Source organism: Paenibacillus amylolyticus, assembly GCF_001570725.1.
Lineage (GTDB): Bacteria > Bacillota > Bacilli > Paenibacillales > Paenibacillaceae > Paenibacillus > Paenibacillus amylolyticus_A.
In genome coordinates, this window is sequence record NZ_BCNV01000009.1 from 57,672 (window position 1) to 115,342 (window position 57,671).

The 57,671-nt window shown below is 47.1% G+C and carries 43 protein-coding genes, 1 other RNA gene and 1 pseudogene (2 of these 45 cut by a window edge); 5 read left to right on the top strand and 40 right to left on the bottom strand.

Features of this window, described 5'->3' with window-relative positions; all coding sequences use genetic code 11:
- From PAHA3_RS26730 to PAHA3_RS26835, 22 genes and pseudogenes are all read right to left on the bottom strand, one after another.
- Window positions 1-20, bottom strand: the 5' portion of a protein-coding gene (locus tag PAHA3_RS26730) for an alpha-mannosidase (protein ID WP_062837707.1). Its footprint begins 3,112 nt before the window's first position; the window shows 20 of its 3,132 coding nt (coding positions 1-20); its start codon is at window positions 18-20; its stop codon lies beyond the left edge, outside the window.
- Window positions 17-2,329 carry a glycoside hydrolase family 3 N-terminal domain-containing protein gene (locus tag PAHA3_RS26735; RefSeq protein WP_062837708.1) on the bottom strand — a complete coding sequence of 771 codons (2,313 nt, stop codon included), beginning with the start codon at window positions 2,327-2,329 and terminating at the stop codon, window positions 17-19. The genes PAHA3_RS26730 and PAHA3_RS26735 overlap by 4 nt, the downstream gene beginning before the upstream one ends.
- Before the next feature lie 50 nt (window positions 2,330-2,379).
- Window positions 2,380-4,599: a helix-turn-helix domain-containing protein gene (locus PAHA3_RS26740; RefSeq protein ID WP_062837709.1), complete on the bottom strand. Its 2,220-nt coding sequence runs from the start codon at window positions 4,597-4,599 to the stop codon at window positions 2,380-2,382.
- Window positions 4,600-4,774: 175 nt separating this feature from the next.
- Window positions 4,775-6,412 (bottom strand): extracellular solute-binding protein, encoded by a 1,638-nt coding sequence (locus PAHA3_RS26745; RefSeq protein WP_062837710.1) that lies wholly within the window; start codon window positions 6,410-6,412, stop codon window positions 4,775-4,777.
- Between the two features lie 129 nt (window positions 6,413-6,541).
- Window positions 6,542-7,450, bottom strand: a complete 909-nt coding sequence (locus tag PAHA3_RS26750) for a carbohydrate ABC transporter permease (RefSeq protein WP_082763028.1) — start codon at window positions 7,448-7,450, stop codon at window positions 6,542-6,544.
- Between the two features lie 15 nt (window positions 7,451-7,465).
- The gene (locus tag PAHA3_RS26755) at window positions 7,466-8,443 is read right to left on the bottom strand and encodes an ABC transporter permease (RefSeq protein WP_062837711.1); all 978 of its coding nucleotides are present in this window, start codon (window positions 8,441-8,443) and stop codon (window positions 7,466-7,468) included.
- 323 nt (window positions 8,444-8,766) lie between these two features.
- Complete coding sequence (locus PAHA3_RS26760) at window positions 8,767-10,179, bottom strand: alpha-L-fucosidase (protein WP_062837712.1); 1,413 nt, start codon at window positions 10,177-10,179, stop codon at window positions 8,767-8,769.
- Window positions 10,180-10,838: 659 nt separating this feature from the next.
- Window positions 10,839-11,897 carry a Gfo/Idh/MocA family protein gene (locus PAHA3_RS26765; protein WP_062837713.1) on the bottom strand — a complete coding sequence of 353 codons (1,059 nt, stop codon included), beginning with the start codon at window positions 11,895-11,897 and terminating at the stop codon, window positions 10,839-10,841.
- Window positions 11,898-12,190: 293 nt separating this feature from the next.
- The gene (locus PAHA3_RS26770; protein WP_062837714.1) at window positions 12,191-13,057 is read right to left on the bottom strand and encodes a sugar phosphate isomerase/epimerase family protein; all 867 of its coding nucleotides are present in this window, start codon (window positions 13,055-13,057) and stop codon (window positions 12,191-12,193) included.
- Between the two features lie 105 nt (window positions 13,058-13,162).
- The gene (locus PAHA3_RS26775; protein ID WP_062837715.1) at window positions 13,163-14,944 is read right to left on the bottom strand and encodes a glycoside hydrolase family 35 protein; all 1,782 of its coding nucleotides are present in this window, start codon (window positions 14,942-14,944) and stop codon (window positions 13,163-13,165) included.
- Window positions 14,944-16,407 (bottom strand): alpha-L-fucosidase, encoded by a 1,464-nt coding sequence (locus tag PAHA3_RS26780; RefSeq protein ID WP_062837716.1) that lies wholly within the window; start codon window positions 16,405-16,407, stop codon window positions 14,944-14,946. The genes PAHA3_RS26775 and PAHA3_RS26780 overlap by 1 nt, the downstream gene beginning before the upstream one ends.
- Before the next feature lie 30 nt (window positions 16,408-16,437).
- Entirely contained in the window at window positions 16,438-17,202 is a 765-nt protein-coding gene (locus PAHA3_RS26785) for a copper homeostasis protein CutC (RefSeq protein ID WP_062837717.1), read from the bottom strand.
- Window positions 17,203-17,656: 454 nt separating this feature from the next.
- Window positions 17,657-17,848 (bottom strand): hypothetical protein, encoded by a 192-nt coding sequence (locus PAHA3_RS26790; protein WP_062837718.1) that lies wholly within the window; start codon window positions 17,846-17,848, stop codon window positions 17,657-17,659.
- A gap of 189 nt (window positions 17,849-18,037) precedes the next feature.
- A complete protein-coding gene (locus PAHA3_RS26795; RefSeq protein ID WP_062837719.1) occupies window positions 18,038-20,821 on the bottom strand; it encodes a glycoside hydrolase family 3 C-terminal domain-containing protein in 2,784 nt (927 codons plus the stop codon).
- A 422-nt stretch (window positions 20,822-21,243) separates the two neighbouring features.
- Entirely contained in the window at window positions 21,244-22,332 is a 1,089-nt protein-coding gene (locus PAHA3_RS26800; protein ID WP_062837720.1) for a low temperature requirement protein A, read from the bottom strand.
- A gap of 248 nt (window positions 22,333-22,580) precedes the next feature.
- Window positions 22,581-23,536, bottom strand: a pseudogene (locus PAHA3_RS26805) (ring-cleaving dioxygenase).
- A 131-nt stretch (window positions 23,537-23,667) separates the two neighbouring features.
- Window positions 23,668-23,895: a DUF896 domain-containing protein gene (locus PAHA3_RS26810; protein WP_062837786.1), complete on the bottom strand. Its 228-nt coding sequence runs from the start codon at window positions 23,893-23,895 to the stop codon at window positions 23,668-23,670.
- A gap of 250 nt (window positions 23,896-24,145) precedes the next feature.
- Window positions 24,146-25,189: an SPFH domain-containing protein gene (locus tag PAHA3_RS26815; RefSeq protein WP_062837721.1), complete on the bottom strand. Its 1,044-nt coding sequence runs from the start codon at window positions 25,187-25,189 to the stop codon at window positions 24,146-24,148.
- Between the two features lie 46 nt (window positions 25,190-25,235).
- Window positions 25,236-26,036 carry a TPM domain-containing protein gene (locus PAHA3_RS26820; protein WP_062837722.1) on the bottom strand — a complete coding sequence of 267 codons (801 nt, stop codon included), beginning with the start codon at window positions 26,034-26,036 and terminating at the stop codon, window positions 25,236-25,238.
- Window positions 26,033-27,064 carry a hypothetical protein gene (locus PAHA3_RS26825; protein WP_062837723.1) on the bottom strand — a complete coding sequence of 344 codons (1,032 nt, stop codon included), beginning with the start codon at window positions 27,062-27,064 and terminating at the stop codon, window positions 26,033-26,035. Before PAHA3_RS26825 ends, PAHA3_RS26820 begins: the two co-directional genes overlap by 4 nt.
- A 148-nt stretch (window positions 27,065-27,212) precedes the next feature.
- On the bottom strand, window positions 27,213-27,920 hold the full coding sequence (locus PAHA3_RS26830) for a PspA/IM30 family protein (RefSeq protein WP_062837724.1): 708 nt from the start codon (window positions 27,918-27,920) through the stop codon (window positions 27,213-27,215).
- Between the two features lie 192 nt (window positions 27,921-28,112).
- Window positions 28,113-28,331: a hypothetical protein gene (locus PAHA3_RS26835; RefSeq protein WP_062837725.1), complete on the bottom strand. Its 219-nt coding sequence runs from the start codon at window positions 28,329-28,331 to the stop codon at window positions 28,113-28,115.
- Between the two features lie 229 nt (window positions 28,332-28,560).
- Here PAHA3_RS26835 and PAHA3_RS26840 point away from each other — a divergent pair, with 229 nt between their 5' ends.
- The 4 genes from PAHA3_RS26840 (at window position 28,561) to pdxA (ending at window position 33,785) form a co-directional block, all read left to right on the top strand.
- A complete protein-coding gene (locus PAHA3_RS26840) occupies window positions 28,561-30,243 on the top strand; it encodes a sigma-54-dependent transcriptional regulator (protein ID WP_062837726.1) in 1,683 nt (560 codons plus the stop codon).
- A 166-nt stretch (window positions 30,244-30,409) separates the two neighbouring features.
- Window positions 30,410-31,396, top strand: coding sequence for a 2-keto-3-deoxygluconate permease (locus PAHA3_RS26845; RefSeq protein ID WP_062837727.1), 987 nt, complete (start codon window positions 30,410-30,412; stop codon window positions 31,394-31,396).
- 95 nt (window positions 31,397-31,491) lie between these two features.
- Complete coding sequence (locus PAHA3_RS26850; RefSeq protein WP_062837728.1) at window positions 31,492-32,787, top strand: four-carbon acid sugar kinase family protein; 1,296 nt, start codon at window positions 31,492-31,494, stop codon at window positions 32,785-32,787.
- Complete coding sequence (pdxA, locus tag PAHA3_RS26855) at window positions 32,784-33,785, top strand: 4-hydroxythreonine-4-phosphate dehydrogenase PdxA (protein WP_062837729.1); 1,002 nt, start codon at window positions 32,784-32,786, stop codon at window positions 33,783-33,785. The genes PAHA3_RS26850 and pdxA overlap by 4 nt, the downstream gene beginning before the upstream one ends.
- 212 nt (window positions 33,786-33,997) lie before the next feature.
- Here pdxA and PAHA3_RS26860 read toward each other — a convergent pair whose 3' ends face one another.
- On the bottom strand, window positions 33,998-34,921 hold the full coding sequence (locus PAHA3_RS26860) for an AraC family transcriptional regulator (protein ID WP_062837730.1): 924 nt from the start codon (window positions 34,919-34,921) through the stop codon (window positions 33,998-34,000).
- A gap of 199 nt (window positions 34,922-35,120) precedes the next feature.
- On the opposite strand from PAHA3_RS26860, the gene PAHA3_RS26865 reads away from it, so the two are divergent.
- On the top strand, window positions 35,121-38,291 hold the full coding sequence (locus PAHA3_RS26865; protein WP_082763029.1) for an alpha-mannosidase: 3,171 nt from the start codon (window positions 35,121-35,123) through the stop codon (window positions 38,289-38,291).
- 416 nt (window positions 38,292-38,707) lie between these two features.
- On the opposite strand, the gene PAHA3_RS26870 is transcribed toward PAHA3_RS26865, so the two are convergent.
- The 17 genes from PAHA3_RS26870 to gap all read right to left on the bottom strand — a co-directional run.
- Window positions 38,708-39,562, bottom strand: a complete 855-nt coding sequence (locus tag PAHA3_RS26870; RefSeq protein WP_062837731.1) for an aldo/keto reductase — start codon at window positions 39,560-39,562, stop codon at window positions 38,708-38,710.
- Between the two features lie 141 nt (window positions 39,563-39,703).
- Window positions 39,704-41,623 (bottom strand): AraC family transcriptional regulator, encoded by a 1,920-nt coding sequence (locus tag PAHA3_RS26875; protein ID WP_062837732.1) that lies wholly within the window; start codon window positions 41,621-41,623, stop codon window positions 39,704-39,706.
- 102 nt (window positions 41,624-41,725) lie between these two features.
- Window positions 41,726-42,979, bottom strand: coding sequence for a mechanosensitive ion channel family protein (locus PAHA3_RS26880; protein ID WP_062837733.1), 1,254 nt, complete (start codon window positions 42,977-42,979; stop codon window positions 41,726-41,728).
- A 148-nt stretch (window positions 42,980-43,127) separates the two neighbouring features.
- Complete coding sequence (locus PAHA3_RS26885) at window positions 43,128-43,769, bottom strand: polysaccharide deacetylase family protein (RefSeq protein WP_062837734.1); 642 nt, start codon at window positions 43,767-43,769, stop codon at window positions 43,128-43,130.
- Between the two features lie 682 nt (window positions 43,770-44,451).
- Entirely contained in the window at window positions 44,452-45,024 is a 573-nt protein-coding gene (locus PAHA3_RS26890) for a zeta toxin family protein (protein WP_062837735.1), read from the bottom strand.
- Window positions 45,017-45,214 carry a hypothetical protein gene (locus tag PAHA3_RS26895; protein ID WP_062837736.1) on the bottom strand — a complete coding sequence of 66 codons (198 nt, stop codon included), beginning with the start codon at window positions 45,212-45,214 and terminating at the stop codon, window positions 45,017-45,019. The genes PAHA3_RS26890 and PAHA3_RS26895 overlap by 8 nt, the downstream gene beginning before the upstream one ends.
- Window positions 45,215-45,629: 415 nt before the next feature.
- Entirely contained in the window at window positions 45,630-45,932 is a 303-nt protein-coding gene (locus tag PAHA3_RS30065) for an RNHCP domain-containing protein (RefSeq protein ID WP_082763030.1), read from the bottom strand.
- 805 nt (window positions 45,933-46,737) lie between these two features.
- Window positions 46,738-47,102: a transfer-messenger RNA gene (gene ssrA / locus PAHA3_RS26905) on the bottom strand.
- A gap of 589 nt (window positions 47,103-47,691) precedes the next feature.
- The gene (smpB, locus tag PAHA3_RS26910) at window positions 47,692-48,174 is read right to left on the bottom strand and encodes an SsrA-binding protein SmpB (RefSeq protein WP_062837738.1); all 483 of its coding nucleotides are present in this window, start codon (window positions 48,172-48,174) and stop codon (window positions 47,692-47,694) included.
- A 260-nt stretch (window positions 48,175-48,434) separates the two neighbouring features.
- Entirely contained in the window at window positions 48,435-51,236 is a 2,802-nt protein-coding gene (gene rnr, locus PAHA3_RS26915) for a ribonuclease R (RefSeq protein WP_062837739.1), read from the bottom strand.
- Window positions 51,237-51,386: 150 nt separating this feature from the next.
- A complete protein-coding gene (locus tag PAHA3_RS30670) occupies window positions 51,387-51,536 on the bottom strand; it encodes a hypothetical protein (RefSeq protein WP_167350955.1) in 150 nt (49 codons plus the stop codon).
- Between the two features lie 254 nt (window positions 51,537-51,790).
- Window positions 51,791-52,024, bottom strand: coding sequence for a preprotein translocase subunit SecG (secG, locus tag PAHA3_RS26920; RefSeq protein ID WP_062837740.1), 234 nt, complete (start codon window positions 52,022-52,024; stop codon window positions 51,791-51,793).
- A gap of 213 nt (window positions 52,025-52,237) precedes the next feature.
- Window positions 52,238-53,524 (bottom strand): phosphopyruvate hydratase, encoded by a 1,287-nt coding sequence (eno, locus tag PAHA3_RS26925; RefSeq protein ID WP_062837741.1) that lies wholly within the window; start codon window positions 53,522-53,524, stop codon window positions 52,238-52,240.
- A gap of 240 nt (window positions 53,525-53,764) precedes the next feature.
- Window positions 53,765-55,309 carry a 2,3-bisphosphoglycerate-independent phosphoglycerate mutase gene (gene gpmI, locus PAHA3_RS26930; RefSeq protein ID WP_062837742.1) on the bottom strand — a complete coding sequence of 515 codons (1,545 nt, stop codon included), beginning with the start codon at window positions 55,307-55,309 and terminating at the stop codon, window positions 53,765-53,767.
- A gap of 1 nt (window position 55,310) precedes the next feature.
- A complete protein-coding gene (tpiA, locus tag PAHA3_RS26935) occupies window positions 55,311-56,063 on the bottom strand; it encodes a triose-phosphate isomerase (protein ID WP_036616221.1) in 753 nt (250 codons plus the stop codon).
- A 36-nt stretch (window positions 56,064-56,099) separates the two neighbouring features.
- Entirely contained in the window at window positions 56,100-57,281 is a 1,182-nt protein-coding gene (locus tag PAHA3_RS26940; RefSeq protein WP_062837743.1) for a phosphoglycerate kinase, read from the bottom strand.
- Between the two features lie 151 nt (window positions 57,282-57,432).
- Window positions 57,433-57,671, bottom strand: the 3' end of a protein-coding gene (gap, locus tag PAHA3_RS26945) for a type I glyceraldehyde-3-phosphate dehydrogenase (protein ID WP_062837744.1). 769 nt of this gene lie beyond the right edge of the window; only the last 239 of its 1,008 coding nucleotides appear in the window; its start codon lies beyond the right edge, outside the window; its stop codon occupies window positions 57,433-57,435.

Consider the following 57,671-nt stretch of genomic DNA (forward strand, 5'->3'; position numbering starts at 1 on the left):
AATCGCTGAATTCGAATCATACCTCCACCCCCACCTTCTGGATCTGCAGACTGCAAGCAGTCCATTCTATAGAACTACGGCCAACCATGAGCCTGAATTCACCCGGTTCTACGACAGACTGGAGACGAGAGTCGATCAGTGCGAGATGTTCTTTTTGCACAGGGAATATAACGGTCTGGGTCTGTCCTGGCTCCAGATGAATTTTACGAAAACCCTTAAGTGACATTTCAGCACGCGTAACCGAAGCCGACACATCCGTGATGTATAACTGCACAACCTCGCTTCCCAATACGGCTCCCGTATTCGTGACTTCAACCATCACCTGTGCTTCATCATCCGGCCCAATTACGTCTGGTATTACTCTTACATTCTCGTATTTGAATTTGGTATAGCTCAGCCCATATCCGAACGGATACTGCGGCGCAAGATCCATCTCCAGATACCGCTTGCCACGAGTGCGTTTGGCATGGTAATAGACCGGAAGTTGCCCAACATGCTTGGGAATGGAGACGGTAAGGCGGCCCGATGGATTCACATCGCCGAACAAAATATCCGCGATGGCGTTACCACCTTCCTGCCCAGGGTACCACGCTTCCAAAATGGCATGGACATGCTCATCAATCCAAGGTTCAGCAATGGGACGGCCGTTGATATAGACCACGATAACGGGTTTTCCCAGCTTATGTACCTCCTGCACCAGCTCCAATTGAACGCCCATGAGATTCAGGGACGCTCGGTCAATACCCTCACCACACTCCATGTCGTTCCATGGATCATCCGTTACCACAGAAGCACCTGTCCGCAAGTCTATCGTGCCTTCACCAAAATCACGGGCGCTCGAACCACCCATCACCATCACGATGACATCGGCCTGTTCCGCACAGGCGAGCGCTTGTGCAAAGCCCTCTTTGGAATCGCCTTTAATCCGGCAACCGGGTGCATACAGCACCTGACCCGAATCCGCGCCAAGTTTGCGCGTAATGCCATCCAGTACGGTGACGATGTGTTCTCTCAGCTGTGGCGAGGTATAGTCCCCAAGCTGGTTATAGATATGGTTCGCGTTTGGACCAATGACAGCCAGCTTTGTACCTGTTTTGCCGAGTGGGAGGGTAGCCCCTTCATTTTTCAGTAAAACAATTCCCTCTTGCGCTACTTCCCTCGCCAGCTGAGTATGGTCTTCACATCCGATAACCTGCTCTGCAAAGTCTGGATCAACGAAAGGCTTTTCAAATAACCCGAGTCTGAATTTCATCTCCAACACCCGCCACACAGCCAAGTCCAGATCCTTCTCTTCAATCAATCCCTGCTCCAGCGCCTGACCGAGATGTTTGCGGTACATGTACCCGGACATCTCCATGTCTACCCCTGCCTGAAGGGACTGGGCTACGGCCTGCTCCCCGTTCTCGGCGGTGTTATGTCCGTGGACCAGCATCTGAATGGCGCCAAAATCAGTAATGACGAATCCATCAAACCCCCACTGCTCACGCAGAAGGTCATTCAGCAGATACGTACTGGAGGTACAAGGTACGCCATCTATCTCGTTATAAGCGGTCATCACGGAACATGCCCCCGCTTCCACTGCCTTTTTGAACGGCAACAGATCTATTTCATGCAATTCACGTAAGCCCATATGAACTGGAGCAGCATTGCGCCCCCCCTCTGAACTACCATAAGCTGCAAAATGCTTAAGTGTCGCCACAATTGTCTGATTGGAATCAAGGCGGTCACCCTGTAGTCCCTGCATGGCTTCTACTGCAAACTCACCGATTAAATATGGATCTTCGGCAAAACATTCCTCTGTCCGTCCCCATCTCGGGTCACGTACGACATCAAGCACCGGGGAATACGTTGCCGATCCCCCTTGACTCCGAGTCTCCACAGCGATGGCTTCACACATCTTGCGGTATAACTCCAAATTCCACGTACTGCCCACAGTTAAAGGTACCGGAAATACTGTCGCCCCAATCGCCATATGCCCGTGGGAACACTCTTCTCCGAACAAAATGGGAATGCCCAGCCGGGAATGCTCCATGGCATACTGCTGAATGACATTTGTAGCAACAGCTCCTTGTCGTGGGGTCAGCCCCGTTTCCAGCGTCACTTCAGTCCATGGATCGGCCCGAAGCACACCGTACAGAGAACCGACACCGCCCTGTTCCATGTCCGCTTTGAACTCTTCCGTCACCCGTACTGTACCATCAGCTAATTTGTCATACGTCTTCCACCCCATCGGCTGGATGAGTTGTCCGATCTTTTCGGCTGTTGTCATCCGTCCGATTAGATCCTGAACCCGTTCCTGAATGGGAAGCGAAGCATCTTTATAGTTCATATGCACATTCTCCTTATGCGTTCGGAATTAGTTAGGCGCGTGCACTTACATCACATGGCTTTGCGGTAGTCACTTGGTGCCACACCCACCACATTCTTGAAAGCCCGATTGAAGGAATTATAGTTCGTGTATCCCACTTCCTCACTGATCTCCTGAATAGCCTTATCGGTCTCCTGCATGAGCAGCTTGGCTTTTTCGATGCGATGACTAATGAGCAGATCCACAAACTTCTCCCCAATCTCATCCTTGAAAAGCTTGCTCAGATACTTCGGATTAATATCGAATAGATCACTAAGGTAGTTCAGCGACAGATCAGGATTGTTGTAATGCTCTTCGATATATTTGCGAATCTCCAGAATATGTGATCTGTGTTTTCGAGAACATTGCAGCGTCTGCATCTGCAGCGCCAGTTCCCTGAACCCTTCCCAGCACAGCTCACGTAGGTCATTTAACGTCTCCCAGCCCTCAAGCCTTGGCAGAAGTGGGGTGAATATAGCAGCCCACGACTCCTGGTACTCTCGTGGAAGTTCGGCGAATTCCCGATTGTAATGTTGAAATAACAATTGGATCGTATTCATAATCTCCTGACGGGACAGGACGGACTCGCTAATCTGCTCAAATAGCCTTTCAAAATGCTTTTCCCAGACATCGTCCGATAAACGCATCGCCTGCACCAGCAGTGAGATGGTCTTCAGGAACTCATACACATCATTGGTCGAATTCGGTACATCGCTACATGGAATGATGCGATTCATCCCCAGTACAGCCTTGTACTCCAGCGCGTGCACAGCTTCTTTCAATGAAGCTCTCAGTCCCCGAATATCGACAGCGACCCGACCAACACCGATGGTCACGGTGAAGTTCAGATACTGATCGATTCTGTCCAGATAACCAGCGAGCAATCGATGCTCGGTCTCCTCAGCCTGTTCCATTCCCGGAATCCAGAGGATAGCGTACAGACGCTGATCGGAGATCCATTCAGCCCATACTTCCGTTCCTTCATGACGCGCACTCTCCTGCAGAATACTGGATAACACGAATTTCAGGAGGGATTGGTCCTGATCATGATACTCCGTTACAAATGCATCATACCGATCCATCTCGACTACCATGACGGCCCAACGATGCTCCAGCTCAGGCAGTTTGAACTTCCTCATCTCTGCTGTCAGCTCCGTGCTCGTAAAGTCTCTTGTGCCCTCCAGCAACTCCTGAAAGAACATTTTTTTCTGCAAAATCAGATTCTCTTCATGCTCCTCCCGATATTGTCTCGTCTGATCAATCATGCGTTCCAGCGTTGTATGAATGAATCGGAACTCATTCTCTTTGCCATAGTTCAGCCCCGATTGCTTCTGTGAAGAGACGGTCTGAATTAACGTGACAATCTGCTGAATCGGCTTGTAGTTTCTGCGGGTCACATAGATCACCCATACCACGCCAATTAACACAACCACTACAGCAAAGGCAAACCAGATATTATAAAATTGCAGAGCCAATTTGACGATTTTGCCATTGTTGAGACCTGTCTGCACCTTCCAACCACTGTAACTCGACGTAAATTCCGAGAAGACTTCTCCCGAAGTGGTTTTAGTAGAAGCTGTAACCCCTTCTGGCATGCTGCTATCCCACAGATTGCCGCCTGATCGGTTGAAGATGTTCACGAACGTAAATTCTGGATCATACATCTGCATGATGGATTTTCTCAAGGTACTCAGATCCACGTTCGTGACCACAAGTCCTTTGCCGTTCCCTACACTTCGCACAATCGTAATCACCTGCTCCGTCGCTTGCGAAGGAAAAGCCCTGAACGCTCGTGCTCCTGCCCATTTCTGTTCATCCCTTGACCGGCTATCTGCAATGAAGTCTGCATCCGGGAACTCTTCAATCGGAACAGCCTTCCCGTTACTGAAGACCGTGCCATCTCCATATCGAACGAGATATATCGAATCGATCAGCGGATACTCTATTTTCAATTCATCAACTACCTGGACCGCCTGAATGCCTGCATACACATCTTCGCTGCCAGATACCGAGAAATAATTCTTCAAGTTAGGGTTGGTCAAAATTTCACGCAGTACCTTGAAGTCGATAGAACGCAGGGAGTTGTCCAGATATTGCGTAACCTGTGAGGCAAGGAATTCATTCGCCTTGAGCGCTTCTCTACGATTCTGTTCATTGAATACCTGAAAGAAAATAAAGAATAAAATGGTCGTCACAATAAAGAAAACAGGCAGATACGATAACAGCAAACGCCTAAACCAATTGTTATTCATCTCCGAGATCCCCCCACCGTTACTGTTCATGCTGAATGACGACAAATAGTTGTGCTGATCGCTAATTTCCCATAAATGTTCAGTACATTATATCGGATGACGTGGGGTTGTCATAGGAGAAGACCGTCCCGGTCACGGGTGACAGACGGGACAGCCTCTATATGGAATCCTTCAATTATTGATTCTTCTCAATGGCACGCTGGTAGATCTCAAGGTAATTACTCAACCCCAGACCATCAAAGCCTTTAACATACGAATCCCATTCCTTATCAATGCTCTTGCTACCAATAATGAACTGCGCCATATTCGTCTGCACATAATCCTTGATGGCCGTAGTCAGTTGTGCAGCTGATTCCGTATCCTCTGGACGAATAAATACGTTCGCAGGGTATACTTCTTTGGGTGCATAAGGTTCATACACATTGGTCGCTTGAGCCAAACGTGTACCATAACCCTCTGCTTCTAATGGATTCTGTCCTTCGGCAAACAGATTACGGAACGTGTTGGACAAGTCATGCGCTCCAATCTGTGACCAGCTCTCGTTCACAACAACGTTAGGATCACGCTCAGGCAGGTTGTAGTAGCTGTATTTGGCCGGCTCGCCATTGATGTTTTTCTCATCGGCATCTGCCTTCTTCCAGCCCTTGCCTTCGGTTGGACCATATTCCGCGTACAGCGCACCTTCTTCACTGAACATGTAATCTACGATTTTGATGGCGGCAATCTGCTGTGCTTCTGTCGCTTTGTTGGTAATGGCAAACTCAAACTCACCTACGCTCTGCGTGGCGCCTGTCGTCTGCACTCCATCCGGCCCTTTCAATGGAGGAACGATCTCCCAGTGCTGGTGACGGGTGATGTCTTTGTCATAGGTATTCACGAGATAACTGACCAGCGCCGTCGTAATGGAGCCGACCACTTCATCGCCTTCCTTGTTCCCTAGCTGTCCAATCGCCTGATCGTTTTGCGTGAAGGAAGCCGGATCAATCAGGCCATCTGCATACAGCTTGTTCATGTATTCCAGCCCTTTCTTCCAGCCTTCTTGATTGGCGGCAAAACTCACCTTGCCATCGTTCACGATCAGGTATTTGTCGTTATCATTGTATATAAAGCTATTCATCAGGTAGGCATCAATATTGCCATTCCATACATACTTGTTCGGTGCGCCCGTGAGTGGAATCTCGTCCGCTTTCCCGTTACCATTTGGATCTTGTGTCTTAAACGCCTTCAGAACGGTGTACAGTTCGTCTGTTGTGGTTGGCATTTTCAGACCCAAATTATCGAGCCACTCCGTGTTGATCCAGTATTTTTGTGCATACGTACAGTGGTAACATTCATTGAAGATCGGTAGCGCATAGATGTTGCCATCCGGTGCCGTGATGGCTTCTTTGAAGTATGGCTTCTCTTCCATAATCTTGGTCAGGTTCGGACCATACTCCTGAATCAGATCTTGTAGCGGAAGGAACACGCCCTGTTTTCCATAGGTTTGAAGGTCTGAGGTGGTGAACTTGCCGTGAAGAAACACTTCCGGATAGTCACCACTGGCCAGCAGCAATTGTCTGCGATCCTGTAAGGCGTCCGTTGGGGCCAGATCCCATTTCAGGGTAACGTCGAACTTGTCTTCGATAAACTGGGTAAATTCGTTCTCTTCCATAGACGCTTTGCCTTGCGGAGCAAAGAAGGTCATGGTTACAGGACCGCCGCTCTCCCCGCTACCGTCGCTACTTCCACCCGATTCCTCGGATGAACTGCATGCGGACAACAAAGCCATCGAAGCAAAGACCAGAAACAACACCGAAATCCAAGATTTTCTCAATCTGACTCCTCCTTTTTGTTTATAACGGCAAATTATTGACTTGTACTGCACGTGTATAAAATCGACCCCGGAAGCCGGCGTGTTCCTTCCACCCCCTCTCAAGAGGCAACCGGGCTTAATTCACAAGGATTAACCTTTGAGGGAACCCACCATGACCCCTTTGACAAAATGCTTCTGTACAAATGGATACATGATTAGAATTGGAATACTCGCAACAACGATCAGGGCATATTTCAACACCTGCTCGAACCCTTGGTCCCGCATCTGTTGGCTGGTATTGGCGAGCATCGCCGGATCAGCCGCGTTCAGGATGAGCAGATTACGAAGCACGTATTGCAGAGGGAACAACTTCTCGGAGCGCAGGTAGATCAGTGCATCAAAGTACGCATTCCAGTGACCTACGGCATACATGAGTGTCATGACCGCCAGAATGGGCTTCGATAAGGGAAGAACCACGCTGATCAGATACCGGATATCCCGGCAACCGTCCATTTCCGCGGCCTCGCCAAGCTCTTCCGGGATGGAAGATTGGAAGAACGTTCTTGCCACGATGACCTGGAACACCGCGAGCGCCCCGGGCAGCCACATCGCCCAACGTGTATCCAGCAGGTGCAAGTCCTTCATCAGAAGGTAGGTGGGAATCAGACCACCATCAAAGAACATCGTGATCATCATGAAGATGATGATAGCCCCTCGTCCATAGAACGATTTTCGTGACAAGGGATACGCCAGCATGACGGTCAGCACCACGTTAATGAACGTACCCACCACGGTGTAGATGATCGTGTTATAAAAACCGAGCATAAGCTGTTGGCTTTTGAAAATGGAGATGTACGCCTTGATGTTAAAGTCTACCGGGAACAGCCACACCTGACCGGATGTCACGGCTCGTGAAGAGCTGAACGAAGAACTGATGATATACAAGAGCGGGTAAAACACCGTTAGCAGTATGGCGAACAGAAAGATGTAGTTAAGTGTCATGAAAATGCGGTCACCGAGCGGGTCCTTGATCCGGTTACGATTAATCAGGTTGAACATGGATAAGCTCCTCCTTTACCACAAGCTGTTCTGGGATACTTTGCGCGATATGCCGTTGACGATAACCAGCAGGATCAGGTTGATAATGGAGTTGAAGAATCCTACTGCCGAGGAGAAGCTGAAATTCGCTCCGATCAGACCCACCTTGTACACATACGTGGAGATGACCTCCGAAGCGCTTGTGTTGAGTGGATTCTGCATCAAGTATATTTTCTCGAAGCCCACGCCCATAATGCTGCCCAGACTCAGAATTAGCATGATGACGGTGACTGGAACGAGCGACGGCAGGTCGATATGCCATATTTTCCGAAGTCTTGATGCGCCGTCCATCTTTGCTGCTTCATAGAGAGATGGATCAACACCAGCAAGAGCTGCGATATATATAATGGATGAATACCCCATGCCCTGCCATACACCTGACCAAACGTAGATCGATTTGAAGTATTCTGGAATGCCCATGAAGTTCGTCATCGGGAAGCCGAGCAGTGTGAACAGCTTGTCTACTACGCCGACATGCGGGGAGAGCATCAGAATGATAATGGATACCATGACAACGGTGGAGATAAAATGCGGAGCGTAGGTGACCATCTGCACGGTCTTTTTGAAGTAACCCGTTCGAATCTCATTCAACGCCAGCGCCAGTAGGATTGGAATGGGGAAACCCGCAATTAAGGAATAAAAGCTGATGCCTATTGTGTTTTTGATTAACAGCCAGAAGTTTGGAGATTGGAAGAAGGCTTCAAAATGTTTGAATCCGGCCCAAGGGCTTCCCCAGATTCCTTTGACTACGCTGAAGTCCTTGAAGGCGATCTGGACACCCACCATAGGAATGTACTTGAAGATCAACAGATACAACACCGGGGGCAGCACGAGCAGGTAGAGCTCCCAGTGTTTCTTGAGGCTTTTGATGAATGGATGCTGCCGCTTGGGCTCCACATGTTTCCTCTGCTGGAGTTCCATCTTGGCGGGTATGCTTTCCGTAGCTCGACTCATTTGCGTCACTCCTTCTACACCTCAAGTGTAATAATACATTACATTTACATCCCTTAAACATCCTTTTTTTGTTCCTAGTTCCTTCTCCCACAAAAATGATGTAAACATTCATATCAGGTAGCGCTTTCTTGATTTGATAGTACATCGCCTGATAAACTTTTATCAATTTGCAATTTTCTCCGACTTCTCTTTATTCCACAAACCCTTGTGTGACAAGCGATTGCGAGCCGTTTCTATTGGAATTCGTATTCCTTATGTATGAATAAAAAAATCCCGGAGGCTGCGATATCTCCCCCGGAATTGACATGGCGTTCTATGTGGTTCTATGCGCTTGTGACCAATCTGAACGTATGTGTGATGGGTGCTGCACTGGTCGCGGCGGATTGTGGCAGTTCCACGAGAAGCCCGTCTTCCGTCTGCTGATACGAAAGTACGTCATTAGTGCCGACGAGTTCGATCCGCTCTACCTTTTCCAGATAAGGAATGATTAACTGTGGTTGTACAGTCTCATTCTCGTTTCGGTATATACGGAAAGCATATACGGTGTTGATCTCTTCCTTCTGGGTGAAAGCCCAATCCTTCGTAAAATATGGCCCGCAGATCCGGGTTCCATAGACGCCTTCTCCATGAGTTCCCAACCATTCACCGAGGCCCTTGATGCCTCGAATTGCCCCTTTTGGCAGACGCCCATCGGGTTGCGGGCCTACATTCAGTGCCAGGTTACCACCCTTGGACACGACTTCAAGTAGAATATGTGCCAGCTGTCTTCCCGTTTTATACTGATCATCGAATCCGAAAGCAAAGGAGTTCCCCACAGTAATACAGCTTTCCCATGGAATGTTCATCGGATGTTCCGGTATGGTCTGCTCGGGGGTAACGATATTCTCATACGGCCCACCCACGGTGCGATCTGCTGACAAAAGCCAAGGTTGTGTGGTCTGACGCGCCCGTTCCACGACTTCTCCAAGCCTGATATCCTGACCATGGCGACCTTCGCGCACCCAGCCGGCATCCAGCCACAGACATTCGATCCGCCCATAATTCGTCAGCAGCTCCATGATCTGCTCATGCGTGAACTCCACGAATTTCTCCCACAGCCACGGATACTTATGGGGATCATACGAAGGCCCGCGCCACATATGACGTCCACGCTCCATGCCCGGTGCCCAGTAATACGGGGTATGCCAGTCCGCTTTGGAGAAATATGCTGAGATGCCGAGTCCTTTGGCCCGGAATGCATCAAATAATGCTCGACAGATGTCCGCATACTTATGGGTATGAAAAGGCGTGTCCTTGCCCGTAATCCGGTAATCTGTCGTCTTGGTATCCCACATGCAGAAACCGTCATGGTGCTTGGTGGTAAACAGGAAATATTTGAACCCGTTATCTGCCGCCATCTGAGCCCACTCCTCAGGCTGGAAGCGAATCGGATTGAAGGTTTTGTTTAGATCGAAATACTCCCGCTTGAAGTCTTCCATGTCGTCCGTCCAGTCGATGTCATCGCGCGACCAATCACCATCCTCGTCGCTCAGTGCCCAGGATTCCACGAGACCAAGCTGGGAATAAGGACCCCAGTGCATCATCAGCCCCAACTTCTGGTCCTTGAACCACTCCAGCCGCTCATTCAGCAGCGGTTCCTCCGGCTTGATCCACTCATCCTCTCTGCTAAAATTGTGCACCCCGGCTTCGACGATCTGCTCTTCCTGCTCCAGTACGGTTTCTTTGGTTTCGCTCATCCTGTTTCATCTCCTCTAGATTTCAATGTCAAACGCTGAACACATAGGTTTACACTCGGCCACTGCGCGGTCAGAATAATCTTCCGATCGCTGTTACCCCCGGATTTTTTGATTATTTCCCTAGAGGGGAAATCCGGGGATAAAGGCGAGCGCTTCGCTTCTTCAGATTTCTTCTGCCCTCTCCGTTATCGTGTAAACGTTTAATTCAACTAAGAAGGACATCGTAAATCTAAGGGGCGTAGTAACTTTGTTATTTCGATTGCGGTGCGATCTTCAATCACTATGAATCACACATTCTCCTCTTGCCTCTAGGGGAATGTAAACTGGCTGATCTTGGCGAAGGGGTAGATGATTTTCTAAGGAACTCAGGACACCTTATTTAGCCTTTTGGTCCATTTTTTAAATTGTAAGGAGCATCAGACACGTTATTTCCCGAAATTAGCTTATAAAACGCTGTAAACTGCTGTTTATTCTCATATAGCGTGTCTCAGATTCGTTAGCGCTCGCTCCATGCTCTGCTTCAACCACGAGCGGAGAGGACGAATCCATACTCGCCCGGAGCGGGGCTTTTCATTGAAAAGGAACGAAATGCTCATAAATCTCAATGCCACGGGAGTCGTAAAGTATCAACGTAGAGCATCCGCTTAGTGCAATGCTTTTTACAGCGTAATTTCGCGGCCTTGGCGGGCTGATTCGTAGATGGCGCAGAGCATTTTCATCACCTCGACGCCGTCTTCGACGGGGCTAAGTGTTTCTTTACGGCCCTGCGTGCTATCTATAAAATGGTTGATTTCATTGCGGAACGAGCCCATAAAGTCGAATGATTTGAAATCTACCTGTGGAGTCATGTTCAAAATCGTGTTGAATTTCTCGCCAATGATCGAAATTTCCGGCTCCAACTCGGCACCGCCCTTGTCGCCATATAGCTTGACCGAAGTCTCATCTACTTTGGCATGAAGTGTGAAACTGACATCCACAAATAGGCTTGCACCGTTCTCGAAACGAATCAGGGCATTCGCCATGTCCTCAACGGTGTTCTGTTCCGCATCATAATCTGCTGCTTTGTAGAATGATAGATTGTTAATGTTCGAGCGGTTCCCCAATCGGTTAGATACGTTAGCGGAGACGGATTTCACCTTCGGTCTGCCCATCAGATACCAGCAGATGTCGATCACATGCACCCCGATATCGATTAGTGGACCGCCGCCGGAGCGGATGATATCTGAAAACCAGCCACCTGGATTACCCAGACGACGCAGACTTGAGGCTTTGGCATAATAGATCTCGCCCAGTTCACCTTCGTCAATAAACTTCTTCAGAATCTGTGCATTGTCGCTATAGCGGCGAACAAAACCGACTTGCAGCAGCTTTCCGCTACGATGAACAGCCTTCTCTACTTCGAGTGCATCCTCAACCGTTTGGCAGAGCGGTTTCTCACATAACACGTTTTTGCCCGCGTCCAGAGCAGCAATGCTAATCTCCGCATGGGAGTCGTTCCATGTACAGATGCTGACGGAATGAATCTCGGGCAGTGCGAGTAATTCTTTGTAATCGGTAAACACATGGGGTGCATCATATTGCTTCGCCACTTCTGTGGCACGTGCTTCATTCAGGTCGCAGATAGCGTATATTTCAACGTCCGGGTTACTGGCATAGGCTTGCAAATGACAATCGGATATGGATCCGGCACCGATAACGGCGACTTTCAATTTGGACATAGTGCTGATTCCTCCATAAATAAAATAATTGACGTCCAGCGGGTAGACGTTCCGGTTGCGAATCGTTCTTCCGATCGCTCTTATCCCCAGATTTCTTTAATCCCTTTATTGCAAAGGGGAAATCCGGTGATAAAGGCGAGTTAATGCTTACGAAGTAGCTTTCTTACAGAAAGCTTTTAACTTCGTTTCTTCAGAACCGATTTCGCCCCCTCCACTACTTTTCCTGACTGAATTAACTTTCCGTTTGAGCCATACGTAACTATTCATATTTCATTTAAAACAAGTACTCAGCCCTATGCCTCTTCCCACAGGCGGCGGACGTTATCCATCGCAATGCGTGAGGCGGTTTTACAATCCTCCATGCCTTCAAATTCAACCGAGATATATCCGTCATACCCGGATTGTTTCAACACACGGAATACCTCCGGCATGTCGATATCGCCATGGCCCACAATGGCACCGCGCAGGTAATTGCCATGCGAGGTTTGGAACCAGCCTTCACCGGGGTTCCGGTAGGAAGGTCTCCAGTAGAAGTCTTTAGCGTGCACGATCGACGCGTACGGAATGTTATTTTTTACCGCACTCACCGGATCTTCATCCACACAGAGGAAATTTCCGACATCCAGCGTAGTCTTGAAGTTGCTCCGCGCCGTCTCGTGTAACAAACGCTGAATTCGCTCGCTCGACTGCACGTAGTATCCATGGTTCTCCACGCTTGTTGTGATTCCAAAATCCGCTGCATAATCGGATATCCGCTGACAAGCCTTCACCAGTACCGGCAGGTCGATCTCGAACTGTGCTACGGTTCCCTCTGGTGCAGGGCGGAATGCCACGTCATGACGCATCAGCTTCACGCCGAGCGCTGCAGCCACATCCACATGTCGCATCACATTCTGGATCTCTTGCTCCAACGCTTCGGCGTCCTCCTGCACAGCAAAGTTAGCACCGATGGCATAATTGGAAATATCGATTCCAACCTCTTTTGCCACAGCTTTAATCTCATCAATCAACTCCGGGTTATCGATCAGACTGAATCCCATCGGCACAATCTCCACATGTTCCCCACCCTGATCGGCGATCCAACGAATGGCATCCGGCACGGTTAATTCTTTACGATCCAATGCTTGTTGCAGACTGTAGGTGCTGAGTCCAACTTTCATTTTTCCTCATCCTCTCATGTAGTCAATGTCCATACCCAACGTATACCTTTTTCAGGCGGACACGACAATTCTCAATAATCGTTTGGCTCACCTATTTTCCTTTTCCTAGCCCAAATCCGGTGTATCCACCAACTTTACGGCCAGATCAGCCGTCTGATGAAGCTCGAATATCATAATTTCATTCTCACCCTCGCGAAGAAGTGGAGCAGGTACATATAACGTTTTTTGCGGTCCTTTATTCCAGTATCGACCCAGATTGAATCCGTTTACAAATACAACTCCCTTGGTCCAGTTATCCAATCGCAGAAAAGTATCTCTTACATCCGTGATATTAAACTCTCCTCGATAAAATGCTAGTCCCTGTACTTCATTAATTGTTTCGTTAATTGCTTCGCTAATCACATCACTGAATTGTAAACCCGACAGATCGGTTAATGGCAGACAATGAATCGTCCAATCATATAAAAATTGAAAGCCATGTCGCACACCCTCCGTAATGCCCTTCGGATCTCTAAGGTATGGACCATAGTTGATTCGCCCCATATTTTCAACAAGGATCAATAGTTCTGCGCCCTCTTGCGGCACTTCAAAGGATACAGACAATGCTGTATTTCCGCGTTCCAGAACGCCCTGAAATTGCCCATCCACAAACACGAGCGCACGGTCACACACCTCCTGAACCACCAGTTCCTGTCGCTCCCTGGGACCGGATATCCGGGTTTGATAACAAATAAAGCCATAATCCTGACCCAGCTTCTCCATCGGTTCCGGATTCATACGTTGCACCGGGACTGATATCCGGTCCAATTGCGCCAGTAAGGACGCCTGCTGGCTCAACTCCACTCGCCCATAGCCGGTAGTCCCCTTCGATTTTGGCAGCACAAGCTCACCCAGACCGTTGTCGCTATACTGAGCAATGAGGTCACGCACCGCATGGAACTTCGCTGTCGGCTCACCGGATTCACTGAGCAGTGAATCATAGTCGTAACTTGTAATGGTGGGTTCGTATTGATCCTTCTGCTGACAGTTCGCCCCGTTGTAAAATCCAAAGTTCGTTCCACCGTGGAACATATAAAAGTTAACCGAAGCTCCTGCTCGAAGCATCTCCTCAAACACACCAGCCACATCTGCGGCTTCTCGGGTATGATGCGACTCTCCCCAGTGGTCGAACCAGCCATTCCAGTACTCCATGCACATCAAAGGTTCTTCTGCCTGATATTCACGCAGCTTGGCGAACGCTCCCTCCGTTCCTGATCCAAAATTGACCGTAGCCAGATGCCCCGCCACTGATCCCGCTTGCAGCATGTGGTCTGTCGGCCCGTCCGAGGTAAATAACAACACATCCATACCGCGCCCCACCATGCCATCACGTAAATATTGCAGGTAACTCGCGTCATTACCAAAGCTGCCGTACTCATTCTCAATCTGCATCGCGATAATCGGTCCACCATTGGTACTAAGAAGAGGTTTCAATTTGGGCAAAAGCACATCATAGTAACGATCCACATTCGCCAGAAATTTTGCATCATTACACCGCAGACGGATGTCATCATCAGCAAGTAGCCAGGCAGGTAATCCGCCAAACTCCCACTCGGCACATATATAAGGACTTGGGCGAACAATCACATGCAGACCTAAATCTCCCGCAGTGCGAATAAATCGTTCCAGATCAGCCAAACCTTCAAAACAATACTGCCCCGGCTGCGGCTCATGAACATTCCACGGCACATACGTCTCCACCGTATTGAAACCACAGGCTTTCAACTTGAGTAGCCGATCCTCCCAATAGTCGGGGACCACTCTGAAATAATGGATGGCACCCGACAAAATTCGAATGATCTCGCCATCATACATAAATTGTGAACCTTTATACGTTAGCACGGTCATTATCCCCCCCCTCCCTGCTCGCTCAGATATATGCCCAACCCAGACAACGTAGGGTACCATCTGGATTCATGAATGGTTAATCGCATCCTTCTAGATGTGACCTGTGGGAAACAGCAAATTCGCTTATACCCCACCACCGTCCCCTTGTAAAACTCATCCCAACCACCGTCTACCCTCTGCGACTCCAGTGTAAAACGCTCAATCCGTTGGCCTGTCTGGATATGTTCCATCAGCATCACCCGGTCAAATGATCGTTCCTCCTGCAAATCCAGCTCGATCCAAGCCTGCTCCGTTCCTTCGTGAGGACACCAATACGTTTCCCGGCGTTCCGTCAGCACCTCCGATACGGCATGTTGTTCATCCATCGTCTCCGATGCTTTTACCAGCGCCTGCAAGGCGAAATTTTCCTGGAAAATAGTGCGCAGCGAATCTCCCAATTCCTGTAGTCGCTCCACATCCCGCTCGTGAATGAGACCACGCGTATCCGGTGGCAGATTGAGTAAAAAGGTGGCATTGCCCCCCACTGCGCCGTAATAGACGGCGAGCAGTTCTTCCAATGTTTTGACCTGATCATCTTCACTGGCATGATAGAACCATCCTGGGCGAATCGAGGTATTCACCTCGGCAGGGTACCAGATCAGTTGGTCACCTTGGGAACGAATGACCTCTCGGCTTCCCAAATCACTGTCCTGCGTATTGATCCTTGTGGCAAACTCACCATCATCCACCTGTTGCGATTGCTCCTGAATCTTCTCATTATCCTGCATATGCGCTGGCACAACGCTCCATTCCGAATCACGCGTATGTCCCGCTTCATTGCCACACCAACGTACATCCGGGCCACATACCGAGATGACAGCTTCGGGCTGAAGTTCACGAATAAGCGCATAATAGGTGTCCCAGTCATAGACCTGCCTTTTGCCATTCGGACCCTCACCACATGCACCATCGAACCATACACAGAAGATGTCGCCATAATTCGTGAGTAGCTCGCGCAACTGATGGAGGAAAAACTCGTTATACCTCTCGGAATCTCCATAAGTGGCTTCATGCCGATCCCAAGGAGACAGGTACACGCCAAACTTCAATCCACCCTCACGGCAGGCATCGGCGACTTCCCGAACCAAATCCCCCGTACCGTTCCTCCACGGACTAGCCGCGACCGTATGCGCTGTAAACTGACTTGGCCACAAACAAAATCCATCATGATGCTTACATGTCAAAATCAGCCCCTTCATCCCCGCAGCCTTGCACGCCTGCACCCATTGCGCTGCGCTCAGTTCAGAAGGATTGAAGATCGACGGGTCTTCCTCCCCAGTGCCCCATTCCTGATCCGTAAATGTATTTACCGTAAAATGAATAAACGCGTAGAACTCCATCTCCTGCCATCTCAGTTGGCGTTCGGATGGGCTGACCTGTGCTGCGGACTTAATCCATTCGGCTGGTTGCAGTTCATAATTCATGGCGTATCACTCCTTTTATTTAGCGCATCCCTATATCATTGGACCACACTTGCTTGGACCGCTACTCAGTACACTACTGTCCATGAATGGCTGTGATGCAAGCAATAACTGCTGCTTGGCTTCTTCAACCAAATGTGGATCAATGGGATAATTAAAGCTGCCTTTGTACCTCACGCCTGATCCCATATGTATCTCTGTGATACCCGTCTGACTCACTAGCGTTTGAATTCCCTCTATGGTGACCCCCGACCCTGCCATGACAGCGATGTTCAAGGTTTGCCCCAGGTCCTGGAGCTGTTTCAGTTCCAGTATGGCTTCAGGCGCTGTCTGTTTCCCTCCCGATGTAAGCACACGCTCCACGTTTCCCAATGTGTTAATGGCCTTGAGCGCCTCAGTCAGGCTTGTGCTCACATCAATTGCCCGATGAAACGTAACGCCCAAACCCTGTGCTTCGGCCATACATGATTGCAAGGATATGAGGTCGACTTCACCAGCTCCTGTAAGAGCGCCGATCACGATGCCAGCGGCTCCAAGTTCCCTCGCCACGCGTACATCCCTGGTCATAGCGTGGATGTCATCTGCGCTATAGCGGAACGAGCGGCTATGCGGACGGATCATGACATACACTGGGATGGAGACTTGAGACAGCACATGCTCCATGACGCCATAACTGGGAGTAAGTCCTCCTTCAGACATCGCAGACACCAGCTCAATCCGATCAGCCCCTCCCTCCTCAGCTGCCTTGGCATCTTCCACATTCACAGCAATGACTTCCAATACAGGCTGTCTTTCCATAAGGTAGCTCCCTTCACTTCATCGTAGATTATTCCAGAACCGTTAACCCGCATCGATAGACATCACTCCAACTGCACACAGCCTGATCCATGACATAAAGGACCGACTGAACACTTCATCAGCGCTCCTGCGGTCCTTCTTCATCATTATTGACGACGGTCAGCTTCCAGATCGCAATCTGTAAAGGTTGACCTTCCTGAACGATATATGGTTTGTAGGCAATGATCTTCATGATTGGATTCTCCTTTGAGGACCGGAATGGGGGAGGCTGGCAAATAGAGAGTGCAACGGACATCATGTACTTTGCCTGATGAATTTTGTTATTTTTGTTATTATTAACGTTATTATTTATTAGCAATAGTCTAAAACGTTAGGATCAGAACGTCAATACAAAAAAAGACACCCAGAGGGTGTCTTCATGTCTTGGATAACCTTTCGGTTATCCGAGCTTTTTCTATTTTTTACGCCGAGCCTTCGTCATTCGATTAAACATAATCAGTGCAGCAATGATCATGGCTATCATGGCAATATTACTTGCCACTTCTTGTGATAAGCCAAAAAGAACTCCCAGGTTAGTCACCAGGCCTCTTACAATCAGCGCCACCACAACCAGCAGGATTGGACTCAAAAAATTATAATTTCTCATTCCTCGCAACACTCCTGACCCCATTGTTCAGAACTACGAATCCCATAACACTATCATAACAGTAGCTATTCCGTGTTACAACAAAGGACACCCGCGAACAGTGTCCTTTGTGATATACCAACGTATTCTGCTTTTGATGACAGAACAACCTTTCGATTGCTGTTATCAACTGATATATCCGATTATCTTCTACACCTGCTTGAATTCGATCCAATCAATCTGGAGGCCTGGTTTCGTGAAGTCCAGTTTCAATTCATACAGTCCTGCTTCAAGATCTACTTTGACAAGCTTCTGTCTGATCCATTTGCCTTCCGTACCATTCGTTTGGATGGTGGTCACCAACTGGTCATTCAGGAGCAGGTTACATGCACTTTGAGCAAGTTCCGGCTCTGGGGACATGATCTGTACGATAATCCGGTAATGGCCTGCCTCGTCCACTTTCATGTAGACGGGTTCAGCTACTTCAGGTTTCACCTGTGCGTTCTCAACCAGCGCCTGAGCTTGCGCAGCAGATAGAGATGCATTCGCTTGGAACGAAGCGACGTTCTCCACGATCTCGTGTTTTCTGCCGGACACCGGTGCATTCATGATGAATTTGCAGATGTTAATCGCAGAGCGTTGCAGTTCTCCGCGCGTAAGTGTTCCATTTTCCAAAGATTCAATCGTGTTATCATCCCAGCCGTTGATCTCTGCGCCGTAGTTCGGTACAACCATGTAGAGATCATTCTGCGCACGGATCATCCAGTTGGTGTATTTGCGATCAGCCTCGCCACCTTCGGTCACATCGTTCATAATCGCCCACCAGTCGGTCATTACAATACCGTCGAAATTCCATTCGCCACGCAAAATCGTGGTGTTCAGGTCGTAGTTGGATGCCGCCCAGTGTCCGTTAACCGGGTTGTAGGAGGTCATGATGGAGTTCGCTCCGCCTTCTTTTACAGCGATTTCGAATCCTTTCAGGTAAATTTCACGCAGGGCACGCTCAGAGACAACAGCATCTACTTTGCTACGGTGTTTCTCCTGGTTGTTGCAGGCAAAGTGTTTCAGTGTGGCATTGGAACCACCCTTCATAATGCCTTTCGTACATGCTGCCGCAAATACACCCGAGATCAGTGGATCTTCGGAGAAGTACTCAAAGTTCCGGCCATTGAGCGGGCTCCGGCGGATATTCAGTCCAGGTCCGAGCAGAGTATCCACCTGATTTCTCAGCAACTCCTGTCCTTCCATCACATACAACTCTTCAACAAGATCCTTGTTCCATGTCGCCGCAAGCAACGTACCAATGGATACCTGTGTTGCCTTCTCGCCACTATCCATACGAATACCGGACGGGCCATCTGCCGTACATGCTACCGGAATACCGTAGTTGAATAGGCTGTCGCTGACACCACCAAATGCAGATGCCGTTCCCGAAGTAACGAGCGGACTGCTCATGCCTTCACCACGGATAATTGACGCTAGATCCTGATCGCTCAGTTGTGCGATGAAGGCTTCCAGACTCACTTTGCCAGCCTTAACATCACTCAGCTTGTAGCCCTGGTTACCCGTCTGCTCCAGCGTTTGCGGGAGATTCTGCTCAATCCGGTTCGCCATGGAAACTTTACGCTTCGGCACTTCAGCATAGGTCAGTTCATATGATCCATCTTCCTTGCGCAGACCTGGTTTCATCCGTGTAAAATCTTCAGTTGGTGCCATCGCTTCTTGCAATTGCTCTACCAATTGAAGAGATTCAATAACATAGCCATCCTGGCCATCGATGCTGATGAGCTCCACTTGTTTCACACTGGTTCCTACATGCAGTCGGTATGTGCCTTCTTCCAGAACGTATGCGGAAGCATGACCTGTAACACCCGCATCATCGTACGATGCCATGTCATGGATCGGGAAGCTGATCGTCAGAAGTTCTGACTGGCCCGGCTGCAACAATCCTGTTTTGCCGAAAGCCACCAGAGCCTTCACCGGTTGTCCCAGTTTGCCTTGTGGTGCTTCATAATAGACCTGCACAACCTCTTTACCCGCATATGTTGTACCGGAGTTGGTCACATTGACACGAACTTCAATATAGGTTTCGCCGTCTTTGGACACGGATTTCGCTTCTTCATGCTGGGTCAGAAACGTCGTATAAGACAGGCCGTAACCGAATTCAAACTGAACGCGCTCAGGTCGAAACGTTTCGAAATAACGATAACCTACATAGATATCTTCCTGATACAGGTTCTTGAACTCATTGCCGTAGTTGCTTGTCGAAGGATAATCTTCGATGGAATATGCAATCGTATCTGTCAGTTTACCGCTTGGTGTAACGTCGCCCGCCAGCACATCAGCAATCGCGTTACCACCCTCCATACCGCCATGCCAGGAGTAAATTACACCTTGGATCGGATGTAGATACGTTTCGTTTAACCAGCTCATATCGATGATATTCGAGACATTCAGCACAACGATCGTGTGTTCAAACTGCGAAGTAACTTGCTTCAACATCGCTTTCTCATCTTCTGTCAGTTGGTAACTTCCTGGCGCATCCGCATTATCCTGGTCTTCTCCAGCTGTACGTCCAATTACAATAATGGCTTTGCTAGACTTGCTTCTGGCTTGTGCAACCAGTTCATCCGTCAAAGGCATCTCCTTTTGATTCCATGGCTCGGCAGCCCATACTTTTCCGCCATCATCAAATGGATTTTCCTCAATCCACTTCTCATAGACAGCTGCCAGCTCTTCATTCACCGTAATATTCTTTTTACTGCGAAGACCATCCAGCAGATTTGTTGTGTAGGCCACATGAACACTACCGCCTGAACCCGTACCGCTGCGATAATAATTGACTTGAATCCGTCCAAAAACTGAAACGTTTTCGTTTTCGCGAAGCGGAAGCACTTGGCCTTCATTTCTGAGTAGAACGGCTCCTTCTGCGGCAACCGTACGACTAAACTCTGCAAACCCTTCCAATGGAACTCCGATTTGATGTGTGCTCAATGATTTCCCTCCTGATTGTCATCCCCATACCTACGAATCGCTTTATATAAAATGAACTCACAAAACATACACTAGGCCACTACTATGACAGAACAACCCTTCGATCACTCTTATCCCCCGATTTCTTGATTCCCTTTTCCTAAGGGAGAAATCCGTTGATAAAGGCGAACGCTTATGCTTCTTCAGGTTATTTCTGTCCTCTCCGTTTTCATGTTTGTTTCTTACACTCATTTTATATAAAAGATATTCTATGATCTGGTAGATTCACTTGTACATAGTCTCATATTAACAGATTCTATCGGAGAAATTAAATTAGATTTGTGCTTTGTTGATATTATTAAGACTTGTTCATAATTAGTGGCATAACAAAAAGCCACGGACGTCTGTTGTCCGTGACTTTTCTTCATTTTAGATTACTCATATCAAGTCGTAAGTTTCGCATACACCAGGAAGAATAACATGTCTTCGCCCATGATGACATAGCCTGGAACTCGATAGACCAGATCTACAAGGACAAATGCCACCAGCAGCCCTACCATCACCGCCAGATGACGTGGCCGGAGTCGTAGATGTGCGTGTCTGTAACGGTGGAACACAAGGGATGTCGACAAGAAATACAGTAGCGCTGATCCAAATACAAACCCTATCATGAACACATAGTTTAACTGATTCTGATATAACAGCTGAATCGATGCAGCGATCATGCTCATAGAGATGTAGATGAACAGATGGCCGTATATGATCGCTTGCCCGGCAGTCTGAATCTCTTTGCTGACCTTTTTCTCCACGTTGTCGAAGTACTGCCACCACATCGCAATGACAAAGATGGACGTAAAGGCGGCAAACAAGATGGATTTCATGTCCCAATGATCGGCTTGCAGCACAGCGATAATGCTCACCACCGATTCACCCAGCAGGATAAGTGTAAAGAGTGCAAAACGTTCCAACAAGTGATGGGTCTGAACCGGTACCTTCACCAGGTTTTTGCGTCCGATCAGCGGAAGTACGATATCCACAGCAATACCCGCATACAAAATCACGTATCGTAACCAGGAATCGAAGAACAATGAACCTGATGAGATCAATATGCCAATAAGGAAACAGATACCCAAGTAACGAGCCGCTTGCTGCTGATGCTCGCTTTTTGACTTGTGAGCCGTCAGATACTGAATGGTCGTAAACGCCCGTGAACCGATATACCCGATGAAGAAGGAAAGATAGTATTGGTCAAAATGGGTAGAGAGGCTCGCCGTCATGACCATAACGGACAGGAGCTGAAGGATGAGGAATATTCGATGGATCAGGATATCCTGACCATAGCGATTAATAAACAAGGTCTGACCGACCCATGCCCACCAAACAGGGATAAAGATAAGCACAAACTTCATTAAATATTCAAACGTTATTACTCCGTGTTCGGCATGTAACAAGACATGACCCGCTTTGGAGACCGCTGCTACAAAGAGCAGATCGTAGAACAGTTCCAGCCAGGTAACCTTTTTCTCCATCATCCTTCAATGCTCCTTTGGTTATTCTCATAATCTAACGTCAGCTATATAAGTTGAACTAAAGATGATTCACACATACACTCCGATGACAGAATAACCCTCCAATCGCTGTTATCCCCAGATTTTTTGATTCCCTTTTCCTAAGGGAAAATCCGGGGATAAAGGCGAGCGCTTCGCTTTTTCAGGTTTTTTCTGTCCTCTCCGTTATTGTGTAAATAGATAGTTCAACCTATATAGTAATAGAACTCTTATTAATTCGCAGCTGTAGCAGGTACGAGCGTTCTTACCACAATTGGTTGCAGATTGTCCTCAATTTGAGGGCGGTATTTCTCAAACCACTCTGGCAGCATCAATTTTTGTCCAAGCGAATCAGCAGGTTCATCTTTGGCAAAGCCCGGAGGATCGGTAGCAATCTCGAACAGAATGCCGCCAGCTTCTCTGAAGTAGATTGCGTTAAAGTACTGACGATCCCGAACAGGAGTCGGTTGATACCCATAATCACGTACAGCTTCGCTCCACTGTGCATGCTCTTCATCGTCTTTTGCGCGCCAAGCAATATGGTGCACGGTTCCTGCGCCGCCCATACCCAGAGGTATGCGGGTCACTGGAACATCTACGACATTACCGATATCCCCACTGGACCGGAAGCGGGCATACTCCTCATTTTCACCCACTCTGACAAATCCCAGGATTTTCTCAAGTGCATCCATCGTTCTTTGCGGATTAACACTGAACAGGACAGCACCGCCGAAGCCTTTGATCGCTCTATCTGTTGGAATCCCTTCGTGTGCCCAAGTGCTGGTTGCTCCTTCTTCACGTTCAACTAGTTCAAGCCGCAGGCCTTCGCTATCTTCGAATTGAAGCAGGTCTTCATTGAAGCGACTTGTTTTGGTTACCTCAATGTTATACTGTTCCAGCCGGTTCTGCCAGAAGCCAATCGACCCAGGAGGAATGACATAGGAAGTGATGCCGACCTGACCTCCGCCAATTTTGCCCCGTGGTGATCCAGCCGATGGGAAGAAGGTGATGATGGTACCCGGGCTTCCGTGTTCGTCTCCAAAGTACAGATGATATACATCAGGTGCATCGAAGTTAATTGTTTTTTCACGAGACGAAGTCCCAGAACTCCGGCATAAAAATCAACGTTGGCCTGTGGATCTCCTGCGAAAGCTGTAATATGGTGAATACCTGCTGTTTGAATAGTCATGATTAATTCCTCCTTGGTTTGGTAAGCATGTTTTATATTGAGTAGGTGTTAGAGATATTTGAGTTAGTTAGTTGATTTATAGTAATTTGTATTATCTTTAAATTAAGATATATGATCTAGCGAATAATATGCTAGTCGTTATTTTGATTGGCCTGCTCTTGTTTCAATTTATCAGGAGTCACGTCATCGCCGTTTGGATCATAGATGGTTGCATTCAGCAGAATGTCGTTGACCGAACCGCGAAAAGTTTGCAGATATTCCTTGCGAAGACGAGCCTGTTCATCTTTCTCCATCTCCGTCAATCCGCCCTCTTTGGCTTTTCTTGAAAGTTCATTTATTCTGGTCAATGTTGGGATCATCATCTTGATCTCTCCTCATGTAATGGATTAAAGATATTTGTTCTTGGCTGTTATTTATATTTAAATTAAATATCTTAAGTTAAAGATAAATGATTTGTGAGCGGTTGTCAACTCTTTTATAAAAATTAAATTACTGCCCCCGTTCCTCTGCTCTACTCCATGTTGCTTTAACTATGAATCCAGACAAAAAAGGGCTAGCTCCGCATTAGTTTCACTTACTACGAACCTAGCCCTACATGTATTTATTTGATTAACCCAGCTTTTGACCACAATTTGGACAGAAGTTGGCTCCTTCATTTTTGGCTCCACAGTTCGGGCAGAAGTTTGGCTTCTTGTTGCCTTCTGTAGATGAAGAGTTACCTGAATCACCGTTGCTATTTCCCGCTGGCTTCTGGTCGTTATTCTGATTCTGAGACGAACCCGCATTGTTGTTCTGATTCTGGCCTTGATTCTGGTTCATGTTTTTCATCATTTCATTGGCCATGTTCATACCCATCATCATGCCCGCCATATCCGAAGCTGCGCCGCCGCCCTGTACTTTACCGGATGAGATACCATCTGTCATGCTAACCTGCTGATACTTTTGCAGATTACCGATCATCTCATGCGAAGCGGTCTTTGTAATCATATCCTGAATCTCTTTTGGATAGTTGAAGCTCATCACTTGGAAACCGGTAATCCCAATACCGATATCCATCATCTGCATATCCAGATCTTCCTGAATACCTTTGGCAATATCCGAAGCATTGGCTTGCAGGTTGAACATATCCTTCCCTTCGCGGCTAATCCACTTCATTAGAAGCTGATCCAGCACAGAAGTGATTCGGATTTTGACATCCTCCACCAGATAACTCTGCTTAATGCCTGCAATCTTATCGATCAGGGTGACATAGTCACTTACTTTGAAATTAAATGTGCCGTTGGCCCGAATCGGCATCCCGCCCGGGAGTTGTGGTGTTGGAATCAATACCGGACTTTGCGTACCCCAGCGCACGGTGAACTCTTTCGTATTTACAAATAGTACTTCGACCCGCATGCCGCTGTTGAATCCGAATTTGAACCCTTTTAAGGTAGAAAGGAACGGAATGATCTCGGAATCAATATTAAATGATCCTTCGTCCTCGAAAATGCCTTCCACTTTACCGTTATTCAGGAAAATGGCGTCCTGACCGGAGCGGATAATGAGTTTACTCCCCTTCTTGATCTCCCGGTTGCTCCACTTCCAAAATATCATGTCATCTCTGAACTCTTCCCATTCCACCACATTCGAAAATTGATTTCTGAAAAATCCCATATTCGTTCCCATCCCTTCTATTTAACATACTTCGCAGACTCGTTTACTAAAATGAACCTCTACTTCCACTGTGTGAATGACCGCCTCGGGAGGTACCTCCACCGCCGCCTCCGCCACCGTTGTTATTGTTCTTCTCGATTTTGCGCTTGGTTACGGTTGTACGGATGTAACGATCCTGACGATCAATGACACTGGAATTGCTTGAATCCTCATAAGTCGCTCGATTGACCGTGACACGTCCCCCGGAACGATAGGTCATCATACCAACAACAATACCGCCAAGAACCACCGATACTCCCAACTGAAACCAGCCGTTGAACAAAATATTGTTCGGATTCACACCGGGTTCATACCCCATATATTTGTAAGAGAGTTCAATATATTTCTCAAATGCGAGTTTATAATCTCCATTGGACAATTCAGAGGTAATTCGGGTACGGATCGCATCAAGCCGCTGATCGCTCAGATATTCTTTTGCCTTATAAAATCCAGCCAGATACACTTCGCGATTATTCATATCCATCGTCAATATGACAGCATTGCCAAATTTCTTATCGTACCCTAACCCTTGCTCATCATAAAAATCCTCCGTTAAGAGCATGACATCCTGATTCTCAACATTATTCGTTGTATAGATAACAAAGTCTGTCTGCCGTTCCGCGCCATACTGATTCGCAAGTAGATTCAATTCACTTTTCTCCTGCTCACTCAGCAGGTTGGCCTCATCATAGATGAGATTTTTGCTCTCCGCTGCGGATGCCGATGACATAGGAATCGACGGTGCGACAAGGGTTATCATAAGTAAAATGAGCGTAGCCATCACGGCCAGAGGGGTTCTTTTCCTCATAAGAATCCACCTCCCATCATCCAGGAAACCAGCTTCAGTGACAGCAATGAGACCGCAGAGACTCCTGCGAACCATCCGGCCACTTTGGCTTTGCTGATCGGCGGTTTACCGACCACTTTACCTGTCTGACCATTCATGGCAAAGGTATACTGTGCACGATTATAGTCGTAGTTGACCATCCACACCGGCAGCAGCACATAGTCCGCATGTTTGAGCTTGGTATCAATCTGTTTGTCCGTGTAGCTCACGCTGCTATATCCGGATACGGTGGAGGCAATATAAGAATCAATGTACGATCTCGTTTTATCCTTGGCCCGTGGAAAAAGTTCTTCGTCCGTATAACTGTATTTTTCCGCAATGTACCCCGCCAGATACGGGGTCTTGAACAATTTCAGCTGATTGTATGGAAAAGGCTCCAGCTTATCCATCAGCTCATCCTTCATTTTCTCCGATGCATCAATGGGCAGATTCACGTAATTCAGCCGAATTCTGCGGTATATATCGAAATGCTGTGTTTCCGTGTAATGGTAGTCGCCCTGGGTGTAGAATCTGACCTTGGTGCCACGACCATGCACTTCGATTTTGTTATGTAACTCGTACAACCAGAACGGTACGTACATGCCGGTAATGCTCTGAATCCGATCGGCGGACATGAAGCCACTTGGCGTTAAGAGGCCGTTTTTACACCACTTTTTAAATGCCTGCTTGGCTTGATCCTTGTTAATGGAAAAGGGAATTACCATCGCGGGGGCCAGATTGCCCGTCAGCCGATCACTCAGTACAACCGCTGCTCCGCAGAAGCTGCATGTCGTCGCACTGGTCTCCGGCTCCGTCACGATGTCAGCTCCGCAGCTATTACAGTGGTATTCCTTGACCTCATTTTCGGTGAAAACTTGTCTCTTCAACGGATCGGGGATCTGCTCTATGTTGTCCTGGCGGCCGCAGCTGGGACAGGATAATGCACCTGACACACTGTCAAAGATCATGCCACTCCCGCAGTTGGGACATTTATATTCAATAACCGGCATCTGCTCACCTCAATGTTAACGAAATATGATTCTAATTGACACTGTATAGCTTCGCTGGCAGAACAAGCTTCCGATGCAGCTTTCTTTCAGAAAGCTTTTAGCTCGGCTTCTTCAGCTTATTTCTGCCCTCTACGTTGTAGTCTATATGTTAAATTCCGTTCTTCAGCTTCTCTTGGATCGCTGCGAGTTCTTCCTCCGCACTTGGCAACGCACTCTCATTATTACCCGCATCTGCGTTCATGTCCCTCTCCAACTGGGCAATTAATTCGTCCAAATCATCTTCCTGTGCCCCAGCACGAAGTTCTGCCAAAGCCTCTGCTTCGTTCAGCGCCTGATTCGCCTTGTCTTCCATGGCCTTCAATGCAGCATCAGCTCTGCCCGTAGATGCATTCCGTTCATTGGCCTGTTGTTGCGTCTTCGCATCTGCCATGCGACCTTTCAGTTCTGCATGCCGGGCCTCCAATTGCCCTAGATCGGCAACGAGCTTATCATTCATATGCTTCATCATCTTGGCTTTGGCGGAAGCCCGTTCATAGGCAGCCTGCAATTCGTTCCTTTTGTCAGCCAGCTTCACTTTCTTCTCCAGAAAACCACGTGCCTTGTCTTCGTCTCCCGACTCCGCTGATTTCTCAGCGTACCGCTGCAATTTCTTAACCTCGGCGTTGCACTCATCCAAAGCTCTCTTCGCCCGGCTCTCATCTGACAGCACCGCTGCCGTCTCCGCTTTTACCTGACCCAAATCACTGCTCAGGCTCCGCATATACTCATTCACACTCTTCTCCGGGTCTTCCGCCCGCGACAGCATGTGGTTCACATTGGCCTTCATCACGTCTCTAAACCTCGATAAGATTCCCATAACTTGTTCCTCCTCCGAAAAGTTCATATGTATACTATAATACATGAATACGGCGACATACGTTTCACATTTCACGATGGCAAGTGGAGTTAATACGATCCAAATCCATACTATAACAACGCAATATAAGAAAAGACGAGCACTTATAGTGTCGCCTGATGACCTTATATAAACACACAAATCCCTTCCTAACTACGGCTCGACCGGAAGGCTCTCCACCGCTGTGAAAAACACATCCAACAGCTCAACGTTATACGTCGTGCGGACGTATTCTTCGATCTGGGCTAACTCCTCTTCCCTTTGATACTCCAAGCATGGACGGCCCTCGCTCCACAGCACCCTGCACGAGAACTTTCCGACAACATCCTTAATGATGTGATCCGGTTCAGCCACTTTATGAATATCTCCCATATGAAATCCCCTCATTTCTCTATACTTATCGTGTGCGATTATCCATTAATTTTGAAATAGTTAAGGATTCGATTCAGTGCACTTCATCACATTCAACTCGAAGCGTTATGGTGACATACCACTTAGGCATTTTGTAGACGTGACCGCGTTGGTTCTCCCATAGGTGCCATTCCTCCGCAAGTTGGCTATAATAAGGGGATCAATGATTTCTATAAAAGGCAGGAAAATTATGCGTACACGAGTTCACTTTATTGCTCCCTACGAATCGATGATTCCTATTATACAAGAGTGCATTCCTCGCTTTCCCCAGTTAACCATTCAGACGGACGTGGGCGACTTGGCAAACGGTGTGGAATTAGCTACTCAAGCTGAGAAAAATGGTGCAGAGATTATCATCAGCCGCGGTGGAACCGCCCAACTGATTAAGAAAGCAGTGACCATTCCCGTCATCGATGTGCAGCTATCAGGCTATGATATGATTCGTTCGCTTACACTGGCAAGCCAATTTAACGGCCAAACAGCCATCGTTGGCTTCTCCAACATCACCTCTGGTGCACAATCGATTATTGATCTGATGGATCTGCCCCTCAAGGTCTATACCATACATAGCTCGGAAGATGTGGCACGATTGCTCTTGGAGTTGAAGGCTTCCGGGTACCGCCAGATTGTCGGGGATGTGATCACCGTCAACACCGCGAAGACCTATGGTCTGGAGGGATTGTTAATCCAATCTGGCCAAGAATCTATCCTTAGAGCCATGGAGGATGCGCAGTTGGTCTACCGTTATTTGAGCAAAAATCATACGATATCGATCATACTGAATGACCTGGTTACACAGGAACATCCCAATTTACTTATTTTAAATGAACGGAATGAAGTCGTATTCGAGAACCTGACCGATTTTGAGAAAAATCCGCTGACCGATAATCATATGTATCTAACCAACACCAGCCTGGATTTCCATCAATCCCACATCCAAAATGTGTTTATGGTGAACGATTACCAGCTCACGGTTAACGCCTATGAAACGAATTTGGACAACAAGAGCTACAAGGTATATATGCTGGAAAAAGGACAACCCTATGCCTTTGCACAATTCGGCATAACAACGTTCACGGACGCATCGATGGAGCCCATTGTTGCTGAATCCCCTGCCATGCAGGCGGTATTGAATAACATTCGGGCACTATACGAGCATCATGAACCGATCTATCTGCTGGGTGAAGCGGATTCCGGTAAATCTTTTCTGGTCAAACACATTCATCAGATGTACTCCGGTGGTGGGCTGCTATTACAGATCGATCTCACGCAAGTTCCGCCCGGTCATTTGCACAAGATACCACTAGCCAAGGTTCGGAATGTAGAGATTAACCGTATGGAAGCACGTATGGAAGATGAGGAGTTGCTTTCTTTTATCCAGAGCTGCCTTCAAAGCCAGATTGGCGTATTTATACTCGGGGAACAGACATTGAACCCACAGTGGTCTCTCGACCTGAAGCTTAATACGATCATAATGCCAAATCTTGCGGATAGACCAGAGGATCTAGCTCCACTGATGCAGCATTTCCTTACGGGTTATTACCAGAAATACGGAACTACTGCGGTGAGAATAAAAGAAGATGCACTACAGCTGATCCGGGATCAGATCACACATATGAACGTCAACCAGTTGAAGCATCTGATCAAGCAGGCTGCACTCAATGAACAGGAGTATGTAATTACAACGGCTACCTTGTCTCGCTTGCTGGATCAGCAACCTGTTTCAAGCCAAATGAAGTTAAGTGGAACTCTGAAGGACATCGAAAAGGAAGTTATTCAGTTCGTGCTCCAGGAGGAAAATAATAATCAATCGAAGGCCGCAGAGCGTCTGGGGATTAACCGGGCCACATTATGGCGTAAACTTAAAGATTAACTTTAAGTTTACGTCTTTTTTCTCGCCTTTATGTGTTGCATTTTTAAACAGTTACATATGTATTTTAAATTTACAATAATTTATTGTTGCTATATTAAACGATATGGGATAACATAATCCCTGCAAGCGCTTCATAAAAACGATTACTTCATAAGGAGCTACTACTATGAACATTAAAGCAACTTTAGATCGCATCCCTGGCGGTATGATGGTCGTTCCTCTGTTACTCGGTGCAACCATTAATACATTCTTCCCAAATGCCTTGCGCATTGGCGGATTCACGGAAGCTCTCTTCGTGAACAGTTCCAGTACATTGATTGCACTGTTCCTGTTAATTGCCGGTACACAGATTACGTTCAAAACAGCTGGTTCGTCCGTCGGCAAGGGTGTTACCTTGCTTGTCGTCAAGTGGGCGATCGGTGCAGCACTTGGTCTCGTTGCCATTTTGTTTGCAGACTCAAGCGGGTTATTCCTGGGTCTGGCCCCACTTGCCATTATCGCTGCGATGACCAACTCTAACGGTGGTCTTTACATCGCACTCGCTGGTCAATACGGTAAAGAAGATGATAAAGCAGCCTATCCATTCCTCGCGCTCAGCGATGGTCCATTCCTGACCATGGTAGCGCTCTCCATCTTCGGTGCAATGGGTTTCGCCAACGGCATGTTCTCTCCCATGGCATTCGTTGCTGTATTGCTTCCGCTCATCGTTGGTGTCATTATTGGTAATCTGGACCGCAATCTGGCGGAGTGGCTGCACAAAGGCAGCGACAAACTTGTTCCATTCTTCGCCTTCTCACTGGGTATGGGAATCAACTTCTCCTCGATTATCCAAGGTGGACTTGGCGGAATCATGCTTGGTGTTCTGACCGTACTTCTCACAGGCGGAATTGGATACCTGTTGTTCAAAGCCATTGGCTGGAACCCCATCGTTGGTGCTTCCGAAGGTTCAACCGCTGGTAATGCGGTAGGTACACCTGCTGCCATCGTGGCTGCTAATGCTTCATTTGGACCGATTGCCGAGATTGCTACGGTGCAGATTGCGGCGAGCGTTGTTACTACAGCCATCCTGTTGCCGATCTTCATCGGGTTCCTCTCCAAACGACTGGAGAAATCAGGTGGAGTCGAGAAATACAATCAACGACCAACCACATAAAGGGGTATCACCTGATTTAATGTGCTTAATCTGTGCTTAATGGATGATCTGAACGGACTTTTTATTAAATTGTGCTTACAAGGAGGGATGACTGCATGAAATTAGCCATTATTGCAGATGATTTGACCGGTGCCAATGACAGCGGGGTGCAGCTTGCCCGTCATGGCTTGAAAACCAGTGTTCTTTTTAATATGGATGAGGAGCCACTTACGCGTTACGATGCCGTCGTCTTTGATACAGATAGTCGTTCCATATCCTCACAGGAAGCGTATAACCGTGTATATCAGGCTGCTGAATTGCTGAAGAACAATGGGTTTGAGACGATTTTCAAAAAGATGGATTCGACCATGCGTGGAAATATCGGCATTGAGATTGATGCCCTGTATGATGTCGTCAAACCTGAATTCATGATGATCGCTCCGGGTTATCCGAAAAATAACCGTACCATCCATGAGGGGATTCATTATCTGAACGGCGTTCCACTCGCGGAAACCGAGATTGCGAATGATCCGAAGACACCTGTGACCCTCTCCTACCTTCCGGACCTACTGAAACAGCAGACGAATTATGAGGTGGGCGAAATTACGGTTGCTGATCTGGACGTTGGCCAAGGTCACATTCAATCGAAACTAGAACATTTTAAGCAAAATAACATTCCATATGTACTCGTAGATTCTACAGAAGAACGGCATCTGGAGATGATCTTGCAAATGACTCGCGAGCTGGATTATACCTTTGCCTGGGCAGGGTCTGCTGGCATTGCCAACTACCTCCCTGCTCACTTCGAGCTTGAATCCAAGTCCACCGAACTCACGATACCCGAGAATCCCGGTCCGATCCTGACGGTTGTGGGTAGCGTAAATAAAAACTCCCGCGAACAATTGTATCGCTTGCTGCGCCAATCTAAGATTGCATCCGTTTCATTCCACTCCTTCAAAGCAGTATCAGCAACCGCAGATCGCGCGGAAGAGATGGAACGTGTCTATAACGAGGTCCGAGACAAAGCACTGGAAGGACAAGATGTCGTCCTCTACTCCACCGCAGAACAAGTGGATATCGAACTGGCACGGGCAACGGGCGAAATTCGCGGTCTCAATCACACGGAAGTCAGCAACGAAATCGTACTTGCGATGGGTGAGATCTGTGCCAGATTGTTGGAAGAGGGACTTTTCAAAGGGGTGTCCATGACCGGTGGCGATACGGCAAAACAGATCTGTCTGAAATGGAATATTAGCGGCTTCGAGCTGCTGGATGAGCTTGAAATCGGCGTGCCGATCTCCAAGTTCATCGGGATTGATGATCTGCATGTGGTTACCAAAGCAGGCGGATTCGGCAAACCCGATGTCTTTATCCATGCGATTCAAAAATTAAAAGGGGGTATTCTTGTATGAAACCTACAATTGGAATTACAATGGGCGACGCAGCAGGTATTGGACCGGAGATTATTATGAAAGCACTGGGTCATCAAGAGATGTACGATCAGTGCAATCCACTCGTTATCGGTGATGCGAAGATTCTGGAACGTGTGTTGCCAGTCATCGGCTCAAGTCTGAACGTTAACGCGATTCAAGAGCCTTCCGAAGCCAAGTATGAATTTGGTACCGTGGATGTGATTGATCTGAATCTCGTTCCTGCGGATCTCGAATACGGTAAAGTATCTGCCGTGGCTGGGGATGCAGCTTTCCAGTTTCTCGCCAAAGCCATTGATCTTGCCAAAAAGCAGCAGATTCATTCTATCTGCACGGCGCCTTTGAACAAAGAAGCTTTGCATCAAGGGGGGCACCTGTACCCGGGACACACCGAGATTCTGGCGGACCTGACGGATACGCAGGACTTCTCAATGATGCTGACAACGCCTAATCTGCGCGTTATTCACCTGACAACACACATGGGTCTGATCGATGCTATTGCAAGTATTAATCCGGAAAGAACCTACACCGTCGTGAAGCTAGCTCATGATACGCTGAAAAAAGCAGGCTTTGAGAATCCGCGCGTAGCCGTATGCGGAATCAATCCTCATGCCGGGGAGAACGGTTTGTTCGGTAATGGAGAAGAAGAAGAGAAGCTGCAACCCGGCATCGAACGTGCGCAGCAGGAAGGCATTAACGTCGTTGGTCCACTCCCCGCGGACACACTCTTCTTCCGCGCTGGCCGCGGTGACTTTGATATCGTTGTAGCCTGCTACCACGACCAAGGCCACGCACCGATCAAGGTGATGGGCATTGAGGAAGGTGTGAACATCACTGTTGGCCTGAAAGGCGGTATCATCCGTACGTCTGTCGACCACGGTACAGCCTTCGATATCGCTGGCAAAAACATCGCCGATGATAAAAGTATGCTTGCTGCCATCCGCTCAGCTATTGAGCTGGCGCCAAAGGATCAAGTATAACAGTAGCCATCATACGGGCACATGAGTGAGAGAGTGAGTCTGGTCAGGAGGACCATCTCCAGGTAGACGTGTCTTTATATAGAAGGAAATAGGCATTCCCTTTGTAACTTAGAGGGTTTGCCTTTTTGTATGTCCTCTATTCATCCTTGTCTATCCCCTTCATGCAGCACATCTTTACTTTACGGATATCTCCAGATCATCTATGTCTTCAGTCAGCGATCAGGTCTACCCGAGGATATCATTTCACGCTCGCTCTGCGATTGTCTGCTTCGGCGATATGTACTCGGTGACATGCCATTCAGTTTATTGAAGATGCGATTGAATTGCGAAAAGCTGGCGAAGCCGCACTGTGCCGCAATATCGGTAATTTTTTTGTTAGAGTTCAGGAGCATTTGTTGGGCGTTGCGAATTCGGGTCATCTGAATATACTCGGTGAACGTAAAGCCTGTGACTCTGTTGAACTGACGGGATAGATGATGGGCACTCACGAAAAACCGTTTGGAGATCTCTTCAAGTGACAGCTCATTCTGATAATGGCTGTGAATATACGATGCAATGGTATACATCCGCTGCGACATAGACGAACCTGTCTCTTCACGAACGTAGCTATTCTCCGCTGAGTATCGATGGATTGTACAGAGAAACTCAACGAATTTGCTATGAATTGCAACCGAATGAAGTACGGAGGGATTCTGCGATAAGTAAAAGATTTCGTTTAAAGGGGCCATTACCGCCTGGCGCAGTTCTTCTGTAAATCGGAATATCGGAATTGGTTCATCAAAAATCGAAAACAGTTCTGTGTAACCGCTATCAAGACCGGGTATATTACGTGGCATGGCAAAGGTAATTATCAATCGTTTGGGTGGCATTCCCTTAGGATATTGCGTTTTATGTAGTAAGGAGGGTCTCAGCAGAACGATATCATACGGCTGAATCTCGTACAAACTGCCTTCAATAATGTGCGCAGCCGTGCGATCCAGAAGAATACAGATTTCATAGAAATCGTGGAAATGCTGAAACTCCATATTCAGTTCATGAGAGCGTTCATCATAATCCAGATGATAAAAAAGTGAATCTCCAGGCTCGTTCACATGGATCGCATATCCCTGCTCGTATGCCAAAATTGATGGTGTCATGGACATGCCCCCTATCCCGATTCTAATGAGTTTATTTTAGCATGAAATGCAATAAAAAGACGTTATTTTCAGCATACAATACATAGTTTCGCCCATTTCTCTTTTGGTATGATAAAGTTAATATGTTAGCGCTTGCAGTATTCTCGCTCCAACAACGACTACAGCCTGTACTTACTACAAACCAAGGTGGGAAACCAACATGAAAATGAATTCCTTGTATACTCGGATCCATACCATTGTGAAACACTTGGAACGTGCACGACTGACCTCAAAGACATATATACCGGAGCTTTATCATAAAGAAAGTGGTTACCACTCCTGGGAACTGGTTCATGAGGACCCTTCCTCTTGGAACGTGTTTCGTAAGGGTGATGGTTGGGGTGGTAAAGATGTACACAGCTGCTTCAAAACACGGATTCGCATCCCTGATCATATGGAAGGAAAAAAAGTCGTTTGTACCATCGTCACCGGTGCTGATGATATCTGGAACTATGATAATCCGCAATTCTTAGCATTCCTCAATGGGGAACTGATCTGCGGCCTGGACGTGAACCATACGGAAATTGACCTAACACCTGCTGCGGTGAAAGGTGAAGAATTCGAACTGGCGCTATATGCGTACTGTAGTACTTCGGCAGCGGATGTCTTCCTCAATGTATATGTGGCTGAGCATCATCAGCCTGTTACAGATTTATATTACGATCTTAAGGCTGCAATCGATGCCGCGGATTTACTGCGTGAGGATGACCTGGAGCGGCTGAAGCTGATTGAACATCTGAATCAGGCGGTAAATCTATTGGATTTGCGTCAGGAAAACAGTACTGCTTTTCATGCATCGGTGCTGGAAGCCCGTCTTTATATGCAAAATCATATCTACGGCGAAACTCGGCCTGCGGGCGACAACATTCCCACCGTTCACTGCATCGGTCATACCCATATTGATGTGGCTTGGCTATGGACTCTGGACCAAACTCGGGAGAAGGTCATTCGCAGCTTCGCGAGTGTACTCTACTTGATGGACAAGTTCCCGGAGTATACTTTCATGTCCTCGCAACCGCAGTTATATGCGTACCTGAAAGCAGACTACCCGTCTCTCTATGAGAAAATCAAGGAAAAGGTAGCCGAAGGCCGCTGGGAAGCGGAAGGTTCGATGTGGCTGGAAGCCGACTGCAACCTGATTTCGGGTGAATCCATGATCCGTCAGATTATCTACGGAAAACGTTTCTTCAAGGAAGAGTTTGGCGTGGAGAACCGTGTTCTCTGGCTGCCGGATGTATTTGGTTATAGTGCAGCGATGCCGCAGATTATGCGCAAGAGCGGGATAGATTATTTTATGACAACGAAAATCGCCTGGAACGATACGAACCAAATCCCGAACGACACGATGTACTGGAGAGGCATTGACGGATCTGAGGTTTTAACGCATTTTATCACAGCGACAGACTATGACAAGCATCCCGATTTCAGGCAACGGCGGTTCGAAACGACCTACAATGGACGATTCAATGCATCCCAAGTGAAAGGCACATGGCAGCGATACCAGAACAAAAACATCAATGCAGATGTGTTACAGTGCTACGGCTTCGGCGACGGAGGCGGCGGTCCAACGGAGGAGATGCTGGAGCACGGCAGACGGCTTGAAAAAGGATTACCAGGCGTACCGGACGTGAAACGTACTTTTGTACGCGAGTTCTTCGAGAAGCTGGAACAGAATCTGGCGGATGTTCCTTCCGTTCCGCGCTGGTCGGGTGAGCTATATCTGGAGTATCACCGTGGGACTTACACGTCCATGGCTCGCAATAAACGGTATAACCGGCATAGTGAATTTGCGCTGGCCGATGCTGAGTTGTATGCCATGATTCATCGCGAGGCGGATGCACAGGCGACCTATCCAACTGATGCACTGGAGCACGCATGGAAGCTGACGATGCTGAATCAGTTCCATGATATTCTTCCCGGCAGCTCCATTGAGCAGGTCTATGTGGATTCTAAAGAGCAATATGAAGAAGTTCTGCGTGTCACGGATGAGCTAAAAGACAGCGCGCTGAACGGCATTGCGAGCAGCATTACGTCTGACGGCGAAGCCATTGTTGTATTCAACACGACCGGCTTCGAGCGGACGGATGTGGTTGAACTGCCTTCTTTTGCGAAAAAAGTGACCGTCTACGATGGAGATCGCCCTGTAGCGAGCCAGCGTACACCGGATGGTGGATTGGTATTCCTGGCTGAAAATGTACCGGCATCGGGATATAAAACCTTCCGGATCGTGTCGGATGTAGCCGCCGAACTGGGTACTGGCGTGTCGCTTGCACAGTGGGAATCGGAACAACGCCACATTCAGACGCCTTGGTATGATATTCACCTGAATGAATCTGCCGAGTTCGTATCGGTCTGGGACAAATTAGAGGGCCGTGAGCTACTCCAGCCTGGGAAGCGTGGTAACGTGCTGCAAGTATTCGAGGATCGACCTGCGGAATACGAGGCATGGAACATTGACGATTATTATGAACAGCATATGTGGGAGATTAATGACCTGCAATCGCTGGAGTGGGTTGAAAGCGGGCCGGTGCGTTCCGTGCTTCAAGTGAAGCGACAGTTCCTGGACTCGGTCATTGAGCAGACAATCATCTTCTATGCGCATACACGCCGGATTGATTTCCGTACATTCGTAGACTGGAAGCAAGAGCACCTGTTGTTGAAAGCCGCCTTCCCGCTGGATATCTGGAGTGAGAAAGCGGTCTACGAAATCCAGTACGGCAACGTTGAGCGTGCTACCCACCGTAATACGAGCTGGGATCAAGCCCGGTTTGAAGTATGTGGACAGAAATGGGCCGATCTGGCGGAGAACGGGTACGGCGCTGCTCTGCTGAACGACTGCAAATACGGATATGATATTCATAACTCGGTGATGCGACTGTCTCTGATCAAGAGTGCAACGTACCCGAATGAAAATGCCGACAAAGAGCAACATGTGTTCACATACGCGCTCTATCCCCATCAGGGCGACTTCCGTGAAGGACGTGTCATCCAAGCCGCTTATGATCTCAACCGTCCGCTGGTTGCCCGTGAGATTGCATCGCAAACCGGCACGCTACCTGGGGTGTGGTCACTCGCATCGGTCGATCAAGAGAATGTCGTGTTAGAGGTTATCAAAAAAGCCGAGAACAACGATGATATGATCATCCGAGTCTACGAAGCGCATGGCCGCCGCACTCGGGCTTCTCTTCAACTGACTGAAGGAGCAAGTGCTAAAGCATATGCGTGTGATCTGTTGGAAAATAACGAAGCGGAATGCGCCGTGGAAAATGGTCGAATTTCTTTTGATATCAAACCGTATGAGATTCTAACCTTCCGGATTGCGAGCGCGTAGCGGGTACATTTATCGGTAAGTTATGTAGCCAACCGTTCATATTATGGGTGCTTCCTGTCATTCATGACAGGGGCACTCTTTTTCTTTGTTACTATATAAGTTCAACTAAAAATTATTCACACTGATACTACGATGACAGAACATCCTTCCAATCGCTGTTACCCCCAGATTTTTTGATTATTTCAAGGGGGAATCTGGGGATAAAGGCGCACGCTTCGCTTTTTCAGGATTTTTCTGTCCTCTCCGTTACCGTGTAAATCATTAATTAAACTAATATCCTCTTTCCCTAGAAATACAAAACACCCCCGGAATAACATCGGTAGAGCCAGCAGGCTGTACCATGTTTATTCACAGGGGTTTCTGATCACTGATGATAGATTATACAGCAACCAATTTAGCCAGTGGTTACGTTGTCCTCAAAATTCTTCATACTCACTCGGGTCCTGATCCCACAATCGTCCATCTGAACGGCTAAACGAAGAGATCATCTCCATCTCCTGCGCATTCAGCTCAAAGTCGAAAATATCGATATTCTCTTGCTGATGCTGAAGCGAGCTGGCTTTCGGAATTGGAATGGAGCCCAGCTGGATATGCCAGCGCAAGATGATTTGAGTAGGCGTTTTGCCATGAGCTTCCGCGATGCGGAGAATTTTTTCGTCTTTGACAATATCCTGAACAGCATCATTACCACGTCCGATCGGACTCCAGGACTCGTTCACAATGCCATGTTTCTTATCCTGTTCCCGCTGATCGGCTTGGTCAAAGAAGGGATGCAGCTCAATTTGATTCAGACTCGGTGCTACCCCCGTCTCCTTAATCAGGCGTTCATTGTGCTCGGGCAGGAAATTACTCACTCCGATGGAACGGATATATCCGCGTTTTTTCGCTTCAATTAGAGCCTGCCATGCCTCCACATACACATCCTTTTTGGGATTGGGCCAGTGGATCAGGTAGAGGTCGTAATAATCCAGGTCGGCTCTGTACAGGGATTCCTGAATCGCCACGAGTGCTTTATCATGAGCATGATAGCGCCCCGGCAGCTTCGACGAAATCAGCAGCTCTTCTCTGGCAACGGAGCTCTGCTTGATTGCTTTGCCCACTGTTGCCTCATTCTCATAGTTATATGCCGTATCAATTAATCGATAACCCGCATCCATCGCGGATGCGATCGATTTAACGCCTTCTTCACCTTTTAAACTATAGGTACCAAATCCAATTGCGGGTACTTTCAAGCCATCGTTCAATGTATATTCCGGAATATGATGCTTCATGTGAGAGCTCTCCTTTGCCAAAAGGTTGGATTTTCGTTCCGAGATTAGACTGTTAGAAATTGATCATCCTCTCGTTATTCTACCCCTCCCAGTGGGCTTGAATCAATTTGGCATAAGAGAGACCACAAGGTATTGGACGTTCTATTCGTTGTTTCCGACCAGTATATCAACAATGATGTCCAGCTGTTGCTCTACCGAAATGGGGTCACTGAGCAGAAACTCGTCAAAATCAATATTGTAGACCTTATTCGCTTTCCCTGCTGGCGACTGCTCAATCAGTTTCTGTACATCCTTGAGTTTATCCTCCGCCCCGTCATTGACAGCAAGGAATAACCGGTCACCAATAAAGTCAGGAATCACCTCAGAAGAAATTTCCCACGTCTCACCTTTGATCACGTCTGTCTCTACCTTGGCGGTTGGCTTCAACCCGAGATACTTGTAGATGATATTGCCTCCCATATTGGTATCCCCGTAAACAAAAAGTGCATCTGGACGCACGTTTAATATGGAGAACGTCTCATCGGAACCTACATAAGGGCTAATTTTCTCTTTGTACTCCGCGATTTTAGCCGTGAATTGCTCGTTCCATAGCCGTGCTTCCTCTTGTTTCCCAAGAATATCACCAAACATCTCCACATCTTTAATCGGGTCGTTGTACTGCTCGACAACAATGGTTGGAGCGATCTGACTCAGTGCATCATACCCGCCTTCCACAGCCTCCGCAAATGCTGCCGTTGTAACAATCAGATCTGGCTCCAATGACAGAATTTTCTCCGCATCTGGTGGAACACCCACATCTGAAATACCGGAAGTATCACTAATAAGTGGATTATCTAAAATAAATGTCGTTGTGCCAACTGGCTTCACCCCAAGCGCCATCAACTCACCCAAGTGATAGAAGCTGACAATTCGCTGTGGATTCACAGGAATTTCGGTTTCGCCTTTCAGATGTTTATACATCCGCGTTTCCACAGCTGCGCTGTCTGTAGCTACAGTAGTTGTCGTATCTGATGAAGCTGGCTGGGAAGCCGCTGCTCCTGGAGTACTGCTTGTCTGGCATGCACTTAGAAGCAAGGATGTACATAATAACATCATCGCCCCAAAGGCCGGTCGTGAAAATCTAAACATGGATGTGTCCCCTTCCCTAATCCGTTGATAATAAGTCTCATTCTCATTATGAGAACCGGAGTTAGGGGTTACAATAGACGATTCTAACCCGCGTAATGGATTATACTGAACCTGAATCTGTTGCCGATGTTCCGCACGAAACTGAAGTGGCGATAATCCGGTATGCTTTTTGAATAAGCGACTGAAATAATACACATCTGCATAACCTACGTTGCTCGCAATTTCCTGGATACGGGCCTCGGACTTTAGAAGGTACTGCTTTGATCTGTGAACGCGCACATGAATGAGATATTCAATGGGTCCTAGTCCAATCTGGTTTTTGAACAAACGGGATAAATAGCTGGCGCTGCAATGGTATCTCTTGGCTAGTTCCTCGGCTGTAATAGGCTCGCTATAGTGATCGTGAATATAGTGGATTGCCTCAGTGACGATGTTGGGTCTGCTGCTTTCCTTTTTGGCCGATGTCTGGATCTGTTGCCGCATGATTTCGTACACCAATGGAAGAAAGACCGATTGCGCCTGTAGCTTGTCTATAGGATTGGGCTCTTGCCAAAGACGATTCATGGCTTCACACTTTTCCTGAACCGGGAGTACCGCATATGGAGCAAACCCATACGTCACCTGAAAGCTCTCCCGATCTTCCAGTGATTCACACTCCGCTGTATATAGAATTAGATAGCAGGCAAAGTCCTGACTCAGCGGCACAATACTCAGCTCAGCATCTGCTCCCCCATGTAATATGTAAGATGAACGGGTCTGGTAGACATTACCCGATATGCTCACCCTAGCCTCTCCATGAGTAGTGATTAAGAAAAAGTTGGTATGCGCCACATAGTGATCAGGAACCGTTCCATGCTCCGCACGATAATGCCGAATATCCAGCAATCTAACGGCAGTTCGGCTCCACCGTTCGATATGAGCTTCCCAATCCATACGCGTTCCCCCTACTTCTTCGTTCTTAAAATATGCCTATTATATCACAGACAAAAAGCCATCAACCCAGATGGGTTAACGGCTTATGCATTGAAAAAAAACCTAATACTCTCGCGCAAATTGCTTATCCTCTTTCAGCTGCACAATATCATGCCCAGTTGGATTCTGGAATGCACGAAGTCCAAAGGTTTGTGCAACCGCAAAAATATGGTCAAAGATATCCGCTTGCACATTCTCATACACACCCCAGTTAATATCGTTGCTGAATGCATAGATTTCCAGAGGCAGCCCGCGATCTTCCGGTGCTAATTGTCTCACAATCATCGTCATATCTTTGTTGATCTTCGGATGATTTCTCAAATACTGATGAATATATTCCCTGAACACACCCACATTGGTGAGCTGTCTTCCGTTCACATTGCTTTCCGTATTCACCTGGTGCTCCATGTTATATGCTTGAATTTCCTTCAATTTTGCGGAAACATAATCGCTCAAGTAGTGAATTTTCTCAAATTCCGCGACCATCTCTTCTGTACAAAAACGAATACTGCTGATATCGATATAGACACTTCGCTTAATCCGTCTGCCACCCGAGACCTGCATGCCTCTCCAGTTACGGAATGAGTCCGAAATGAGGGCGTAGCTTGGAATCATCGTAATCGTTTTATCAAAATTCATCACTTTCACTGTGTTCAATGTAATGTCGATGACATCACCGTCTGCATTATATTTGGGCATTTCAATCCAGTCACCGACCCGCACCATGTCATTCGAAGATAGTTGAACGCCGGCTACCAGACCCAATATGGAATCCTTGAAAACCAGCATCAGTACAGCCGATAACGCACCAAGTCCACTCAGGATAATAAGCGGATTTTGTCCAATCAGGCTGGAGATGACGATAATTCCACCAATGATGAACAAGACGATCTTGGCTACTTGAATGTAACTCTTGATTGGCCGAATCTTTGACACTTCATAGGAACGATAGATATCATCGAAGACATTCAGCAGTGCGTTGAGCACCGTAATCATGATAACGATCATGTATGTCATCGCAGCCTTTTCAATCAAGGCCTGGTAGGACGGAAAAATATAAGCCGAATAATAGATGATAATCGCCGGCACGAGATGCGACAACTTATGGAATAATTTTTTCTCCACAATGATGTTTCCCCACTTGTACCGATTGTTGTTAACGATATGGTTGATCGTCTTCAGCACAATCTTTTTGGCTATGAAATTCGCAACCACCGAGATCACCGCTATAAAAATAACCATAATTATATTCGAAAGATATCCAATGGATGGCTCACTCATGCCCATTCCCTCTAGTTGATTTCTGATAAAGTCCATTGTTTCCTCCTAACGCAGTCTAGTTTAGCCTATTATTATAAAGTAGATTAAGGTGGTAAGCAAAGTTTGTGCTTCCGCTCCGTTCTTCATTTGCATTATATATATTAAAAAAAGACCCTTTCATTCAAAGAATGATGGGCCCACTTGATTATGTCGTCTTTTCATCATGCTCACGAGAAATGTCCAGCAACTCACTTACTGTCACCAAACGGTACCCATCCGCGACCAGCTCATCCACCAACACACGAACCGCCTCCACCGTCTGGGAACGATCCCCGTATCCGTCATGGAATATGAGCACGCTGCCGGGTTTCACCGCAGACCGGGTATGCTCCAGAATGTGCTCAACGCCGGGATTATCCCAATCTCTCGCATCACCGTTGACCGCACTAATCGTGCGATATCCGCTCTCCGCCGCCAGAGACAGTATATCATCATTTACTCCAAAATAGGGCGGTCGGAAGCTGCGGGCAGTTTGCCCCGTGACTTCTTGGACAAGATTTTCTGCGCGTTGCAGCTCCTCCCTGGCTTCCTCCAGCGTCAACTTGGTCAGGTTCGGATGCGTGTACGTATGGTTGGCGATCTCATGCCCTTCCCGGTGCACCTCTGCCGCAATCTCCGGGTGAGCCTCCATCTCTTGGCCAATCATGAAAAACGTCGCCCGCCCACCGACAGCGCGGAAAATCTCAAGCATTTGAGGTGTATACACCGGATGCGGCCCATCATCAAACGTGAACGCCACAACGTTTTCCCGAACAGACTCCTGCTCTACCATCGCGATATTGACCATAAGTAATGACCCCTCTCTGCAACTGACTGGCTACATCCCCCTTATTATTCCATGTCTATACGCCGCGGTCTAGTCAAGAGATCACAACTTCACCTGCTCTCTACTCTAACCTTTGATCGCACCTGCGATCATGCTCTTCTGTCTGGAGGCATACTTATTAAAATTTGCAATGAGTCACATAAACAAGCCACTCAGTCACTACTGTTTTTTCGAGTATTCCTCAAACTAACTCCCCCTGTATCTCTTACTATTCAAAACGGCACCTGTCCAAAAGTTTAGTAGATGTAGAATTTCAGAACGAGAACATTCTAAATGCAGTAGCTAGTGGTTTAATAAACCTATCATTCTTGAAATTCAGGGGCATTAGAGCAGCAAAAGGTTGAACTGGAAACGAAGTTGTTAGAAGCCCATTAGGTAAAAGAAAAAGCAGTCATTACAGAAGAATATCTGCAACAACTGCTTTCTGACTTAAGGACCACATCTCCAGACGTAATATTCTTGAAATCAAGAAGTTGATTGGTAATTACGAAGAAAAGGTACTCCTATACAAGGAAAATATGGAGTCACGTCATCTTTAAGCTACAAGTTGTGGATTTGAGGCGAGGGAAGTCGAACCCCTTTCCGAAGATAACGACACATAAGCTTCTACGGGTGTAGTCACCATTTTGATGTCACCCAAGTATCAGTAACCCACAAGAACAGGATTAGCCCAAGCAGGTATGGACTCAACACAATAGATCAATTTACTCTGTATGATTTCTGCAACAATTAAAGGCTCGTATGTATTATCAATGATGATAACCTGATCTGCGATGGCTAGAGCCGGTTTAAGGTTCTTCAATGACTGGCCATATCGATAACGAATGTCTTCTTCTGCAATCCAATGTCCACCTTGTTCAACACGAGAGGCTACACGATCTATATGCATTTGAACATCCTCAAGACCGATATAATAAACGACAATTTCATAATTGTTTTCTTTTGCTATTTCCATATGTTTTAAAACAAATGATCCGGACAATGTCGTTTCAATAGCGAAGTTTACACCACTTTTAATGAGTGATCGGATTCTTTTTACAGCTTCCCTGCCAGCAGACAGGTCAGCACTGCGTGGATTCTCTGGCTTCAACTCTCTTGCAATTTGATCTGGATCAACAAGTTCACCAAGCCACTCTCTCATTTGCATGCTGAGTGTACTTTTCCCTGCTCCATTTGTACCCGCAAACACAGTCATGACTGGTCTGATTTCACTCATGATATTTAAACTCCTGCCGTTTTCCAGTAGCATCAAATGTAATTTCGAATTTATTACCGGCAGCATCCTCACGAACGCGTTTGTTGTTCTTTATATAATAAATAGAGGCACCTGATTCTTTAGCTTGTTTCCGTGCATGTTGATTTGCTTTTTTTAAAATTTCTTGGAGCTGTTCTCGATTTTCAACCATCTTGGGTCCCCCAATCTAAATTTTTGTTTATTATATCATAAACAGAAAAACCACCAACCAGAACACTGGTTAGTGGTGGATAGAAGCTGTAGCAAACTATTGCGGTATAACTTCCTCCCACTGACCATTGGTGGTTTCTTTGTAGATATGAAGGTTTCCATCATATTTTCCCTCAATAAAGTTAGAACCCGCTTCTTTCAAGTACGGATCCAAAATAACTACTCCTTCACTCAGTTAAAATTCTCACTGCGTGGATCAGCTGTCGTTGTATCACCCCGTTGCGATTTACCGTTGATACTTACACTTGCCTGTCTCACTATCCAGGTCAACAGATTTCCAGTAGAAATACCCCTTTCAGTTCTGAATCTAAAAGGGGTGGGACTAACCATCATCTAATACTCTAATATGGAAGACTTTATGCCATGAAGCTTAAAATATCGTCTTCTTGTTTCGTATCAACAGCGATTTTATTACGCTGCATTTTTTTGCAAGATGTACATTCATGTACAATTTGATATCCTTTTTTACTAGAATATTCGAGTTGAATGGGCTTCATTAATCCTTTACAACTACTTAAACGATCGCCTGGTCTATTGTCTAGGTGCTTAGAAAATAAGCAAATTGGACAATGATTTCTAAAGCTTCCGTTTGTTAATGGTTCAACATATGCATGACAGTTTTCACAACGGAAACTTGTATTTTCAGTTTTTCTACTCAACGTATCTTCCTCCAAGATGAATTATTTCATCTGAAGAAAGGGTTCCGTTTAGTTTTCCTATCACAAGATAGTTTCAGGCTTTTAAAGGGAAGTGACACATTCACCGTCTTGTTTTGCAAAACGATTACTTCTAGTTCCTACTTCACAAAAGCATCTTTCATCTTTTGATCCGGACCACGATTGATTTTCAAGTTTTGTATCAACCACTGTAAGACGGACTTACTCCACCTTCCACTAGTAAGTGTTCACCTCTAATCACTGACAAAGGCATTCGTCCCCTAAAAGAACACGTTGGCTTTTATCCAGTAAGTGCATATAATTAGACTCCATTTCTTTGAGATAATAGTTAGTCCCATATATAATTATAACAAAATATATTCTTAGTGAATATTTAAACAGACTATAAGCCATCACATCAACCGCACCATTCTTGTCCAAATCCACGACCGTTTCAACATTAATTAGCCTACTTTATCTCCTACAATCACAGCGGTATCCTTAACAGGATACTATGAAACTTCAAAAATCGTTTTTTTCTGCTAGCTAGGTGATACGCTATCTCCTCTATGCCTGAGGTCAACAGAAGAAAATAATAAGCTGAACTAAGTAAAAGCCAGTTGCGGGGGCAACCTAAGGTGACATCAAAACTGCTAATTACAGAGGGTACCGCCATGTACATCATCAGAGATATATCGTAATTGACGTCAGAGAACCCCGAAGCCCTAGAGCCAAAGCGCTTTACCCTACCACCACATATCCAAACATGCAAAAACAGCCACCGAATGGTGGCTGTCACTGATACTACTAATGGAGGCGAGGGGAGTCGAACCCCTGTCCGAAGATAACGACACATAAGCTTCTACGGGTGTAGTCACAGTTTTGATGTCACCCGAGTATCGCCCCGTAACCGGCTATACGTTGGGTCAGCCTGATTGTCTTCTTCAGCACACCCCAGGCGGAGATGTGACAGCGTATCCCACTACTTGTTAGCCCCTAATCCTGTCACATGGGCGATGCAGGTTAGAAGCACGCACACAGTTTCTTAGGCTGCGAAAGCGTAGTTTGTTTGTTGTTTGCCGTTTAATAGGCTTTAGCGTTGATGAAGCGGACGCGTCCCCACTACCCGCTACCCATGCTCGAACTATCCCCGTCGAATCCATAAACGCCCCCTCAATGAAGAAGGGCTCCAGGATTAATCCGTGAATACGGAGCAAAGGTGCTGCACATCTTTTTCCTCCAAGGTAAAAAGATGCTTCTTTCAAACTCGGCATTCCTGTCTGCTACATGAATAATCATAACACAGGACACATCACCGAAATAGTACAGATTGCTGGAAGACATTCCAGCAGGCTGAGCATGTGTGCAAGGTTATCCAGTACAACAGGCTCAATCGTCTACATATTATACCGCGTCACCAATCGGAAGTAAAGTTTACCCAGATCCGATCACGAACAACTGTACCTAAGTATCTTACCCACTACCCTGACAAACTACGCAACAGCTGATAATTTAGATTCCTCACCGCACTTAGCTTCATGCTCCTAGCAATTTACTTAGTAACACATCAATAAAAAACCAGTTCAAATTCACACTTCAGCAACACACATCAAATTACCTTCCCAAATACAAATAAAAAAGCCTCAGGCTTGCCCGTTACAGGACAAACCTTGAGACTCCTTAACTCGTACATCAATCTTCCTAGCTCCATACGAGAACTATCTTACACCTAAGATGCAGCTTTCCACGCCCAACAATCCACTTAACGCGCAACCTTCTGCTTCTCGCGCATTGCCCGTTGAATATCACGTTGTGCATCCCGCTTGGCTGCAGTCTCCCGTTTATCGAACTGTTTCTTACCTTTACCCAGTCCGAGCAAAAGCTTCGCGTAACCGTTGCGGATATAGATCTTCAAAGGCACAATGCTGTATCCGTCCTGTTTCGACAGCCCGAGCAGCTTGTGAATTTGCACTTTATGCATCAGCAACTTGCGCGTACGTGTTGGATCGAGCGGATTATTTCGGTTTCCTTGTTCAAAAGGACTAATATGCATATTATGAATATGAATCTCACCGTTACGAATCGTGGCAAATGCATCACCAATATTCGCACGGCCGTTACGAAGAGATTTGATCTCCGTTCCGGTAAGCACCATGCCCGCTTCATACGTATCTTCAATGAAGTAGTCATGGGAAGCCTTTTTATTCTGTGCGAGCACTTTACTCTGTCCATCATTCTTGCCCATGTCCTCACTCCTTCTCCGTAAAATAAGCCGGTACCATGCTCTATAGCAGCGCACCCGATGTTGCACCAAGGTACCACGTGCCAGACCCTAATTGTAGCAAGTACGGCTGTTAAAATCAAGAAAGAGGCGACCTCTGCCGCCCCTCCTCATTACACCACTTTCAGACTGTGCGAAACAACACACCGGCTGAAGTGACTATTTTCTCCAACGCTTAACCTGGAGGAACGAATTATAATCCATCTCTTCAAGTTACGTTAGCTTTATTTTTTCTTTTTCCGTACAAAAGCTGCCGTGCCGTTACCAGCTGCACCTTTGCTCTTCTTCCGCTTGCGTCGTGGTGCTCCGCCTTCCTGAGCGCCACCAGGAGTTGCATTCTCTCCAATAAATACGCCGCTCGGCGAAGTGTTTTTGCGTCCACTTCCGCCTTTGCCACCTTTACCGCCACCCTTGCCGGACTTAAAGCTTCCTTCACCGCGACCGCTGCCGCTGTTCAGGCCACTTCCTTGTCCACCGGTTGAACCACTATCCGATCCACCCGATGTAGAGCTATAACCGCCTTTACCTGAGCCAAAACCAAAGCTTACCGCGCCTTTGCCCCGGCCAGTCGATCCGCCAGCTTCACCAGTACGACGCTCACCTTTTGGTTTACCGCCGCCTTTACCTGCGTAGCCACCGGATGAGCCTGCGCCCGCTCCTGCACTCGCAGCTCCGCTACGACCGCCACGGCCACCTTTGCTGCTCTCTTCCGGTGATCTGCTGCTACCACGGTTGCCTCCAGCACCAGCTGAGCCGCCTTTGCCGCCACGCGAACCGCTAAAACCACCTGGTCCACCCTTGGCACCGCCGCGTCCGCCACCACTTGCTGGGCGTCCACCTTTACCGCCACGTCCGCCACCGAAGCCGCCGCCAGGACGTTCACCGCGAGGTTTCATATCCACCATTTCAAAATCAATCGTATACTCTTCCATGCTTACACGTGCCACACGGATCTTCACTTCATCACCGATGCGGAAGACTTTCGAGGTACGTTCACCAATCAGAGCCATATGCTGATCGTCAAAATGGTAATAGTCGTCCGTGAGCGCGCTCAGGCGAATCAGGCCTTCAACCGTGTTCTCTAGTTCAATGAACATACCGAAGCTGGTTACACTGCTGATCATGCCTTCGAACTCTTCGCCTACTTTATCGAGCATATACTCAGCTTTCTTCATCTTCTCTGTATCCCGTTCAGCTTCTACGGCTACACGCTCACGTTCCGAAGACTGCTGCGCAATATCGGACATCCGTGCTGCCAAATACTCCTGACGGTTCTCTGGCAAAGCACCATTATTCTCAATCACTTCACGAATCACCCGGTGAATGACGAGATCGGGATAACGACGAATTGGAGACGTAAAATGACTATAAAATTCTGCTGCCAGACCAAAGTGACCCGACATTTCGGAATCATACTTCGCCTGTTTCATGGAACGCAACATCATCGTACTGATCACGGTTTGTTCTTTCGTTTCTTTGATATCCTCAAGCAACGATTGAAGTGCACGTGGATGAATCGCGTTGCCACGTCCTTTGACCTGGTGTCCGAAATTCGCCGCAAAGGCGAGGAAATTTTGCAGTTTTTCCTGATCCGGGTCTTCGTGCACACGATAGATAAACGGAACCTTCAACCAATGGAAATGCTCTGCCACTGTTTCGTTCGCTGCCAACATGAACTCCTCAATGATTTGCTCTGCAATCGAACGCTCCCGTTTCACGATATCTACCGGTTTGCATTCTGCATCCACAATGATTTTGGATTCTTCAAAATCAAAGTCAACCGCACCACGGCGCATACGCATAGCACGCAGCTTCAAAGCAATCTCTTTCATCAGATGGAAATCGTCCACCAGATCCTTATAACGCTCGAGCAATTCGGGCTCTTCACCTTCAAGGATTTTGCGAACGTTGGAATACGTCATCCGCTCTTTGGTTTTGATTACACTCGTGAAAATGTCATGCTTCACAACCTTCATCTGGTCGTTAAACTCCATCTCACAAGACAAAGTCAAACGGTCTACCTGCGGGTTCAAACTACAGATCCCGTTGGATAGACGTTGTGGCAACATCGGAATAACCCGGTCTACCAAATACACACTGCATCCGCGGTTATAAGCTTCCTGATCCAGCTTGGAATTCTCCTGCACATAATAGCCAACGTCGGCAATATGAACACCAAGACGATAGTTCCCGTTAGGCAGCTTCTCTACGTTAACAGCGTCATCCAGATCCTTGGCATCTTCACCATCAATCGTAACAATGTTAAGTCCACGCAGATCACGGCGCCCCTGTTGTACAATCTCTTCATCCGTGATGGAGTCTGGTGCTTTCTCCGCCTCTTCTACCACTTCATCCGGGAAAGCTTCAGGCAGCTGGTGCTTGCGGATGACGGACAAAATATCAATACCCGGCTCATCCTTATGACCGAGAATCTCGATTACTTCACCCTCAGCTGCAGCACGGCCCTCTGGGTAGCTAACGATCTTTGCTACGACCTTCTGTCCATCAACAGCCCCTGCAAAGTTAGTACGTGGGATGAAAATATCGCGATTAATTCGTTTGTCATCCGGAATGACGAAGCCGTACACCTCATGGCTCTGGAACACACCAACCACTTGTGTCACAGCACGAGTAACTATACGAACGATCTCACCCTCCAGGCGGCCGCCAGAAGGTCCTTGAGACGTAACTTTAACCAATACCGTATCACCATTCATCGCACTCTTCATATCATTGGCGTGAATGTACACATCCGGGTGCTCCCGATCCTCAGGGATAAGAAAAGCAAACCCTTTGGCGTGAGCTTGTAAACGTCCGCGTACCAAATCCATGCGCTCTGGCATGCCATAGCGATTGTTACGTGTCAGCAAAACTTTACCGGATTCCTCCAGCGTATTAAGCATAATCAAAAAGGCTTTGAAATCAGCTGCATCTTCGATCCCGAAGTGCTGTTCCAACTCCTGATAAGTCATTGGTTTATAAGCGGTTTCCCGCATGAAGTCGAGCAATTGTTGTTCTGTTATCATTAATATATTCACCTCGGGAAACATAAAAGTGTAATCGGGTCTCATCTCTTTATGTATCGGAATTCTTACCATTTTCATGCAATACAATATCACTACTGTGAAGAGTGTAGTAGTACAACCATACTATCTCATACCCTAGTATACACGAATTCAATCCGGCCCATCCGTACCTCGCAAAAAAACCACAGTTGCCGGGCGCTCCTCTAAAATCACGCTTTCACGTATCTCTACAGACATTTTATGCAATACACGTGCTGTACGCATCTGTAAAACGACCACATCCGAAAATTTTCTGTACACATGACATTCATTATAAGGAGTAAGTTCGCATAACGAATAAGCGAGGACATACCATACATGATAGGGGTGTGTTGCACACTAAGGAAGGAAAACCGAACAGAAGTGAGAAGAAGACCGAAATCATGGAGTCTATAGATCGTTGGAAAAGTTTGGACGCGTAAAAATTTATTAAAAAACCTTCGTTTCTCCACGAAACGAAGGTTCATCAATTAAGCCATGAGCTTAAGCTATTCATTGCTCAGCAGTTCCAAGTCTTACTTGGAAACAACCGTAACAATAATAGACAAAATCATAAATCCTGCACCCAGTACCACCGTTGCACGTTGCAGGAAGAGATCCAATCCGCGCGCTTTCGTTTTACCGAAAAGATGTTCCGCACCACCGGAGATGGCACCCGCCAAACCAGCGCTTTTCCCGTGCTGCAGCAATACTACAGTGATTAGACCGATCGAGAAGACAACGAGCAGCAATTTCAAAGCAATATCCATTCTTTCCACCTCCTACCCATGTGGGCATAACATCTCACCATAAAAACAGTTACTTTAATTGTAACATAGCTATTGTTGTGATACAAGTAGTGCAGTTCATACAATGCCCTAAATTTCACCATCTACGTAATCTGCACGATATACCACTATTCTGTTTCAATAAAAAAAGACAAGCCGGTTACCCGGCTTGCCCGTAAAAGCTGGATATCCAGCTTATTTTTTAAGGTTGTAGAATCCTTTAAGACCATTGTATTGAGCCAATTCACCCAGTTGATCTTCAATGCGAAGCAATTGGTTGTATTTCGCAATACGGTCCGTACGGGAAGGAGCACCCGTTTTGATTTGACCAGCGTTAGTTGCAACAGCGATGTCAGCGATTGTGCTGTCTTCGGACTCACCGGAACGGTGGGAGATTACAGCAGTGTATCCTGCACGTTTAGCCATTTCGATTGCATCGAATGTTTCAGTCAATGTACCGATTTGGTTAACTTTGATCAGGATGGAGTTACCGATACCTTCGTCGATACCTCTACCCAGACGCTCAGTGTTCGTTACGAACAAGTCATCACCAACGAGTTGTACTTTATCTCCCAATTTCTCAGTGAGCAATTTCCAACCATCCCAGTCATCTTCAGACATACCGTCTTCGATTGTGATGATTGGGTATTTCTCAACCCATGAAGCCAGAAGGTCAACATACTCAGCGGAAGTGTAAGATTTACCTTCGCCAGCAAGTGTGTACTTACCATCTTTGTAGAACTCAGTGGAAGCAACGTCCATACCCAGGAATACGTCAACGCCTGGTTTGTAACCTGCTTTTTCAATAGCTTCGATGATTGTAGTGATTGCTTCTTCGTTCGAACCAAGGTTCGGTGCGAAACCACCTTCGTCACCTACAGCTGTGTTCAAGCCTTTGGAGCTCAATACGGATTTCAGGTTGTGGAAGATTTCCGCACCTACGCGAAGAGCTTCTTTGAAGCTTGGTGCTCCAACTGGAAGAACCATGAACTCTTGAACGTCGATGTTGTTGTCAGCATGCTCACCACCGTTGATGATGTTCATCATTGGTACTGGCAGTGCTTTAGCGTTGAATCCGCCCAAGTAAACGTACAATGGCAGGTCCAGAGCGTCAGCAGCTGCGCGAGCTACTGCCATGGATACAGCCAGGATTGCGTTAGCACCCAGTTTACCTTTGTTTGGCGTACCATCCAAAGTAATCATCAATTTGTCGATACCCAGTTGATCCAATGCATCCATACCGATAACTTCTGGAGCGATTGTTTCGTTTACGTTTTTAACAGCTTGCAGAACGCCTTTACCGAGGTAACGGGATTTGTCGCCATCGCGAAGCTCAACTGCTTCGTGGGCACCAGTGGATGCACCGGATGGAACGATTGCGCGGCCGATTGCGCCGGACTCCAGGTATACTTCAACTTCTACTGTAGGGTTACCGCGGGAGTCGAGGACTTCGCGAGCGTACACGTCAGAAATAATAGTCATTTGTGATAATCTCCTTTAAATTTAAATTTATTAAAAATTAGGACCACTTGTGGTTTCCCTTTTCCACTACGTTAGCAGAATCGTCTTCCGATCTCTGTTATCCCCTGATTTCTTTGAACTTATCGTCATAAGTTGAAATCATGTGATAAAAGCGAACGCTCCGCTTCTTCAGACTATTTCTGCTGCCTTCGTTCTGGGTAAACTCCAAACTTCCCAATTTCATATATGTTGTTGCGTAACTTATTTACGGGTAGCGATAACAGATGTACCTGTCATTTCTTCCGGTTTAGGCAATTGCATCAGGTCAAGGATCGTTGGCGCGATATCCGCCAGGATTCCACCTTCACGCAGGGTTACATTTGCATCGGTAACGATGAATGGAACCGGGTTCGTTGTATGAGCTGTGAACGGACGTCCTTGCTCATCGAACACCATATCCGCGTTACCATGATCCGCAGTGATCAGTACAACGCCGCCTTTGGCAAGTACTGCATCCACAACACGGCCCATGCACTCATCTGTTACTTCTACCGCTTTGATGGTAGGCTCCAGCATGCCGGAGTGTCCAACCATGTCAGGGTTAGCAAAGTTCAGAATGATGGCGTCATGTTTGTCTGCTTCGATCTCACGAACACATGCGTCAGCCACTTCATACGCGCTCATCTCCGGTTGCAGGTCATACGTTGCAACTTTTGGTGAGTTGATCAGTACGCGAGTTTCACCCGGAAGCTCCACATCACGACCGCCGCTGAAGAAGAAGGTAACGTGCGGGTATTTCTCAGTTTCTGCAATACGCAGTTGTTTTTTATTGTTCTGTACCAGAACTTCACCCAGCGTGTTGTCGAGGTTCTTCGGCGAATAAGCCACATAACCTTCAACCGTCTCACTGAACAAAGTCAAGCAAACAAAGTGCAAGCCCACAGGGAACTTCGGACCACGATCGAAACCGCGGAAATCCTGGTTCGTGAATACTTGCGACAACTGGATCGCACGGTCAGGGCGGAAGTTAAGGAAGATAACGGAATCGCCGCTCTCTACCAAACCTACCGGCTCACCATCCGCTTTGACGATAACCGTTGGTTCAACGAATTCATCAAATACGGACTTCTCATACGATTCTTCAACCGCTTTGAGTGGATCGGTGTATTTTGGTCCATCTCCATAAACGATGGCGCGGTATGATTTCTCAACCCGTTCCCAACGTTTGTCACGGTCCATCGCGTAATAGCGACCTTGAACCGTTGCGATTTTACCTACTCCGACTTCTTCAATCTTAGCGATCAGCTTCTGCATGAAGTCTTTACCACTGTCTGGCATAACATCACGGCCATCCATGAAGGCATGAATATATACATCGTTCATTTCTTCTTTTTTGGCCAGATCAAGCATAGCAAACAGGTGGTCGATGTGACTATGTACGCCGCCATCGGACAACAAGCCGTAGAGATGAAGCTTTTTGCCGCTTTGTTTCGCTTCGCGAACAGCTTTGACAAGTGTTTCATTGTCGTAGAACTCGCCGTCACGAATGGATTTGGAGATACGGGTCAAATCCTGGTATACGATCCGGCCGGCACCAATGTTCAGGTGACCTACCTCGGAATTTCCCATTTGCCCTTCTGGCAAACCTACAGCTTCACCGCAAGCAGTGAGCGTTGTATGTGGGAATTGGCTCATGAAACGGTCGTAGTTCGGTTTCTTGGCTTGCGCTACCGCATTGCCTTCCACCGTGTTACGCAAACCAAAGCCATCCATGATGATCAGTGCTACAGGTTTTGGAGCTGTCATCTTACTTCGCCCCCTCAACAAGCGCGATGAACGAAGCCGGCTGCAAGCTGGCACCGCCAACAAGTGCGCCGTCGATGTCGCTTTGTCCGAGGTATTCTGTTACGTTCTCCGGTTTAACACTGCCGCCGTATTGAATACGAACTGCATTCGCAACCGTCTCGTTGTACAGATCCTTCACCAGCGTACGGATGTAAGCAATAACTTCATTCGCATCTTGGGAAGTGGAGGATTTGCCTGTACCAATCGCCCAGATTGGCTCATAAGCGATAACAACTTGTGCCGCTTGCTCTGCAGACAGACCTGCAAAAGCAGCTACTGTTTGCACTTTGCATACGTCTTTTGTTTGGTTCGCTTCACGCTCTTCAAGCGTCTCACCCAGGCAGAAGATTGGAGTCAATCCGTGACGGAATGCTGCATGCAACTTTTTATTAACAGTCTCATCGGTTTCCGCAAAATATTGACGGCGCTCCGAGTGACCAATAATGACATAATCCACACCCAGGTCTTTCAGCATTACACCGCTGATTTCGCCTGTGAATGCACCGTTATCTTCAAAATGAAGATTTTGTGCACCAATTTTGATGTTTGTGCCTTTAACGGCTTCTACCAGGGATGGCAGATTTGTAAACGGTGCGCAGATTACAGTCTCCACGCCTTCAACTTCCGCTTTTCCTTTAACTTCCTGAATGAAGTCATTGGATTCGGAAACCGTTTTGAACATTTTCCAGTTACCTGCGATAATCGGTGTTCTCATGGGTTTCAACTCCTTCATGCTATAGACTACTAAAACTTACTTGTCGTTCAATGCCACTACGCCTGGAAGTACTTTACCTTCCATGAACTCGAGCGATGCACCGCCACCTGTAGAGATGTGGTTCATCTTGTCAGCCAATTTGAACTTCTCAGCTGCTGCTGCGGAGTCACCGCCACCAATTACAGTGTAAGCTTCTGTCTCAGCGCAAGCTTCCGCTACTGCACGAGTACCGTGGGAGAATGGCTCGATTTCAAATACGCCCATTGGTCCGTTCCACACAACCAATTTGGAGTTTTTGATAACGTCAGCATAGATCTCACGTGTTTTAGGACCGATGTCGATGCCTTCCCAATCTGCTGGGATGCCGTCGATGTCAACGATTTGTGTGTTTGCTTTCGCACTGAAATCGTCAGACACTACGATATCTACCGGCAGGTAGAAGTTTTTGCCCAGTTTTTTCGCTTTTTCGATGAAACCGAGAGCAACATCAAGTTTGGAATCATCCAACAAGGATTGTCCAATTTCATGTCCTTGTGCTTTCAAGAACGTGTAAGTCAGACCGCCACCGATGATCACGTTGTCTGCAATGTTCAGCAGGTTGTCGATTACATCGATTTTGTCCTTAACTTTGGATCCACCAATGATGGCTGTGAAAGGACGCTCAGGGTTGGAAATTGCTTTACCCAACACTTCAAGTTCTTTCTCCATCAACAAACCGGACACTGCTGGAAGCAAGTGAGCGATTCCTTCAGTCGAAGCGTGTGCTCTGTGTGCCGCGCCAAACGCATCGTTAACGAAAACGTCAGCCAGTTCAGCAAATTGTTTTGCGAGTTCTGCATCGTTTTTCTCTTCGCCTGCGTGGAAACGAACGTTTTCAAGCAACAATACGTCGCCGTTGTTCAGTTCAGCGATTTGAGCTTTAACAGCGTCACCAACAGAATCGTCAGCTTTAACAACTGTTTTACCAAGCAATTCTGACAACCGCTCAGCTGCTGGAGTCAAACGCAAGGATTCAACCACTTCGCCGTTAGGACGACCCATGTGGCTTGCCAAAATGACTTTAGCGCCTTTTTCAATCAAGAAGTTGATTGTAGGAAGCGTTGCACGAATACGTTTGTCATCTGTAATTTTACCATCTTCGAGCGGCACATTGAAATCTACACGGACAAAAGCCCGTTTTCCTGTCAATTCGATATCGCGTACACTTTTTTTGTTCATCTGTATTTCCTCCGCACCCATGTATTTGGTGGACCCATCAAGGGCTGAAACCCCTTGTCAATCCTGGTGTTTTTGAGAAATTTGCAAAATATTGATATATAAAGAGCGGAAACAATATAGCATCTGTTTCCGCTCTATGTTATTGCAGATATTACTTAATCATTTTTGCAAAGTGCTCCAAAGTGCGAACCAATTGTGCAGTGTAGGACATTTCATTGTCATACCAAGCTACAGTTTTAACCAATTGTTGGTCGCCAACAGTCAGAACTTTAGTTTGAGTTGCATCAAACAGGGAACCGAAAGTGATACCTTGGATGTCGGAAGATACGATTTCGTCTTCAGTGTATCCGAAAGTTTGTGGATCGGAAGCTTCTTTCATTACTGCGTTAA

Bases quoted from the DNA above. Each gene is read 5' to 3' on its own strand.
- eno (WP_062837741.1), bottom strand. From the start codon at position 53,524: ATGACTATTATTTCTGACGTGTACGCTCGCGAAGTCCTCGACTCCCGC.
- rnr (WP_062837739.1), bottom strand. From the start codon at position 51,236: ATGATAACAGAACAACAATTGCTCGACTTCATGCGGGAAACCGCTTAT.
- PAHA3_RS26770 (WP_062837714.1), bottom strand. From the start codon at position 13,057: ATGAAAGTTGGACTCAGCACCTACAGTCTGCAACAAGCATTGGATCGT.
- secG (WP_062837740.1), bottom strand. From the start codon at position 52,024: ATGGATATTGCTTTGAAATTGCTGCTCGTTGTCTTCTCGATCGGTCTA.
- pdxA (WP_062837729.1), top strand. From the start codon at position 32,784: ATGAAACCTACAATTGGAATTACAATGGGCGACGCAGCAGGTATTGGA.
- PAHA3_RS26885 (WP_062837734.1), bottom strand. From the start codon at position 43,769: ATGGTCAATATCGCGATGGTAGAGCAGGAGTCTGTTCGGGAAAACGTT.
- PAHA3_RS26790 (WP_062837718.1), bottom strand. From the start codon at position 17,848: ATGAGAAATTATAATTTTTTGAGTCCAATCCTGCTGGTTGTGGTGGCG.
- PAHA3_RS26815 (WP_062837721.1), bottom strand. From the start codon at position 25,189: ATGGGATTTTTCAGAAATCAATTTTCGAATGTGGTGGAATGGGAAGAG.
- smpB (WP_062837738.1), bottom strand. From the start codon at position 48,174: ATGGGCAAGAATGATGGACAGAGTAAAGTGCTCGCACAGAATAAAAAG.
- PAHA3_RS26810 (WP_062837786.1), bottom strand. From the start codon at position 23,895: ATGATCCCAACATTGACCAGAATAAATGAACTTTCAAGAAAAGCCAAA.
- PAHA3_RS26940 (WP_062837743.1), bottom strand. From the start codon at position 57,281: ATGAACAAAAAAAGTGTACGCGATATCGAATTGACAGGAAAACGGGCT.
- tpiA (WP_036616221.1), bottom strand. From the start codon at position 56,063: ATGAGAACACCGATTATCGCAGGTAACTGGAAAATGTTCAAAACGGTT.
- PAHA3_RS26735 (WP_062837708.1), bottom strand. From the start codon at position 2,329: ATGAACTATAAAGATGCTTCGCTTCCCATTCAGGAACGGGTTCAGGAT.
- PAHA3_RS26850 (WP_062837728.1), top strand. From the start codon at position 31,492: ATGAAATTAGCCATTATTGCAGATGATTTGACCGGTGCCAATGACAGC.
- PAHA3_RS26750 (WP_082763028.1), bottom strand. From the start codon at position 7,450: ATGTTCAACCTGATTAATCGTAACCGGATCAAGGACCCGCTCGGTGAC.
- PAHA3_RS26880 (WP_062837733.1), bottom strand. From the start codon at position 42,979: ATGGACTTTATCAGAAATCAACTAGAGGGAATGGGCATGAGTGAGCCA.
- PAHA3_RS26780 (WP_062837716.1), bottom strand. From the start codon at position 16,407: ATGAATTATGAACTGCAACCAGCCGAATGGATTAAGTCCGCAGCACAG.
- PAHA3_RS26760 (WP_062837712.1), bottom strand. From the start codon at position 10,179: ATGAGCGAAACCAAAGAAACCGTACTGGAGCAGGAAGAGCAGATCGTC.
- PAHA3_RS26740 (WP_062837709.1), bottom strand. From the start codon at position 4,599: ATGAATAACAATTGGTTTAGGCGTTTGCTGTTATCGTATCTGCCTGTT.
- PAHA3_RS26830 (WP_062837724.1), bottom strand. From the start codon at position 27,920: ATGGGAATCTTATCGAGGTTTAGAGACGTGATGAAGGCCAATGTGAAC.
- PAHA3_RS26845 (WP_062837727.1), top strand. From the start codon at position 30,410: ATGAACATTAAAGCAACTTTAGATCGCATCCCTGGCGGTATGATGGTC.
- PAHA3_RS26875 (WP_062837732.1), bottom strand. From the start codon at position 41,623: ATGGATTGGGAAGCTCATATCGAACGGTGGAGCCGAACTGCCGTTAGA.
- PAHA3_RS26825 (WP_062837723.1), bottom strand. From the start codon at position 27,064: ATGCCGGTTATTGAATATAAATGTCCCAACTGCGGGAGTGGCATGATC.
- PAHA3_RS26800 (WP_062837720.1), bottom strand. From the start codon at position 22,332: ATGATGGAGAAAAAGGTTACCTGGCTGGAACTGTTCTACGATCTGCTC.
- PAHA3_RS26765 (WP_062837713.1), bottom strand. From the start codon at position 11,897: ATGTCCAAATTGAAAGTCGCCGTTATCGGTGCCGGATCCATATCCGAT.
- PAHA3_RS26890 (WP_062837735.1), bottom strand. From the start codon at position 45,024: ATGAGTGAAATCAGACCAGTCATGACTGTGTTTGCGGGTACAAATGGA.
- PAHA3_RS26865 (WP_082763029.1), top strand. From the start codon at position 35,121: ATGAAAATGAATTCCTTGTATACTCGGATCCATACCATTGTGAAACAC.
- PAHA3_RS26755 (WP_062837711.1), bottom strand. From the start codon at position 8,443: ATGAGTCGAGCTACGGAAAGCATACCCGCCAAGATGGAACTCCAGCAG.
- PAHA3_RS26775 (WP_062837715.1), bottom strand. From the start codon at position 14,944: ATGACCGTGCTAACGTATAAAGGTTCACAATTTATGTATGATGGCGAG.
- gpmI (WP_062837742.1), bottom strand. From the start codon at position 55,309: ATGACAGCTCCAAAACCTGTAGCACTGATCATCATGGATGGCTTTGGT.
- PAHA3_RS26785 (WP_062837717.1), bottom strand. From the start codon at position 17,202: ATGGAAAGACAGCCTGTATTGGAAGTCATTGCTGTGAATGTGGAAGAT.
- PAHA3_RS26860 (WP_062837730.1), bottom strand. From the start codon at position 34,921: ATGACACCATCAATTTTGGCATACGAGCAGGGATATGCGATCCATGTG.
- PAHA3_RS26820 (WP_062837722.1), bottom strand. From the start codon at position 26,036: ATGAGGAAAAGAACCCCTCTGGCCGTGATGGCTACGCTCATTTTACTT.
- PAHA3_RS26835 (WP_062837725.1), bottom strand. From the start codon at position 28,331: ATGGGAGATATTCATAAAGTGGCTGAACCGGATCACATCATTAAGGAT.
- PAHA3_RS26870 (WP_062837731.1), bottom strand. From the start codon at position 39,562: ATGAAGCATCATATTCCGGAATATACATTGAACGATGGCTTGAAAGTA.
- PAHA3_RS26840 (WP_062837726.1), top strand. From the start codon at position 28,561: ATGCGTACACGAGTTCACTTTATTGCTCCCTACGAATCGATGATTCCT.
- PAHA3_RS26895 (WP_062837736.1), bottom strand. From the start codon at position 45,214: ATGGTTGAAAATCGAGAACAGCTCCAAGAAATTTTAAAAAAAGCAAAT.